This window comes from Erwinia sp. CGal63, assembly GCF_037026505.1.
Lineage (GTDB): Bacteria > Pseudomonadota > Gammaproteobacteria > Enterobacterales > Enterobacteriaceae > Erwinia.
In genome coordinates this window covers 1-56,882 of the sequence record NZ_JAKUMN010000005.1, presented here as the reverse complement: position 1 = coordinate 56,882, position 56,882 = coordinate 1, and the positions used below count along the sequence as shown (strand labels likewise).

The 56,882-nt window shown below is 56.6% G+C and carries 52 protein-coding genes, 4 tRNA genes and 1 riboswitch (1 of these 57 running past the window's edge); of the genes, 38 read left to right on the top strand and 18 right to left on the bottom strand.

All coding sequences use genetic code 11. The annotated features are described in order from the left end of the window. From tssJ to MKZ79_RS15545, 12 genes are all read left to right on the top strand, one after another. Positions 1-110, top strand: the 3' portion of a protein-coding gene (gene tssJ / locus MKZ79_RS15600) for a type VI secretion system lipoprotein TssJ (RefSeq protein WP_336143457.1). It extends 415 nt beyond the left edge of the window; only the last 110 of its 525 coding nucleotides appear in the window; the start codon falls outside the window, past its left edge; the stop codon is at positions 108-110. A gap of 3 nt (positions 111-113) precedes the next feature. After that, entirely contained in the window at positions 114-1,460 is a 1,347-nt protein-coding gene (tssK, locus tag MKZ79_RS15595; RefSeq protein WP_336143456.1) for a type VI secretion system baseplate subunit TssK, read from the top strand. After that, positions 1,460-2,833 (top strand): type VI secretion system protein TssL, long form, encoded by a 1,374-nt coding sequence (gene tssL, locus MKZ79_RS15590; RefSeq protein WP_336143455.1) that lies wholly within the window; start codon positions 1,460-1,462, stop codon positions 2,831-2,833. The genes tssK and tssL overlap by 1 nt, the downstream gene beginning before the upstream one ends. Positions 2,834-2,844: 11 nt before the next feature. Continuing rightward, complete coding sequence (gene tssM / locus MKZ79_RS15585) at positions 2,845-6,669, top strand: type VI secretion system membrane subunit TssM (RefSeq protein ID WP_336143454.1); 3,825 nt, start codon at positions 2,845-2,847, stop codon at positions 6,667-6,669. 28 nt (positions 6,670-6,697) lie between these two features. Continuing rightward, entirely contained in the window at positions 6,698-7,303 is a 606-nt protein-coding gene (locus MKZ79_RS15580; protein ID WP_336143453.1) for a hypothetical protein, read from the top strand. Positions 7,304-7,397: 94 nt separating this feature from the next. Then, positions 7,398-9,779: a type VI secretion system Vgr family protein gene (locus MKZ79_RS15575; RefSeq protein WP_336143724.1), complete on the top strand. Its 2,382-nt coding sequence runs from the start codon at positions 7,398-7,400 to the stop codon at positions 9,777-9,779. A 102-nt stretch (positions 9,780-9,881) separates the two neighbouring features. After that, positions 9,882-10,148, top strand: coding sequence for a PAAR domain-containing protein (locus tag MKZ79_RS15570; protein ID WP_336143452.1), 267 nt, complete (start codon positions 9,882-9,884; stop codon positions 10,146-10,148). A gap of 3 nt (positions 10,149-10,151) precedes the next feature. Beyond that, entirely contained in the window at positions 10,152-10,988 is an 837-nt protein-coding gene (locus MKZ79_RS15565; protein ID WP_336143451.1) for a TagK domain-containing protein, read from the top strand. Between the two features lie 17 nt (positions 10,989-11,005). Continuing rightward, on the top strand, positions 11,006-11,806 hold the full coding sequence (locus MKZ79_RS15560) for a type VI secretion system accessory protein TagJ (protein WP_336143450.1): 801 nt from the start codon (positions 11,006-11,008) through the stop codon (positions 11,804-11,806). A 3-nt stretch (positions 11,807-11,809) separates the two neighbouring features. Further along, on the top strand, positions 11,810-12,301 hold the full coding sequence (locus MKZ79_RS15555; RefSeq protein ID WP_336143449.1) for a type VI secretion system baseplate subunit TssE: 492 nt from the start codon (positions 11,810-11,812) through the stop codon (positions 12,299-12,301). 75 nt (positions 12,302-12,376) lie between these two features. Further along, a complete protein-coding gene (locus tag MKZ79_RS15550; protein ID WP_336143448.1) occupies positions 12,377-12,772 on the top strand; it encodes a polyketide cyclase in 396 nt (131 codons plus the stop codon). Positions 12,773-12,854: 82 nt separating this feature from the next. Continuing rightward, positions 12,855-13,382: a GNAT family N-acetyltransferase gene (locus MKZ79_RS15545; protein ID WP_336143446.1), complete on the top strand. Its 528-nt coding sequence runs from the start codon at positions 12,855-12,857 to the stop codon at positions 13,380-13,382. On the opposite strand, the gene MKZ79_RS15540 is transcribed toward MKZ79_RS15545, so the two are convergent. Together MKZ79_RS15540 and MKZ79_RS15535 are read right to left on the bottom strand one after the other, a co-directional pair. Then, positions 13,357-13,962 carry an alpha/beta hydrolase gene (locus tag MKZ79_RS15540; RefSeq protein ID WP_336143445.1) on the bottom strand — a complete coding sequence of 202 codons (606 nt, stop codon included), beginning with the start codon at positions 13,960-13,962 and terminating at the stop codon, positions 13,357-13,359. The genes MKZ79_RS15545 and MKZ79_RS15540 overlap by 26 nt on opposite strands. Positions 13,963-14,063: 101 nt before the next feature. Next, a complete protein-coding gene (locus MKZ79_RS15535; protein ID WP_336143444.1) occupies positions 14,064-14,975 on the bottom strand; it encodes a LysR family transcriptional regulator in 912 nt (303 codons plus the stop codon). Positions 14,976-15,194: 219 nt separating this feature from the next. On the opposite strand from MKZ79_RS15535, the gene MKZ79_RS15530 reads away from it, so the two are divergent. Beyond that, the gene (locus tag MKZ79_RS15530) at positions 15,195-17,024 is read left to right on the top strand and encodes an ABC transporter ATP-binding protein (protein ID WP_336143443.1); all 1,830 of its coding nucleotides are present in this window, start codon (positions 15,195-15,197) and stop codon (positions 17,022-17,024) included. A gap of 27 nt (positions 17,025-17,051) precedes the next feature. Here MKZ79_RS15530 and MKZ79_RS15525 read toward each other — a convergent pair whose 3' ends face one another. The 3 genes from MKZ79_RS15525 to MKZ79_RS15515 all read right to left on the bottom strand — a co-directional run bounded on the left by MKZ79_RS15525 (position 17,052) and on the right by MKZ79_RS15515 (position 20,850). Then, positions 17,052-18,179 carry a GNAT family N-acetyltransferase gene (locus MKZ79_RS15525; RefSeq protein ID WP_336143441.1) on the bottom strand — a complete coding sequence of 376 codons (1,128 nt, stop codon included), beginning with the start codon at positions 18,177-18,179 and terminating at the stop codon, positions 17,052-17,054. 100 nt (positions 18,180-18,279) lie between these two features. Further along, positions 18,280-19,656, bottom strand: coding sequence for an MFS transporter (locus MKZ79_RS15520; RefSeq protein WP_336143439.1), 1,377 nt, complete (start codon positions 19,654-19,656; stop codon positions 18,280-18,282). Between the two features lie 294 nt (positions 19,657-19,950). Next, positions 19,951-20,850, bottom strand: a complete 900-nt coding sequence (locus MKZ79_RS15515; protein WP_336143438.1) for a LysR family transcriptional regulator — start codon at positions 20,848-20,850, stop codon at positions 19,951-19,953. Positions 20,851-21,056: 206 nt separating this feature from the next. Here MKZ79_RS15515 and MKZ79_RS15510 point away from each other — a divergent pair, with 206 nt between their 5' ends. The 4 genes from MKZ79_RS15510 to MKZ79_RS15495 all read left to right on the top strand — a co-directional run bounded on the left by MKZ79_RS15510 (position 21,057) and on the right by MKZ79_RS15495 (position 23,322). Beyond that, complete coding sequence (locus MKZ79_RS15510; protein ID WP_336143437.1) at positions 21,057-21,389, top strand: helix-turn-helix domain-containing protein; 333 nt, start codon at positions 21,057-21,059, stop codon at positions 21,387-21,389. A 21-nt stretch (positions 21,390-21,410) separates the two neighbouring features. Then, on the top strand, positions 21,411-21,641 hold the full coding sequence (locus tag MKZ79_RS15505) for a hypothetical protein (RefSeq protein ID WP_336143435.1): 231 nt from the start codon (positions 21,411-21,413) through the stop codon (positions 21,639-21,641). Positions 21,642-21,730: 89 nt separating this feature from the next. Further along, positions 21,731-22,237 (top strand): TIGR00645 family protein, encoded by a 507-nt coding sequence (locus MKZ79_RS15500; protein ID WP_336143434.1) that lies wholly within the window; start codon positions 21,731-21,733, stop codon positions 22,235-22,237. A gap of 188 nt (positions 22,238-22,425) precedes the next feature. After that, positions 22,426-23,322: an alpha/beta hydrolase gene (locus tag MKZ79_RS15495; RefSeq protein ID WP_336143433.1), complete on the top strand. Its 897-nt coding sequence runs from the start codon at positions 22,426-22,428 to the stop codon at positions 23,320-23,322. 43 nt (positions 23,323-23,365) lie between these two features. Here the strand turns inward: MKZ79_RS15495 and coaA are convergent, their stop codons facing one another. Further along, positions 23,366-24,316, bottom strand: coding sequence for a type I pantothenate kinase (gene coaA, locus MKZ79_RS15490; protein WP_336143432.1), 951 nt, complete (start codon positions 24,314-24,316; stop codon positions 23,366-23,368). 91 nt (positions 24,317-24,407) lie between these two features. Then, entirely contained in the window at positions 24,408-24,698 is a 291-nt protein-coding gene (locus MKZ79_RS15485) for a hypothetical protein (RefSeq protein ID WP_336143431.1), read from the bottom strand. Between the two features lie 37 nt (positions 24,699-24,735). On the opposite strand from MKZ79_RS15485, the gene MKZ79_RS15480 reads away from it, so the two are divergent. The 13 genes from MKZ79_RS15480 to rpoC all read left to right on the top strand — a co-directional run bounded on the left by MKZ79_RS15480 (position 24,736) and on the right by rpoC (position 38,976). Further along, positions 24,736-24,811, top strand: a tRNA-Thr gene (locus tag MKZ79_RS15480). A 12-nt stretch (positions 24,812-24,823) separates the two neighbouring features. After that, positions 24,824-24,908 (top strand) — tRNA-Tyr (locus MKZ79_RS15475). Positions 24,909-25,214: 306 nt separating this feature from the next. Continuing rightward, positions 25,215-25,289: transfer RNA gene (locus tag MKZ79_RS15470), tRNA-Gly, on the top strand. Positions 25,290-25,295: 6 nt separating this feature from the next. Then, positions 25,296-25,371, top strand: a tRNA-Thr gene (locus MKZ79_RS15465). A gap of 114 nt (positions 25,372-25,485) precedes the next feature. Next, positions 25,486-26,670 (top strand): elongation factor Tu, encoded by a 1,185-nt coding sequence (gene tuf, locus MKZ79_RS15460; RefSeq protein ID WP_336143430.1) that lies wholly within the window; start codon positions 25,486-25,488, stop codon positions 26,668-26,670. Between the two features lie 229 nt (positions 26,671-26,899). Further along, complete coding sequence (secE, locus tag MKZ79_RS15455; RefSeq protein WP_336143429.1) at positions 26,900-27,283, top strand: preprotein translocase subunit SecE; 384 nt, start codon at positions 26,900-26,902, stop codon at positions 27,281-27,283. Position 27,284: 1 nt separating this feature from the next. After that, the gene (gene nusG / locus MKZ79_RS15450; protein ID WP_024966040.1) at positions 27,285-27,830 is read left to right on the top strand and encodes a transcription termination/antitermination protein NusG; all 546 of its coding nucleotides are present in this window, start codon (positions 27,285-27,287) and stop codon (positions 27,828-27,830) included. Positions 27,831-27,974: 144 nt separating this feature from the next. After that, positions 27,975-28,403, top strand: a complete 429-nt coding sequence (gene rplK, locus MKZ79_RS15445) for a 50S ribosomal protein L11 (RefSeq protein WP_125290943.1) — start codon at positions 27,975-27,977, stop codon at positions 28,401-28,403. Positions 28,404-28,406: 3 nt separating this feature from the next. Then, entirely contained in the window at positions 28,407-29,108 is a 702-nt protein-coding gene (gene rplA / locus MKZ79_RS15440) for a 50S ribosomal protein L1 (RefSeq protein ID WP_336143428.1), read from the top strand. Between the two features lie 294 nt (positions 29,109-29,402). Next, positions 29,403-29,900 carry a 50S ribosomal protein L10 gene (gene rplJ, locus MKZ79_RS15435; RefSeq protein ID WP_125290945.1) on the top strand — a complete coding sequence of 166 codons (498 nt, stop codon included), beginning with the start codon at positions 29,403-29,405 and terminating at the stop codon, positions 29,898-29,900. 59 nt (positions 29,901-29,959) lie between these two features. Next, a complete protein-coding gene (gene rplL, locus MKZ79_RS15430) occupies positions 29,960-30,325 on the top strand; it encodes a 50S ribosomal protein L7/L12 (RefSeq protein ID WP_253456287.1) in 366 nt (121 codons plus the stop codon). Positions 30,326-30,645: 320 nt separating this feature from the next. After that, positions 30,646-34,674: a DNA-directed RNA polymerase subunit beta gene (rpoB, locus tag MKZ79_RS15425; protein ID WP_336143427.1), complete on the top strand. Its 4,029-nt coding sequence runs from the start codon at positions 30,646-30,648 to the stop codon at positions 34,672-34,674. Between the two features lie 81 nt (positions 34,675-34,755). After that, positions 34,756-38,976: a DNA-directed RNA polymerase subunit beta' gene (rpoC, locus tag MKZ79_RS15420; protein WP_336143426.1), complete on the top strand. Its 4,221-nt coding sequence runs from the start codon at positions 34,756-34,758 to the stop codon at positions 38,974-38,976. A 100-nt stretch (positions 38,977-39,076) separates the two neighbouring features. On the opposite strand, the gene MKZ79_RS15415 is transcribed toward rpoC, so the two are convergent. Both MKZ79_RS15415 and MKZ79_RS15410 read right to left on the bottom strand, forming a co-directional pair. Beyond that, the gene (locus MKZ79_RS15415) at positions 39,077-39,202 is read right to left on the bottom strand and encodes a hypothetical protein (protein ID WP_336143424.1); all 126 of its coding nucleotides are present in this window, start codon (positions 39,200-39,202) and stop codon (positions 39,077-39,079) included. A gap of 466 nt (positions 39,203-39,668) precedes the next feature. Further along, on the bottom strand, positions 39,669-39,860 hold the full coding sequence (locus MKZ79_RS15410; protein WP_336143422.1) for a DUF1127 domain-containing protein: 192 nt from the start codon (positions 39,858-39,860) through the stop codon (positions 39,669-39,671). A 167-nt stretch (positions 39,861-40,027) separates the two neighbouring features. Here MKZ79_RS15410 and MKZ79_RS15405 point away from each other — a divergent pair, with 167 nt between their 5' ends. Beyond that, complete coding sequence (locus MKZ79_RS15405) at positions 40,028-41,467, top strand: aminotransferase-like domain-containing protein (protein WP_336143420.1); 1,440 nt, start codon at positions 40,028-40,030, stop codon at positions 41,465-41,467. 350 nt (positions 41,468-41,817) lie between these two features. Then, positions 41,818-42,837, top strand: coding sequence for a glycosyltransferase family 32 protein (locus tag MKZ79_RS15400; protein ID WP_336143418.1), 1,020 nt, complete (start codon positions 41,818-41,820; stop codon positions 42,835-42,837). A 56-nt stretch (positions 42,838-42,893) separates the two neighbouring features. On the opposite strand, the gene thiH is transcribed toward MKZ79_RS15400, so the two are convergent. The 7 genes from thiH to rsd all read right to left on the bottom strand — a co-directional run bounded on the left by thiH (position 42,894) and on the right by rsd (position 49,072). Beyond that, positions 42,894-44,015: a 2-iminoacetate synthase ThiH gene (gene thiH / locus MKZ79_RS15395; RefSeq protein ID WP_336143417.1), complete on the bottom strand. Its 1,122-nt coding sequence runs from the start codon at positions 44,013-44,015 to the stop codon at positions 42,894-42,896. Next, entirely contained in the window at positions 44,012-44,788 is a 777-nt protein-coding gene (locus MKZ79_RS15390) for a thiazole synthase (RefSeq protein WP_336143415.1), read from the bottom strand. Before MKZ79_RS15390 ends, thiH begins: the two co-directional genes overlap by 4 nt. 1 nt (position 44,789) lies before the next feature. Then, a complete protein-coding gene (thiS, locus tag MKZ79_RS15385) occupies positions 44,790-44,990 on the bottom strand; it encodes a sulfur carrier protein ThiS (RefSeq protein WP_336143413.1) in 201 nt (66 codons plus the stop codon). Beyond that, on the bottom strand, positions 44,974-45,735 hold the full coding sequence (locus MKZ79_RS15380) for a HesA/MoeB/ThiF family protein (RefSeq protein WP_336143411.1): 762 nt from the start codon (positions 45,733-45,735) through the stop codon (positions 44,974-44,976). The genes thiS and MKZ79_RS15380 overlap by 17 nt, the downstream gene beginning before the upstream one ends. Then, positions 45,728-46,369, bottom strand: coding sequence for a thiamine phosphate synthase (thiE, locus tag MKZ79_RS15375; protein ID WP_336143410.1), 642 nt, complete (start codon positions 46,367-46,369; stop codon positions 45,728-45,730). The genes MKZ79_RS15380 and thiE overlap by 8 nt, the downstream gene beginning before the upstream one ends. Then, positions 46,366-48,300: a phosphomethylpyrimidine synthase ThiC gene (gene thiC / locus MKZ79_RS15370; protein WP_336143409.1), complete on the bottom strand. Its 1,935-nt coding sequence runs from the start codon at positions 48,298-48,300 to the stop codon at positions 46,366-46,368. The genes thiE and thiC overlap by 4 nt, the downstream gene beginning before the upstream one ends. 75 nt (positions 48,301-48,375) lie before the next feature. Further along, positions 48,376-48,476: riboswitch (TPP riboswitch) on the bottom strand. Between the two features lie 92 nt (positions 48,477-48,568). Next, positions 48,569-49,072 carry a sigma D regulator gene (rsd, locus tag MKZ79_RS15365; protein WP_336143408.1) on the bottom strand — a complete coding sequence of 168 codons (504 nt, stop codon included), beginning with the start codon at positions 49,070-49,072 and terminating at the stop codon, positions 48,569-48,571. A 73-nt stretch (positions 49,073-49,145) separates the two neighbouring features. Between rsd and nudC the strand changes: the two genes are divergently transcribed. The 6 genes from nudC (at position 49,146) to MKZ79_RS15335 (ending at position 53,532) form a co-directional block, all read left to right on the top strand. Next, positions 49,146-49,919, top strand: a complete 774-nt coding sequence (nudC, locus tag MKZ79_RS15360; protein WP_336143407.1) for an NAD(+) diphosphatase — start codon at positions 49,146-49,148, stop codon at positions 49,917-49,919. Between the two features lie 39 nt (positions 49,920-49,958). Then, complete coding sequence (hemE, locus tag MKZ79_RS15355) at positions 49,959-51,026, top strand: uroporphyrinogen decarboxylase (protein WP_336143406.1); 1,068 nt, start codon at positions 49,959-49,961, stop codon at positions 51,024-51,026. 2 nt (positions 51,027-51,028) lie between these two features. Continuing rightward, on the top strand, positions 51,029-51,697 hold the full coding sequence (nfi, locus tag MKZ79_RS15350) for a deoxyribonuclease V (RefSeq protein WP_336143404.1): 669 nt from the start codon (positions 51,029-51,031) through the stop codon (positions 51,695-51,697). Positions 51,698-51,762: 65 nt separating this feature from the next. Next, on the top strand, positions 51,763-52,353 hold the full coding sequence (locus tag MKZ79_RS15345; RefSeq protein ID WP_336143402.1) for a YjaG family protein: 591 nt from the start codon (positions 51,763-51,765) through the stop codon (positions 52,351-52,353). A 188-nt stretch (positions 52,354-52,541) separates the two neighbouring features. Further along, the gene (hupA, locus tag MKZ79_RS15340) at positions 52,542-52,814 is read left to right on the top strand and encodes a nucleoid-associated protein HU-alpha (RefSeq protein WP_002438605.1); all 273 of its coding nucleotides are present in this window, start codon (positions 52,542-52,544) and stop codon (positions 52,812-52,814) included. 70 nt (positions 52,815-52,884) lie between these two features. After that, positions 52,885-53,532 (top strand): DUF1481 domain-containing protein, encoded by a 648-nt coding sequence (locus MKZ79_RS15335; RefSeq protein WP_336143392.1) that lies wholly within the window; start codon positions 52,885-52,887, stop codon positions 53,530-53,532. A gap of 39 nt (positions 53,533-53,571) precedes the next feature. Here the strand turns inward: MKZ79_RS15335 and purD are convergent, their stop codons facing one another. Both purD and purH read right to left on the bottom strand, forming a co-directional pair. Beyond that, entirely contained in the window at positions 53,572-54,852 is a 1,281-nt protein-coding gene (purD, locus tag MKZ79_RS15330; RefSeq protein WP_336143390.1) for a phosphoribosylamine--glycine ligase, read from the bottom strand. Positions 54,853-54,866: 14 nt separating this feature from the next. Beyond that, the gene (gene purH, locus MKZ79_RS15325) at positions 54,867-56,456 is read right to left on the bottom strand and encodes a bifunctional phosphoribosylaminoimidazolecarboxamide formyltransferase/IMP cyclohydrolase (protein WP_336143388.1); all 1,590 of its coding nucleotides are present in this window, start codon (positions 56,454-56,456) and stop codon (positions 54,867-54,869) included. Between the last annotated feature and the right edge of the window lie 426 nt (positions 56,457-56,882).

The window sequence follows — 56,882 nt, the reverse complement described above, 5'->3', positions numbered from 1 at the left end:
ATAAAAAACATAAAAAACGATCCTGGTGGCGAAAAGTCCTGCCCGGCGAGGCGGTTGCCCTGACGGTGCATTTTGACGCCTTAGCGATCACACTCGATAAAAGGGATTAGCCAGTGAGAACAAATAAAGTCGTCTGGAGCGAAGGACTCTTTTTACGCCCGCAGCTGTTTCAGCAGCAGGAGCGCTATCTGGAATATTACGCCCATAAACGGGCAGCGACGATTTCGCCTTTTTTCTGGGGATTCGCTCATTATGAGATCGATCAGGAGGCGCTGTCGTACGGCAAGCTCGTTTTGCGCGCCGGACGCGGCGTACTGCCGGACGGCACGCCTTTCGATATTCCGGGCCACGCCGAGCTGCCCGAGCCGCTAACCATCACTCAGGATCACCTGGGTAAGCTGATTTTTCTGGCCGTGCCGCTGCGGCTGGACAACAGCGACGAAACTATTTTCGATCTCAGCGACAGCGGTTCGCTGGCCCGTTTCGCGGCTTTTGAAACCGAGCTGAGCGACACCAACGCCATTCGTCAGGGGCCGAAGCCTGTGCAGCTGGCGAGGCTGCGCCTGAATCTGGTTTCTGAAAGCGAAATGACCGAGTCCTGGATTGGCCTGCCGCTGACGCGGGTTAAGGCGATTCAGCCCGACGGCAGCGTGCTGCTGCACGTGGAGGACTATATTCCGCCCGTCACCGGCTATGCGGCCAGCACGCTGCTGAGCGAATGGCTGACCCACCTTAACGGACTGGTCAAGATGCGCGCAGAAATGCTGGCCGGTCGGCTTGCCAACAGCGACGGCAAAGCGAGCGCCAGCGCCGAGGTGGTCGACTATCTGCTGCTGCAGATCTTCAATAAATATGAGCCGGTGCTGGATCATCTGCGGCACGTGCCCGAACTGCCGCCAATCATGCTCTATCAGGAGCTGGCGAAGTTCGCGGGCGAGCTGTCGACCTTTATCCGCACCCAGACGCGCAGGCCGATCGGCGCGCCGGGCTACGATCATGCCAGGCTCTATCCGTCGATCCGTCCGCTGGTGGAAGAGCTGCACTATCTGCTGAACCAGATCCTGATCCGCGCCGGACAGATGATCGATCTCCATGCGAAAGGCAACGGCGTCTGGACGGCGGCGATGCTGCCGGGCGAGCTGCGCGATTTTTCCAATCTGGTGCTGGCGGTACACGCCCAGCTGCCGATGGACGTGCTGCAGCAGCAGTTCTCGGCGCAGGCGAAAATCAGCGCGCCGCAGCAGCTGCATGAACTGGTGCGCTCGCATCTGCCTGGCCTGGTGCTGCAGGGATTGCCGGTGCCGCCGCGGCAAATTCCCTACCACTCCGGCTATGTCTATTTCGATCTGCTGCAAAGCGGGCCGTTCTGGGAAAAAATCGCCGCTACCGGCGCGCTGGCGCTGCATATCGCCGGTGATTTCCCCGATCTGAAAATGGAGCTGTGGGGAGTCAGAAGCTGATGAGCGAAGAGCGACAACAGGCCGTACCGGGCATCATGCCTGCCGCGCCGCGCGTGACTTCAGCCACGGAAGAGACGCTGACGGCGCAGGCGCTGGGCCGGTTTCTGCTGGATGAAGAGGCGGCCAATAGCGCGACGGATCGCGGCGATCCCGATGCCTTGCTGCAGAGCTGGACGACGCAAAAAAGCGACGTTTCGCTGCAGAGCGAAGGCGTGCAGCTGCGCGTGCAGAAGGTCAGAGCGGCGGAAAATCCGCTGCTGGAAGCCGCGCAGCCGCTGCTGCGCGCACTCAGCGAGATGCCGCAAGTGGTTCAGCAGCCCGAGCACGTCGAACTGCTGAAACAGAGCCTGAAAAACGAAATCAATCTTTTCAGCGTGGTGTGCGACGAGGTCAATATCGCGTGGAAAAAAATGGCCATCGTGCGCTACTGCCTTTGTACCGCGCTGGATGAAGCGGCGCACACCACGCCGTGGGGTATCCAGACCGGCTGGTCGCAAAGCAATATCCTCAACCATTTCGAAGGCGACAACGACGGCGGCAACAAGTTTTTCCTGCTGATCGGCCGCCTTTCCATGAATCCGCATGAGTATGTGGACGTGCTCGAAGTGCTGCTGCGCATTCTCGGGCTGGGTTTTGAGGGACGCTACAGCATTCTGGAGGATGGCGATCGGCAGCTGATGAAAATTCGCCAGCGACTGCTGACCCTGATCCAAAGCACGCGCGATTCGCTTTCGCCCGCGCTGTCGCCGCACGGCGCGGCCGTGCGTGGCCAGAAGAAGCGCGAAAGGCGCATTGTGCCGGTACGCGTGACGCTGCTGCTGGGCTGTTTGCTGGTCGGCGGCGTCTGGATTTGGTGCAAATATTGGCTGGGCACGCATCAGGTGGCGCTGCAGCAGCGTATTTTCGCCATGCAGCATATGAATGTCAGCCGACCCGTCACGGTAGCGAAGCTGCGGCTGGCTATTTTGCTGAAGGAGGAGATTAAAAAGCGGATGGTCAGCGTGGATGAAACGCAGCGGGAGAGCAAAGTGGTTTTTCGCGGCGACGCTATTTTCCTCTCCGGATCGGACAAGGTCATGCCTGAAATGGAGCACATCATCAAGCGCGTGGCGAAAGAGGTGCATCGCGTCAACGGCGACGTGGTGATCGTGGGCCATACGGACGCCACGCCGGTTAAAACTAAAGCGTTCCCCAATAACCAGGTGCTGTCGGAAAAACGAGCGGCGGACGTGGCGCGCTACTTCCTGGCGGAAGGTATCGATCCGGCCAAAATCCGTATTAAAGGCGCCGGAGAGAGCCAGCCCATCGCCAGCAATAACGATAAGCAAGGGCGTGCACAGAACAGGCGCGTGGAATTTTTTGTGACCTATTAATGAGTTAAACCATGTTTAATTTGAACAGGATGTTCTCGCTTCGCGGTTTTAAAATTTTTGCGGCGATCGTTTTTTTCGCCCTGATTATCGCAGCTATCTGGTTTTTGGGGCCGCTGCTGGGCTTTGGCGAAACGCGGCCGCTGGCGGAGGTCGAGGCGCGGGTTATTTTTATCGCGCTGGCGCTTTGCTGCCTGATTGGACTCTGGTTTAACGTCCCGGCGTTTCTGCTGCTGGCGATGGCGGCCTGCGTCATTGTCTGGGTCATCGGGCCCTATCTGCTGATTGGTGAAGGCTATCCGCTGGCGAGCATCACGGCCAGGTGCAGCGTAATCGGCGCGATCCTGCTGGTTACGCTGCTGTATGGCATCTGGCGTCTGCTGCTGGCGCTGAAAAACAATCCCAAACTGCTCGATACTTTTTTCAGCAGCAAAGCGGTAAAAAGCGACGAGGAAGTCAGCGAGGTTAACGCCACTATTCGCGACGCGGCGACCTATGTCCGGCAGCTGCGCAAAAACGGGACGCTGCTTAAACGCTTCTTCTCCTTCAACAAAATGCAGGACGAGCTGCCCTGGTATATGGTGACCGGCACGCAGGGCGCCGGCAAAACCACCGCTATTTTATCCTCAGGCCAGCATTTCCCGCTGCCGGAACAGCTCAATAAAGTCTGTAAAGAGAGCGCGCCGACCAGGAACTGCGAGTGCTGGTTCGCCAATGAGGCGCTGTTTATCGATACGGCCGGCAAGTATATCGATGTGGCGGACGAGCAGCCGGAATGGGACGGCATCGTCAAGTCGATTAAGAAATATCGACCGGTGCAGGCGCTCAACGGCGTTATCGTCGCGCTCAGCGTTAGCGACGTGATGGGCAAAAGCAAGACGGAGCTCTACGATCTGGCGGCGAAAGTCCGCGCCAGGCTGGATACGATGCGCAGCATGCTGGGCATTCGCTTTCCCGTCTATATGCTGATTACCAAGCTGGACCGGCTGATGGGCTTCGCCGAATATTTTCGCAGCCTGACCGAACAGGAGCGCGAGCAGCTGTGGGGCGTCACTTTTCCGTGGGGCGAAGAGGCCAAAAATGGCGGCGGCGATCTGCGCGAGCGGGTCGAAGCGGAGTTCGCCCTGCTGGAAAACCGGCTGGAGCGGGCGATGACTCTGCGTCAGCAGGAGGAGTACAGCAATACCGACAGAAAGCGGATGTACGCGCTGCCGCAGGATTTCAGAATGCTGCTGGAAGGCGTGGCGGAAGTGGCGCAGACCCTCTTTTTCGCCTCGCGCTATGACGAAAATCAGGGCTATACCTCGCTGCGCGGCATCTATTTCGTCAGCAGCCACCAGCCTGAAAATAGCGTGATGATCAATAACGGCACGCTGATGCAAAAGTGGCGCAACTTCGTCGCTAACCGGCAGGCCGTTCCGCTGGCTTACCAGGCGTCGCTCAGCCGGGAAAGCGACGCGCTGGTCAGGGATGTCGCCTGGGGCAGACAATATTTTCTGAAGACGCTGTTTTCAGAAATCATTCTGAAAGATGCCGATCTGGCGCGGCGCAACCTGCGCGTGGAGTCTAAATATCGCTTCCAGAATTTCTTCGGCCACTGCCTGGGCATCGCCGCCTGTATCTGGCTGCTGAACGGGATTTATCACAGCTACTTCCAGAACGGCGACTATCTGGTCGCGGCCGGGCAGAAAGCGGCGCGGCTGGAGACAGAGGTAAAAAGCTATCAAAAGGCGCCGGACGCGAACAGGCTGCCGCTGTTGCTGAATCTGGCGCAGTATCTGCCTGAGTTTGGCGGGCTTGACGTGCTGCATCCCGATCTCTCTTTTCGCTACGGCCTTTATATCGGCAAGCATCTGGCGAAGGACGCCGACGGTCTTTATCACTATTTTCTGCGGCGGCTGCTCTTTCCGCAGATCGAAAATCAGGCGCACGCGGCGCTGCAGAACGCCGTGTATGAACGGAACAATGCGGCTATCTACAACAGCCTGAAGCTCTATCTGATGCTGTCGGGGCAGGGGGTCTTCGACCAGGACTATGTGGTCAGCGAAGTCACGCGCGCCTGGGACAGCGCCGGAAAAATCCAGCCTTACGAAGAGCGAAGCCTGTTTATCGCCCATCTTAACGCACTGTTCAGCCGACCGGAGTGGCGACAGTATGGCCAGTCGCCGGATAAGGCATTGGTGAAGGAAGCGCGCGAAATATTGAACCGTAACGTGCTCAATAACCGCCTTTATGAGCGCGTGATGGCGCTGATGCAGGCGGAAGCGCCGGAAAGTTTAACCCTGAGCAAAATGACCGATGAGGATGCCGGACAGATTTTTACGCTGGCGGACGAGGAGCTGGCGGAAAAAGGGATGCCGGGAATGTTTACCTGGGAAGGCTATCACCAGGTGTTTAAAAAAAAACTGGGTGAAAGCATCCGACAGCTGCAGGTTGAAGATAGCTGGGTGATGGGCAACGAAGAGGCGCAGAACGCGCTGAAGAGGCTCAAGGTAGATAAAAGCGCCGGCGTCGTCGATCCGACACGCGACGCGCTAATGAAGCTCTACCTGAAAGAGTACACGCGACGCTGGCAACATTTTTTGCAGAATATCCGGCTGAAAAGCGAGGGCGCGGAGCATAACGGCAGCGGATTATCTTTCGATATCTATATGCTGCGCACCCTGGTGTCCACCAATTCGCCGCTAATTAATCTGGCGCGCCGTGCCGTCAGGGAGACGACGCTGGCTGAGGATCAGCAGGATAATTTGCTGAAAAATCAAAACCTGGGCGGCACAGGCCTGACCAACAGTCGGCTGGTGGATGCGGCCTCGAAGCTGAATCTGGCGCTGGCCGCCCATGAGAAAAAAGTGCTGCGCCAGGGCGTCGATAACTATTTTGTGCCGCTGCGGGAATTTGTTGGCGGCGGCGAGAAGGGGATGGGCGCGGCTTCCGGTACTAAGCTGCACCAGATCATGGGCGTGCTGAACGATCAATATACGCTGCTGGTGATCTCCGACAGCGCGATTAAAAACGGCAGCCTGCCGGCGGTATCCGATGCCGGGCAGCGGCTGAGCGCCGAGTCCGCCGTCTGGCCCGATCCCTTTAAATATCTTATCGCGCCGCTGCTGAACGGCGCCTACCGTCGGGTGAATCATCAGATCGTTTATAGCAGCAACAGGACGATCTCTTCAGGGCCGGGCGAGGTGTGCCGCAATACGCTGCAGGGACGTTATCCGTTTGCCGACAACAGCGAAGAAGTGAGCCTGCGCGACTTTGAGCGCTTTTTCGCTACCGGCGGCGTGCTGGATGACTATTTCCAGAAAAACCTGGCCGACAAGGTCGATACCGCCGCCAGGCCGTGGCGCTATCGCGGCGATATCAACACCCAGGATTCGGAAGCGCTGGACGTGTTTGAGCAGGCCGAGGCGATTCGCAGCGCTTTCTTCCAGAACGGCGGCCGCACGCTGGGCATCGATTTCTCCGTGGCGATCCCCTATCTGGCGCCTTCGGTGACCCAGCTTAACCTTAACTTCGACGGCGTGGTGATGGGCTATTCGCACGGCCCGGTGACGCCGAAGCTGTTTCACTGGCCGGGGACGAGAGCGGAATCCGTGGTCAATATGAGCACCAAACCGCGAATTTTGTCGCAGGAAAACGGCCTGACGCTGACCGGGCCCTGGGCGCTGATGCGCTGGCTGGATACCGTCAACGATATCGCCACTTCGCCTTCCGGCCAGCCAGTGCTGCTGTTTGATCTGCATCAGCGGCCAATCAAAGTCGAAGTGACCGGCCTGACTTACAACGATGAGCTTATCGTGGATTTGCTCAAGAATTTTAACTGTCCCGGCGCGTTCTGAAGCGGCGGCAGAGATAGCGGAGCGAAGTATGGCCGTTCGGATAGGGATTGTCGGCGAAAAAAACGCGATACCTTTGTGGGACAGAGAGCGGAAAGCGATCGCTGCGGCGCTGGCTGAGAAGGTGATGCCGGCTCTGCGGCCGACGCTGCCCGGCGAGTTGCTGCCTGAGCGCTATCCGTGGTGTTTTGTGCTGCCGCCGCTCAGAAAAAAAGGCCGTTTTTACACGGGCGCGCTGGTTAAGGATGGCGCGGCATTTTATACCGCCGCCAGCTATTCGTGGCTGCAGGAGGAGCTGGCAACGAATTTTCATATCGCTTTCTGGCTGGCGAGGATTATGGCGACACGGCACCGCGCGCGGAGCAGCGATATCTCTGTGCAAGGCTGGTTGAAACTTTTGCAGTCTCGCTACTCTCCGCTGCGCGAGCGGCTGCTTAACGACAGCTATAAATTCAGTAGCCATGCGGAGCTGCTGCTGGCCGGGCTTTGCGACTATGACGAAATAGCGACGGAAGAGAAGGGCGTCAGCAGAATGCCGTGGCCGGGATGGCCACAGACGATCGCGGCTGACAGCGCCTGGCTCTGGCGGCAGAGCCGCTACGGCAAGATCATCGACTCGCAGCAGATTAAGTGGTGAAAAAAGGGGAGCGGGACGCACGCTCTTATTGTGCAACATAAACCAAGGATCAGGTGTTGATATGGCAAGAACCATTACGTTAAGTAGTTCAGCAATGCCTCTTTTGCTGGGCGAAACCGCGCTGGTGTTGACGAAGCTGGAAGGCGAAGAGTCATTTTCCACGCTCTATAGCTACAAGCTGACCGCCAAGACGCCCGCCAACGATTTAATTCCGTGGCAGTCGGCGGCGAACGTCGATATTAAAGCGCTGATCGGTAAAGAGATGACGATTTCGATCGAGCTGGACGGCAACGGTCTGGATGAATTTATGGGGATCGGCGCGGGCAGCCGGGAAATTTCCGGGCTGGTGCAGCGCGCGAGATTCCTGGGCCGCGATGCCAACCAGGCGATCTTCGAGATTATTATTCGTCCCTGGCTCTATCTGACCGAGCTGACCACCGACTTTAAAATATTCCAGCAGAAAACGGTGGTGGATATTATCGATGAGGTACTGGCGGACTATAACTTCCCCTTAGAGAAGCGCTTAACCGGCACCTATCCCCTGCTGGATTTCCAGGTGCAGTATGGCGAAACGGACTTCAACTTTATCGAGCGCCTGATGGAGGAGTGGGGCATTTACTGGTTTTTCGAGCACGAAGACCAGAAGCATAAGCTGGTGCTGGTGGATCACGTCGGCGCCCACAAACGCTTCTCCAGCGAGGCTTACCACGTCCTGCAATATATGCCGAGCGAGCCGAAAGCCGGGCAGGAATATATCAAAAGCTTTGAGTTCCAGGAAACCATCACTTCAGGCCGCTGGTACACCGACGATTACGACTTCACTAAATCCCGCGCGGATATCTCGGCTGTCGACAGCAAGCCTCGTCATACCAGCTTCAATGAGATGGAGGTTTATCACTGGCCGGGCGATTACGATCAGCCGAATATCGGCGAGCAGCTGGCAAAAGTGCGTATGGAAGAGCGAGGCGCGATCGGCTCGCGGGCGAAGGGAAAAGGCGAGCTGCGCGGCGTAGTCTGCGGCACCAACTTCGAGCTGCAGAACTATCCGCTGGAAAAAGCCAACCGGGAATATATGGTGCTCGCCAGCAAACTGACCGTGACGGAAGTCAGCCAGGTCAGCGGCATGGGCGAGTTCAGCTATGAATGTGAATTCACCGTACAGCCCACCACTAAAATCTACCGTCATCCGCAGCTGGCGAAACGGCCAAAAACCAGCGGCCCGCAAACGGCGGTAGTGGTCGGCCCGCCGGGCCAGGATATCTGGACCGATACCTATGGCCGGATCAAAGTCCGATTTTTATGGGATCGCTACGGGCAGAATCGCGAAACGGACTCCTGCTGGATCCGCGTCAGTCAGGCCTGGGCCGGCAACAACTTTGGCGGCATCTATATTCCGCGCGTCGGCCATGAGGTGATCGTGGACTTTATCAACGGCGATCCGGATCGGCCGCTGGTGATCGGCAGCCTCTATAACAACGTCACCATGCCGCCGTGGGATCTGCCGGCCAACGCCACGCAAAGCGGCCTGGTGAGCCGGACGATAGGCGGCGGCCGCACTAACTTTAACGGCATTCAGTTTGAAGACAAGCCCGGCCTTGAGCAGTACTGGGAGCAGGCCGAGCGCGATATGTCCCGCCTGACCAAGCGCAACGAAACGCAGACGATCGGCGTGAACTCGGATATCACCGTAGGCGCGACGCGCACGATGAGCGTAGGCGCATCCAACTCTACCCGTATCGGGATTAACGACGATCTGGAGGTTGGAGCCAATCGCTCTATTACTGTTGGGGTCAACAACAGCACCACTGTGCTGGGCAATAACGGCCTGATGGTCGGCGGCGCGTTCAGTATTAACGTCGCTGGCGCGCAGTCCGACGACGTGGGCGGCGCCAAAGGCATCAACGTTGGCGGCGCCTTTATGAACAACGTTGGCGGCTACTACTCGCTGGCGGTGGGCGGCTACTATTCGGTCAACGCGGGCGGCGCGGCGGCGGTAGTCGCTGGCGGCGCGCTGATGCTGACCGCCGGCGGCGAGCTCTGTCTCTGCGCTTCAAAAATCAAGCTGTGCGCGAATCATATTGTGATTCAGGGCGGCCAGGTTGATATCAATCCTGGCGACAGCTGCTGTTGCAACAGCTGTAGCAGCGGTGGCGGCGGCGGTGGCGGTGGCGGCGGTATGATCTGCGGCGTGCCCAGCCTGGAATGTTTCCCGGCTATTGGCCTGCCGTTCCCGCTGCCTTGCCTGCCACTGAAAATAGTCTGTCCGGAGATAACTATAGCGCCGACGCCAACCGGCACACCAACCGTATCGCCGACCGCAACGACGCCGACTGCAACGGTGACACAGTCAGTGGCGCCAACGATAGCGCCAACGGTAGCGCCGACGGTAGCGCCAACGATAGCACCGACGCAGACGCCGGACATTACAACGCCAGTGCCGATGAGGCTTGAGATCACGACGACGCCAGGGGCTTAAACGAAAGGGTGCTGACAGGAAACCGCACGCGGCGCGCTTCGCCGCGTGCAGGCAACATAATTAAGCGGGCCAGGCGGCCCGACAGAAAAAATGAGGTGAGATATGTCAAACAGTGCGGCAAGAGTCGGTGACGCCACCGGTCATGGCGGAGCTATAGCCAGCGGATCGGGCGATGTTTTTACCAATAACAGCGCCGCAGCGGCGGTATGTATAAGCGTGGCGCCTTGCCCTTTTCATGGCGCGGCGCCCGTGGCCTGCGGCTCGGGCAGCGTTTTTATCAACAATTACAACGCGGCACGAATAGGCGATGTGACCGGCTGCGGCGCGCCCATCTGCAGCGGTTCCGGCGACGTGACTATCGGCGGCTAAATTATGCAGCTACGCATGACCTGGCCCGACAATCAGCCCGCTTTCACGCTTGACGAGCGCTACACGAAAGAGAAGGCGGTCTGCTTTGATCCGCAAAGCGGAACCTTTAGCGAAGCCGGGGTGCCGGATGCGGTCTGGTTTTATAGCACGCCCGGCGGCGCGGTGATGTTTAACACCTGTACGACGCTGCTTTGTGTGGTGGACGACAGCGTGGTGCCGCCTGGCGAAAGGTATCCGCTGCGCGTTAACGCCGCCATCCAGCTGGGACACTACGCGTTCAGGCTAAGCGCCGATAGCGAGATAGCCTCGGAGGACGAACTACTTGATACTCTGCTCGGCCTGCATCCCACAAAGGAAAGGGCCGATCTGGTGATGCCGGAAGTGGAGGATATTTTGCCCAACGGCGGTCATTTTACCGGCGACTATCGCTATCTTAACGATGCCGACGCGCCGGCTGCGGAAGGCGAAACGGACGTGCTGAAATCGCTGGAGGTGGAGTACAAAAAGTTTCTTATCTGGGGCGAGCAGAACAGACACTTTGTCACGGAGCAGCCTTTACAAACCCGGCTTCCCGACTGCGATCACTACTTTGAGGCCGTACGCGAGGAGATGAAGGCGAAAACGCTGACCGAATGTCTGATTCAGACGCCTTCGCTGATCGATAAAGTCTGGGCGGAGCTGAACGTGGAGGGCGGCACGGAAACGCTGATTTTCGACGAGGAAAAAACGGATATTTTGAAGCTGCTGGCGCCGGAAAACATTGCTTCAAAAGAGAAGCAGGCGGTGCCGGAGCTGGTCTTTCATGATCTCTACAAACCAGGGCTGGACAGCCCTTACTAACCAGGGATGGGATTACTATGCATGACGCCAACACCTTAACCGCGAAGCTGAAAACCGCTTCGTTAAGCGACCTGCTTGCCGACGCGGTGGCGAAGGTCAAAGCCAAACCCGACGACAGCGCGCTGCGGCAGACGCTGTTTCGGCTCTATTGCGTTGAAGGGCTGTGGGAAAAAGCGCTGATGCAGCTGCAAACCCTTGCCCTGCTGGATGAGGCGGCGCAGAAGCAAAGCGAGCTGGGCAAGAACCTGATCCTCAGCGAACTGATGCGCGAAGAAGTGCTGGCCGGGAAACGGGCGCCAGGGCTCTTTACGCCCGATATGCCCGCATGGATGACGCTGCTGCTGCAGGCCAACAAAGCGCAGGCGGACAACGAACCTGAGCAGGCCGAAACCCTTCGCCAGCAGGCTTTTTCGCAGGCGCCGGAAAGCGCGGGCGGCGGCGAAATGACGGGGAAATTCGAGTGGATTGCGGATGGCGACGGCCGCATTGGGCCAGCCTGCGAATTTATCAGCGCCGGCGGCTATCGTCAGGTGCCGTTCTCCGCGCTGCAGCTGCTGCACGTCAGGCGGCCTGCCGATCTGCTCGATCTGGTCTGGACGCCGGCGCATATCAAAATCAACGGCGAGTTTCATTACGGCTACGTGCCGGCGCGCTATCCGCTGAGCGCCGACGCGCAGCAGAATGAAAAGCTGGGGCTGCGCAGCGAATGGCAACAGATCTCCGATACGCTGGCGATGGGAACGGGCAGAAAGGAGTTGATTACCGACAGCGGGGAGTTTTCTCTGCTGGAAGTGGCTGAAATTCACTTCAGGGAGTAGGCCATGGAGAAAAAACAGGGTTTTTTGCCCGCGCTGCTGGAAAGGCTGCTGGATGACGAGCCGAAAAAGCAGCAGGAGAGTTTTGACGCCTGCTACCTGAGCGCCAAAGAGATGCGCGCCATTGTGCAAAAAGATATCGCCTGTTTACTCAACAGCACCAACCTTGAAGAAGAGCTGGATGAAACCCGCTACGGCCTGGTGCTGGCTTCGGTGATTAACTACGGCGTTGCGCCGCTGACGGGAAAATACGCCCATCATCACAGCTGGCAGACCATTGAAAAAAATATCCGTAACGCGCTGCTGCGCTTCGAGCCGAGAATTATTCCGGAAACGCTGCTGGTTCGTCCCTTGACGGGTAAGGCGCCGCTGGGCAAAAACAGCCAGGTACATTTTGAAATCGGCGGGCTGATTAACTGGAAACCTCAGCCTGTCGATCTCAGCCTGAAGGGCGCCTATGACGCGGAAACGGCCAAAGTGGAATTAAAATCTTACTGAGGGCGGTTCGCCGCCCCTTTTCATCCTTATCTGGCGATGGTTAAATCCCCTGACAATAATTATTCAGGAGGCGCTATGCTGCCATCGCACACCATCAGTTTGACCATTCCCCGCAACTGGGTCGACCTCTATGAGACCATCCGTAAACCCGACTATTTTCCCAAATGGGTCAGCGGGCTGCGCGGCGCTTCGCTGGAGCTGGAAGGCAGCTACTGGAAAGTTTCCGGTGCGGAAAACGCGGTAAAAATCCGCTTTACCGATCACAATCCCTGGGGCGTGATGGATCGCTATGTGGACAGCGGTTTCGGCAAGGAAGCTTATGTGCCGATGCGCGTGGTCGGCAACGAAGAGGGCTCGGAAGTGCTGATTACTCTGTTCCGGCAGCCATTTACCTCCGATGAAAAATTCGCTGAAGAAATAGCGATGGTGAAAGGCGACCTGCAAAACCTGCATACGCTGTTGACGACCTGATCGCCGCGCCGTTGTGCCGTTTGCCGCAGCGGTCTTCGCACCGCTTTTCTGTTTGCATCGCCGTTAAGGAAGTCAGTCAGTTATGAAGATCATCACCTGTACCGAAGATCGTCACAGCGCCGAAATTCTGGCCATTTTCAATGATGCCATCGTCAACTCCACCGCGCTGTATGATTATCAGCCGCGCCCGCCCGAAAGTATGCAGAGCTGGTTCGCCATCAAGCGGCAGAACGACTTCCCGGTGATCGGCGTCGAGGACGAGGCGGGCAGACTAATGGGGTTCGCCAGCTATGGCGCCTTCCGCGTGCACGCCGCCTGCCAGTTTACCGTGGAGCACTCCATCTATATTCATCCCGATTTCCGCGGGCGCGGCCTGGGAAAAATCCTGCTGGACGCGATTGTCGAGCAGGCGCGTGAAAAGGGGATGCATCTGATTATCGGCGGCATCGACGCGGATAACCGCGCCAGCATCGCTCTGCATGAGAAAAAGGGCTTTACGCTGGCCGGCACGCTGCATGAGGTGGCGTGGAAGTTCGATCGCTGGCTGACTCTCGCTTTTTATCAAAAACGGCTGAACGACAACGCTACTGCGCCAGGCACTTGCCGATAAATTCGCCGGCGCTGCGCGCGCCCTGAGCGGAGATGGTGTGGCCGACCGAAGCGTCAAACTGGGTGCTGACCGTCGCGCCCAGCTCAAGCAGTTGCCTGGCCGCCGTCTCGCTTTCCGACCAGGGGATCACGCTGTCGGCCATGCCGTGGATTAGCATTACCGGCGTTTTTGTCGCCATCGCGTAGGGGCGCGGCGACGCCAGCCTGCCGGAAAAAGCCACCACGCCCGCTACCGGCCAGCGGCCGGAAACCACGGCGTCCAGCGCCATAATGCTGCCCTGCGAAAAGCCTGCCAGCACGACGCTTTCCAGCCGATCCTGCATCTGGTGCGCGGCCAGGATAGCGATAAGCCGCTCATCGAAAGCCTCGCGTGCGCCGCCAACGCGCTCGGCCCGGTTGGCCGGCGTGACGCCGCTCATGCTGAACCACTGGCAGCCCGGCCCGTGCTCAAAAGCGAAGGGCGCGTCGGGCGCGGCGAAAGCCGTCCCGGTCAGGGTATCGGCCCAGTGCTCGCCCAACCCGATCAGATCCTCGCCGCTGCTGCCGACGCCATGTAGTAAAATAATCAATCCTTTCGCCATGCGAATGTTCCTGTGGAAACGGTTTCAGGCAAGGCTACACGGATTCTGCCGCATTGATAATCCCTGCAATGGCGCGGAAATCCCTTCCGATATGGAAACAATCACCAGCCGCGATCCCACACCGCTTCGCCAGCGTAATGCGCTTCCAGGAACTCCGTCAGCGCGCGCACCTTATGCGCCAGATGGCGTGCTGGCGGATAGACGGCGTAGAGGCCCAGCGGCGGCATCTCATACTGTCGGAACAATGGCGTAATAGCGCCGCTGCGCAGCTGGTCGCCAGCAATAAAAGTAGGCATCCGCGCGATGCCCAAACCGGCCGTCGCCGCGCTGAGACAGGCTTCGGCGTTAGAGAAGCGCAGCCTTCCCTGTACCGCCACCGAGAGTATGCGTTCGTTAACGTCGCGAAACTGCCAATTGCACGGTTCGCGGAAGTTGGTGTCGATAATGCAGCTGTGCCTGGCCAGCTGGCGCAGATCGTCAGGCGTGCCGTGCTCGCGCAGATAGTCGGAGCTGGCCGCGACGACAATGCGGATATCGCTCAGCCGGCGAGCGATCAGGCTGCTGTCGCCAAGCTTGCCGATGCGCAGCGCCACGTCGAAGCCTTCATCCACGATATTGACCGTGCGGTCGGAGAAACTGACGTCCAGTTCGATCTCCGGGTACTCCCTGGCGAAAGCGATTAGCACCGGCGCAAGGCTGCTGGTGCCGAAGGTCAGCGGCGCGGTCAGCTTCAGGCGGCCGGAAGGTTTGCCGGAAGCATGGCGCACCGAAGCGTCCAGCGCGTCAAAGTCGTCCAGTATGGTTTTAATTCGATCGAAATAGGCCTGGCCTATCTCCGTGGGAAAAAGCGCTCTGGTACTGCGCTTCAGCAGCTGCACGCCCAGCTCACTTTCCAGACGCGAAACCAGCTTCGAAGCCTGGCCGCTGCTGGTGCCCAGGCGTTCCGCCGCCGCGGCGAAGCTGCCCAGCTCCATTACCGCCACCAGCATACGATCACAATCAAGCCGTTCCATTTTCGTCTCTCTGTCCTGGTCGTTGTTTTCCCTGTTCGCTGTCGCCTGTCGCTTCCTGCTTTGGCCTGCCGCCGACGCGTTGCGCAGCCGCTTGAGGGTATAAAAAAATCGGCCGCCAGGCCAGCCAACGTTAACAAAACGATAACAGCGCCGCGCCCGCCAGACTTCGGCCACGGAGAAAATGCACTATTATCAATTCTTTTGGATGGAGAAGTGCGCATGTTGTATCGCCGCTTTGAGAAGCTGATCGATATTTTTCAGGATGCGCCCAGCGACGCGCCGCCGGGCAGCGTCTGGGCTTTTTACCTCTACTATCTGCGCCAGGTCTGGCAGAGCTTCGCCATGCTGCTGGTGGTGGGCCTCATCGCTTCGCTGATCGAGGTGGCGCTGTTCCGTTTTCTCAGCACTATTATCGATATGGTGAATACCACGCCGGCCGCCAGCTTTTTCAGCGAGCACGCCAGCGAGCTGATCTGGATGGCGGCGGTCGCGCTGGTGTTCAGGCCGATCTTTATCGGGCTGCACGATCTGCTGGTGCATCAGACGATCAACCCCGGCATGACCAGCATGATCCGCTGGCAGAATCATAATTACGTGCTGCGACAGAGCCTGAATTTTTTCCAGAACGATTTTGCCGGCCGCATCGCGCAGCGCATTATGCAAACCGGCAACGCCCTGCGGGATTCGGCGGTGCAGACGGTGGATGCGCTCTGGCATGTGCTGATCTACGCCATCACCTCGCTGGTGCTGTTCGCCGAAGCCGACTGGCGACTGATGATCCCGCTGCTGCTGTGGATCGTCGGCTATGTCGTCAGCATGAAATACTTTGTGCCGCGCGTGAAATCCCGCTCCGTTGCCTCTTCCGACGCGCGTTCGAAGCTGATGGGTACGATCGTGGACGGCTACACCAATATCACCACGCTGAAGCTTTTCGCGCACAGCGATCTGGAGCGTGCCTACGCACGTGAAGCGATTGGCGATCAGACCGAGAAAACGCGCCAGCAGGGCCGCATGGTGACTAACATGGATGTTGCCGTCACCACGCTGAACGGCTTGCTTATCGTTTCCACGACCGGTCTGGCGCTGTGGCTGTGGTCGCAGTCGCTGATTAGCGTCGGCGCGATAGCGCTGGCTACCGGCCTTGTGATCCGTATCGTCAATATGTCCGGCTGGATTATGTGGGTGGTCAACGGCATCTTCGAGAATATCGGTATGGTGCAGGACGGCCTGAAAACCATCGCCCAGCCGGTCAGCGTGGCCGACAGGCCGCAGGCGCCCGCGCTTAAAGTACACAGCGGGGAGATCCGCTATGAGCAGGTTGATTTCAACTATGGCAAAGAGCGACGGGTAATCGACAATTTTCAGCTAACGATCCGGCCCGGTGAAAAGATTGGCCTGATTGGGCCGTCAGGCGCCGGGAAATCGACGCTGGTCAATCTGCTGCTGCGGCTGTATGACCTGGACGGCGGCCGCATCGTTATCGACGGACAGGATATCGCCCACGTCAGCCAGGAGAGCCTGCGCGCGCAGATCGGCATGATTACCCAGGATACTTCGCTGCTGCATCGCTCTATCCGCGACAATCTGCTTTACGGCCGCCCTCACGCCACCGAAGAGGAGCTGCAGCAGGCGATTCACCGCGCGAAGGCGGACGAATTCATCCCGATGCTCTCCGATCCTCAAGGACGCTTCGGGCTGGACGCGCAGGTCGGCGAGCGCGGCGTAAAGCTCTCCGGCGGCCAGCGGCAACGTATCGCTATTGCCAGGGTTTTGCTCAAAGACGCGCCGATCCTGATTATGGATGAGGCGACTTCCGCGCTGGATTCCGAAGTGGAAGCGGCAATTCAGGAGAGCCTGGAAACGCTGATGGGCGGCAAAACGGTGATCGCCATTGCGCACCGCCTCTCCACCATCGCCAAAATGGATCGGCTGGTGGTGCTGGAAAAAGGCCGTATCGCCGAGATGGGCAGCCACAGCGAGCTGCTGGCGCAAAATGGCCTGTACGCACGGCTGTGGCGTCATCAGACCGGCGGCTTTGTCGGCGACTAACGCAAAGGGCGGCTTTCGGGCCGCCCGCTATGCGCCTTCGCGCCGAAAGGGCAGTGATTCACGAGCCTCCACCGCCCAGGCCTGCACGCCTGGCCGCTCCTGCTGCAGGTAGTCCGCTACCGCCTCAAACAACCCTTCATGCCGCAGATAGTGCCAGGATTCGGTAATCACCGGCTCGAACCCCCGCACCAGCTTATGTTCACCTTGCGCGCCGGCGTCAAAACGCTGCAGGTCATGCGCGATAGCGTAATCCATGCCCTGATAGAAACAGGTCTCGAAATGCAGCCGGTTGAACTCTTCCAGACAGCCCCAGTAGCGACCATACAGCGTATCGCCGTCCATCAGGCTAAAAGCCATCGCTACCGCCGCGCCGTGCTGCGTTGCCAGCACCACGCGGATCGCTTCCGGCATTTTTTCCGCCAGCAGGCTGAAAAAGTCGCGGGTGAGATAGGGCCGCTGGCCGCGTACCGCATAGGTGTTGGCGTAGCAGGCATAGACGAAATCCCAGTGCGCTTCGCTGAGTCTGTCGCCAGCCAGCCACTCGAACTCAAAGCCCTGGCTGGCCACCAGCTCGCGCTCTTTGCGCATCTGCTTGCGCTTGCGCGACATCAGCGTATCCAGAAAATCCTGGAAATCCCGGTAGCCGGGATTGCGCCAGTGATACTGACAGCCGAGTCGCGGCAGCCAGCGCGCTTCGGTCGCGATCAGCTCGCGAGTTTGCGCATTGCCAAAATTAATGTGCGCGCTGTGTAGCTGGCGCTGCTGTAAAAAATCGGGAAGCTGACGCAGCAGCTTCGCGGCAAAGGCGCTTTCGCCCAGCAGCCTGGCGCCGGTCACGGGACTAAACGGCACGGCGGCCAGCCATTTCGGATAGTAGGGCAGCCCGGCGCGACGGCAGGCGTCGGCCCAGGCGTGATCGAAAACGTACTCGCCCATTGAATGACTTTTGCGATAGCCCGGCAGCGCGGCGCGGATTTCGCCTTCTTCTTGCCACAGCAGGTGCTGCGGCTGCCAGCCGGAGCCGGCGCCCAGGCTGCCGCTCTCTTCCAGCGTGCTGAGAAAGGCGTGACGGAGAAAGGGCTGATCGTCAGGGAGCAGGGCGTCCCACTGACTGGCGGGAAGATCGGCCAGCTGCGTCAGAAGGATTAGCGACATAGAAACACTCCGTCTTCAGGCGGGCAGACGCGCTGCCCGGTTAACCATGAAGCTAAAGTGAAGGTTTTGCTGGCGAAGATCAACGCCTTCCGGCGTGGCGCTAAACTTTACGTACGCTGGTCGCCGTGGCGCCCGACCAGGTTTTATCCTCCGGCGTTTCGCCGCCGACGCGTTCTATTGGCCCCATCACGAACAGGAAGCAGCAGGCAGCGACGATGCAGTGAGCGCCAACGAATACCAGTCCCACGCTGTAGCTGCCGGTCAGCGCCACCAGATAGCCGAAGATAATCGGCGTGACGATACCGGCGATATTGCCGACGCAGTTGAAGATGGCGCCCGCCAGGCCGACCGCTTCTTTCGGCGCCGTATCGCTAATCACCGCCCAGGTTCCCGCGCCCGCCGCGACGCCTTTGCCATAAAAGGCGAAGGACATAATGGCGATGACCCAGAAGTTGCTGTTGGCTACGGCGGCGGCGATCAGCGTGGCGGCCATCAACATGCCGACGATATAAGGCGTTTTGCGCGCCCAGGAAACCGACCAGCCTTTGCGGATCAGGTAGTCGGAGATGACGCCGCCGGAGATGCCGCCCGCGAAACCGAACAGCGCCGGCGCGATGGTAGCAAACCCGGCGTGCAGAATATCCATGCCGCGCGCCTGCACCAGATAGATGGGAAACCAGGTAATAAAGAAATAGCTCAGCGCTATGATGCAGTACTGGCCGATATAGGCGCACCAGAGCATACGGTTGGTCAGCAACTTGTGGAAGGTGGCGCGGGAAGGGCGCGAGTTTTCCTTACGCTCCCGCGCCGAGTCGATATCGATCAGGCCGCCGCCCGCCTCGATATAGCTCAGCTCCTGCGGCGACACGCTGCGATGCAGGCGCGGCTCCTGCATATACCAGAGCCAGACGAAGAAGGCGACGATGCCGATAACGCCCAGCACGAAGAAAGGCCACGGCCAGCCGAACTCGGAAACCAGCCAGCCGGAGAGCGGCGAGAAGATGCCGACGGCAAAATATTGCGACGAGGCGAACAGCGAAGAGGCGCGGCCGCGTTCGGCTTTCGGAAACCACATAATGGCGACGCGGGCGTTGGCGGGAAAGCTCGGCGCCTCAATCAGCCCCAGCGCGAAACGCAGCGTAAACATCATCACCAGCGCGCTGGTCACGCCCGTGGAGAATTCGCCGACAAAGCCCATCGCCAGCGTGGAGAGCGACCAGAGTACCAGCGTTACGCCATAGACTTTTTTGGTGCCGAAACGGTCGAGAAAAAGGCCGCCGGGAATTTGTCCTATCACATAGGCCCAGCTAAAGGCGGAGAGAATAAAGCCGAGCTGTACGGGCGACAGGCCGAACTCATCCTTAATAGCGCCGCCGGCGATAGAGAGAATGGAGCGATCCGCATAGGCAATAACGGAAAGAAACAGTATCAGCATTAATATCCACACGCGCACGTGCGAGGCGTTTTTAGCTGTCATAGTGCTTACCCTTTTTATTATCGCTCTGATTACAGGCGCGGGAGATAGCGGCAGGCGAGAGGAAAACGACCAGCGGGCGTTTTTATCAACTATAGGAGCAGCTTTTCAGGCGGGTCATTGTGCTGTTGTCGGGATTAACGGGCGCGTTTAGCGATACATTAGGAAATATGCACGACGCGGCTTGAACCGCTTCACATTCCTTAAGTTATCCGCCGCGCCGCCAGCCCCGCTTTTCCGGAACGTGCGCTGTATCAGGTTTTCTTTCCGCGTAATCTTCTACAGAGAGCGCTTTTATCAGGGATCGATCATGGTTGGCCCGGCGATGCGCAGCACGTTGTAGAACCAGGTTTTCGCCGCGATATCGCCGATTTCCGTATGCGCATAGAGAAACACTTCCTGATTCGGCACGTGAAAAGGCAGCTCCAGCATGCGGCCATTGCCGCGACGCGCGTAGATTCTGGCAGCGCTGGAAGGCAGCGTCACCAGCAGATCGCTGGAGGCGATCAGCTCGCCGAGCGCGGCGAAGTGCGGCACCTCCAGCGCGATTTCCCGCTCCAGCTCAAACTCTTTCAGCCGGTCTTCCACAATATGGTGGCCGCTGGTGGCGGCGACCACCACGTGGCGCTCCCGCATATAGTCATCCAGCGACAGGCTCTCTTTAATGCGAGGGTGATCGACGTTAAGCAGGCAGACGTAGCGTTCATAGGCCATCAGCTCACGCTGCGCGGAGGAGACGGATTCGTTGCGGCTGCAAAGCGCCGCGTCAACGCGACCGGTCAGCAGCCATTCATCAAGCTTGTGCACGTCAACCGGGATCACTTCCAGCTGAATATGGGGCGCGACGTTGCGGAACAGCGTGATGAGCTTAGGCAGCAGCAGCAGCTCGCCCAAATCCGTCAGCGCCAGACGAAATTTATAGCGTGACGTTTCCGGCGAGAAGATACGGGTTTCCGCCACGGCCTTTTCAATGCCGGTCAGCGATTTTTTAAATACCTTGTAGAGTCGGGTCGCGGTGGGCGTCGGCTCCATGCCTTTACGGCTGCGCTTGAAGAGTTCGTCGTTGGTGGCGCCGCGCAGCCGTGAAAGCGCATAGCTGGCGGAAGGCTGCGTGATAAAGAGGCGACTGGCGGCGCCGCTGACGCTGCGGGTTTCGTAAATAGCGGTAAAAACGCGCACCAGGTTCAGATCGAGCATAGTCACCTCTATAGAGACACTCTATTAACCAAGATTAAAATTATCTATTTGAACTATTTTACGCTTCTTTATATCCTTCCGGCAAATTTTGATAACTTACGTTATTTTTTGTATATCAAAATTTAACTAATAAAAAACATATAGATATAAAATTACATCGTGGCGTGGTGGCGCAACATGCAGGGCGTAGCCGCAGGAGAAAGCAAGTGAAAGGTGAAATCGTAGACGTGATCGTCGACTGGATTGAAGCACATCTGGACGACGGACTGAACATAGAAGCCGTAGCCGCGCGCTCTGGTTATTCTAAATGGCACTTACAGCGCGCTTTTAAAGAGAAAAAAGGCATGACGCTGGGCACCTTTATCCGCTGTCGTCGTCTGGATGAAGCGGCGAAGAGTCTGGTGACTTCCCATAAGACGATTATGACCATCTCGATGGATCTGGGTTTCTCTTCTCAACAATGCTTCCAGCGCGTGTTTAAAAAACACTTCAACGTGACGCCGAGAGATTATCGCAACCAGCATCGCGAGCTGCACTAAGCCCGTCGCCCCTGACCCACTATGATAAAAAAATATGCATTTCTTATCGCGCTGGCGATAAGCGGAAGCAGTTTCGCCGCGCTGCCCGTTCGTCCAGCGCTCGCAAACATAGCTGGCTGGTGCGAGCCGGACGTTTGCCTGCGACCGGCACAGGCCGGTAACGGGCTGGCGGAGATTAGCGGCGTTGACCGTCAGCCGCGCCGCGTGCTGGAACCGATAGCGGCGGGCACGCTGACGGAACAGCCAGAGTAAATCTCGCCAGACGATCCGCGCAGGTGAAAAATTTAACATTCCATCAGGTATACTAACGCTCGCTCGTTTTAACCTGCTTACGGAATGCTATGGAACGTTTCACCGAAAACCTTATCTACGCCTCACGCTGGCTGCTGGCGCCTATTTATCTTGGCCTCTCCCTCGGCCTGCTGGCGCTGGCGATCAAATTCTTTCAGGAAGTTTTTCATCTGCTGCCCAACGTGCTGGCTATCGCGGAAAACGATCTGGTGCTGGTACTGCTGTCAATGATCGATCTGACGCTGGTCGGCGGCCTGCTGGTGATGGTGATGCTCTCCGGCTATGAAAACTTCGTCTCCAGACTGGATATCGGCGAACATAAAGAGAAGCTGAGCTGGCTCGGGAAGATGGATTCCGGCTCGCTGAAAAATAAAGTGGCCGCTTCTATCGTGGCGATCTCCTCTATCCATCTGCTGCGGGTGTTTATGGATGCGAAAAACATCCCCGATAACAAGCTGATGTGGTACGTCATTATTCATCTGGCCTTTGTGCTCTCCGCTTTTGTCATGGGCTATCTGGACGCCATGTCGCGCCGGGATAAAAGCAGCAGCCACTGATCGCCTTTCGCCCGGCTCGCGCCGGGCATTGCCGCCGCGAATTTTTCTTGCCTCTTTGCCGGAAGATCGCATAAAAAAGCGGTTCTCCTTGCCGATAAAAAAATATTCGCTTCCAGTGCCTGCTTTACGCAGCCAGGCAGAGCGTTTTTTTGTGGGAAGATCCGGGCTACTGAGGAAAACCATGCCAGATGATTAGTCGACGTCGGTTAATAATGGGAACCGGCGCAGCTATGCTTGCGATGACCGCCGGGAAACTGTTCGCCAGGGAAGACATCATTCCGCTATGGCCGGACGAACCGCCGGGCGGCGGCGGCCCGAGCGGCGCGCTGCGCATCTCCGCCAACGGTTCCTGGTCCAATATCGTCAGTCCCGCTATCCAGCGTTTTCAGCCGCAGGAACCTAACGGCTCGGCAGTGCTGATCGCCGCGGGCGGCGGTTACCGCTGGATCGGGATGGGCGGCGAGGCCTGGCCGGTAGCGCGCTGGCTGAACGCTCGTGGCTATACGGCCTATGTGCTGAGCTATCGTTTGCCGCACGAGAAGTGGCACGCGGGAAGGCTGGCGCCTTTTCAGGATGCGCAGCGCGCTATCAGGCTGGTGCGCTCGCTGGAGCGCAAAGTTCATCTGCTGGGCTTTTCCGCCGGCGGACATTTGCTGGGCATGTCGGCGGCGCGGCCCGGTTTCGTCACCTATGCGCCGCAGGATACGCTGGATCAAATTGCACCCGTGGCGGACAGCGTAGCGCTTATCTACCCGGTGATTACCCTGGAAGCGCCTTATACCCATACGCGCACCCATAGCGAAATCGTCGGGAAAAACGCCTCGCCAGCTGACGAGGCGGGCTGGTCGGTAGAGAATTACGTAACGCGCAGTTTTCCGCCGACTTTTCTGGCGCAGGCTGAAGACGACCACACCTCAAATCCGCACAATACGCAGATTATGCACGATGCCTGTCGCCGCATGGGCGTGCCTGTGGAACAGATTAAAATTACGCGCGGTGGGCATGGTTTCGGATTGGGCAGGGCGGGAACGCCGGCGGCTATCTGGGATGAGGCTTATGCCATCTGGCTGGCGGGCCGTCGCTAACAGGGTGTCGGCTAGCGCCTTCCGTGGCGCAAGCCTGTAGCAGCTATTTCCTGAGCCTGACCAGATCGACCGCATGGTCGGTGCTTTTAGTCATAATCAGGCTGGCTCTTTCGCGGGTCGGCAGAATGTTTTCTTTCAGGTTCATCAGGTTGATCTCTTCCCATAGCTGCGTGGCGATGCCTACGGCCTCATCCTCGGGCAGCTTCGCATAGTGATGGAAATAGGAATCGGGATCGGTAAAAGCGCCCTGACGAAACTTCAGGAAGCGATTGATGTACCAGCTGCGCAGCAAATCTTCCGGCGCGTCCACATAGATAGAGAAATCCACGAAGTCAGAGACAAAAACATGATGCGGGTCGTGCGGGTAATCCATGCCGCTCTGCAGCACGTTCAACCCTTCCAGAATCAGAATGTCCGGCTGTTGAACAACTTTGTCGCCGTCCGGAATAACGTCGTAAATCAGGTGCGAATAGACCGGCGCGGTAACCTGAGCGGCGCCCGACTTCAGCGCCGAGACGAAATTCACCAGGCGATGCATATCATAAGATTGCGGAAAGCCCTTTTTCTTCATCAGGCCGCGCTCTTTCAGCACCTGATTGGGATGCAGGAAGCCGTCGGTGGTGATCAGTTCGACGCGGCGGTGTTCCGGCCAGCGGCTCAGCAGCGCCTGCAGCACGCGCGCGGTAGTGCTTTTACCTACGGCGACGCTGCCGGCGATGCTGATGATATAGGGAATTTTCTGGCCGTTGGTGCCCAGAAACTGCTCCAGCACCGCCTGTCGACGCAGATCGGAATTGATATAGAAGTTAAGCAGGCGCGATAGCGGCAGATAGATCTCGGCGACCTCGTTAAGAGAAAGGTCTTCGTTGATGCCTTCGAGCCGGGCAATTTCTTCTTTGCTCAGGGTCATCGGCACGGAATCACGCAGCGCGGCCCACTGCGAACGGTTAAATTGCAGATAGGGTGTGGTCAACAAAGATTCTTTTTTGCTCATATACATGCTTCTGCCAGCAAGAACTTGCCTGTCGTGGCGTGCGCAGAGAAGGGATTGTCCGCCGCTGCCGCTCGCGTAACTAAGGTAAATTTCAGAAAACAATGGGCAGGAGGTTAACACCAGACGGGGCGGAATCAGAAGGAAAAATAAAAACTGTCGCCGCAAACGGAATGCTTACCGCATTAATTGGAAAATTCGCCGTTCGATCGGCGACAGCCATAAGCTTTGCAGCTGCCGGAAAAGAAAAAACGGCGGAACACGATGCGCCACGACGACTAATTTGTCGCTTTTTAAAGCGAAACGGTTGATGCAGAGCACTTTTTTGCGAAGAATTGCACAAATAACAGGCATAAGAACTTTTATCGCAATTTTTTTGTTGCATCCCGCCGCCACACTTCCTAGAATGCGCACCACTTGATGCCGGCTTAGCTCAGTTGGTAGAGCAACTGACTTGTAATCAGTAGGTCACCAGTTCGATTCCGGTAGCCGGCACCATCAAGTACCCCAGGTGGGGTTCCCGAGCGGCCAAAGGGAGCAGACTGTAAATCTGCCGTCATCGACTTCGAAGGTTCGAATCCTTCCCCCACCACCATTAACATTGCTCGCAATGTTAATAAGAGGCAGAGCTCTTCAAATTCCCCACGGGGAAGGATGAGAAGCTTCGACCTCGAAGGTTTGACCCGAAGGGCGCGGAGCGAAGCGACGTAAATCCTTCTAACATGGAAGTCAAACCTGGCACCACCATTTCAGTCTGGCCTTATCAGGCTGCAAATACAGATTTTAGACTGAGCTCAGGCACAGTCGGAGTCATCAAGCAAATGCGGGTTGACTCGAGTGGCAGGAAAGCGTTTCTGCTATTCACAAGCTACAGACAGAACAGGTAGCCGAGTTCCAGGATGCGGGCATCGTATAATGGCTATTACCTCAGCCTTCCAAGCTGATGATGCGGGTTCGATTCCCGCTGCCCGCTCCAAGCCGTGCTGATATGGCTCAGTTGGTAGAGCGCACCCTTGGTAAGGGTGAGGTCCCCAGTTCGACTCTGGGTATCAGCACCACTTCTAAATCTCCCTCCCTGATTCTTTCTCTGTACGTTAAAATTCAACAGTTCAGGCAATGCCTGGTTGATGTGGTGATATCACCGATTTATCCGTGTCTTAGAGGGACAAGCGATGTCTAAAGAAAAATTTGAACGTTCCAAACCGCACGTCAACGTTGGTACTATCGGCCACGTTGACCACGGTAAAACTACCCTGACTGCTGCTATCACCACCGTACTGGCTAAAACCTACGGCGGTTCTGCTCGTGCATTCGACCAGATCGATAACGCGCCAGAAGAAAAAGCTCGTGGTATCACCATCAACACCTCTCACGTTGAGTACGATACTCCGTCACGTCACTACGCGCACGTTGACTGCCCAGGCCACGCCGACTATGTGAAAAACATGATCACCGGTGCTGCGCAGATGGACGGCGCTATTCTGGTTGTTGCTGCGACTGACGGCCCAATGCCGCAGACCCGTGAGCACATCCTGCTGGGTCGTCAGGTTGGCGTTCCTTACATCATCGTGTTCCTGAACAAGTGCGACATGGTTGATGACGAAGAGCTGCTGGAGCTGGTAGAGATGGAAGTCCGTGACCTGCTGTCACAGTACGACTTCCCGGGCGACGACACCCCAATCGTTCACGGTTCCGCGCTGAAAGCGCTGGAAGGCGACGCTGAGTGGGAAGCGAAAATCATCGAGCTGGCTGGTCACCTGGACAACTACATCCCGGAACCAGAGCGCGCTATCGACAAGCCGTTCCTGCTGCCAATCGAAGACGTGTTCTCTATCTCCGGCCGTGGTACCGTTGTTACCGGTCGTGTAGAGCGCGGTATCGTTAAAGTGGGCGAAGAAGTTGAAATCGTTGGTATCAAAGATACCGTGAAATCAACCTGTACCGGCGTTGAAATGTTCCGTAAGCTGCTGGATGAAGGCCGTGCGGGCGAGAACTGCGGTATCCTGCTGCGCGGTATCAAGCGCGAAGATATCCAGCGTGGTCAGGTTCTGGCTAAGCCAGGCACCATCAAGCCACACACCAAGTTCGAGTCTGAGGTTTACATCCTGTCTAAAGACGAAGGCGGCCGTCATACTCCGTTCTTCAAAGGCTACCGTCCACAGTTCTACTTCCGTACTACTGACGTGACCGGTACCATCGAACTGCCAGAAGGCGTGGAAATGGTAATGCCAGGCGACAACATCAAAATGGTTGTTACCCTGATCCACCCAATCGCCATGGACGATGGTCTGCGTTTCGCAATCCGCGAAGGCGGCCGTACCGTTGGTGCGGGCGTTGTTGCCAAAGTTATCGCTTAATCGCTGATAATATTTGACGCAATGCACAAGAAGAGGGCATCATTTGATGCCCTTTTTGCACGCTGTAACATAGAACCTGGCTCATCAGTGATTTTCAACCATAATCATTGCTGAGGCAGGCTCTGTAGCACGGCGTTATATGCCGAGTTTCGCCTGAGCGCATTATTCGGTTCGGTTGCCGCTTGTTATGGGGCAAAACAGTTTCTGATCTATTGTGGCAGGTTGGTTTATGAGTGCTAATACCGAAGCTCAAGGGAGCGGGCGCGGACTGGAAACGGTAAAGTGGTTAGTGGTGGCGCTGCTGCTGCTCGTGGCCGTGGTCGGCAACTACTATTATCGTGAGATCACCCTCCCGCTGCGCGCGCTGGCCGTTGTAATCCTGATCGCAGCAGCAGGTGGCATCGCGCTGCTGACGACGAAGGGCAAAGCGACGCTGGCTTTTGCCCGCGAAGCGCGCACGGAAGTTCGCAAGGTTATTTGGCCGACTCGTCAGGAAACGTTGCATACCACCTTAATCGTTGCCGCGGTTACTGCCGTGATGTCACTGATTTTGTGGGGACTGGATGGTATTCTGGTCCGTCTGGTATCGTTTATCACTGGCCTGAGGTTCTGAGATGTCTGAAGCTCCAAAAAAGCGCTGGTACGTCGTTCAGGCGTTTTCCGGCTTTGAAGGCCGTGTAGCCCAGTCGCTGCGCGAGCATATCAAATTACATAACATGGAAGAGCTTTTTGGCGACGTCATGGTACCAACCGAAGAAGTGGTTGAGATCCGTGGCGGTCAGCGTCGCAAAAGCGAACGCAAGTTTTTCCCGGGCTATGTTCTGGTTCAAATGGTCATGAACGACGCAAGCTGGCACTTAGTGCGCAGCGTGCCGCGCGTCATGGGATTCATTGGCGGCACTTCCGATCGTCCGGCACCTATTAGCGATAAAGAAGTCGACGCGATCATGAACCGCCTGCAGTCCGCCGGCGACAAGCCGCGTCCGAAAACGCTGTTCGAGCCAGGCGAGATGGTCCGTGTCAACGACGGTCCTTTTGCCGACTTCAACGGTGTGGTGGAAGAGGTGGACTACGAAAAGAGCCGCCTGAAAGTTTCCGTTTCCATCTTTGGCCGTGCAACGCCGGTCGAACTGGATTTCGGTCAGGTTGAGAAAGGCTGACCGTTCTGCTCAAAACAGAATAACAGTTGCGGAAGGCGCGAAATTACCCTACAATTTCGCGCCTTTTGTTTTTATGCGCACGGCGCGTAAATATTAATCACGGGGAGCTCTTCCAGAGCGCTTGCACCCAATAGAGGAAATATCATGGCTAAGAAAGTACAAGCCTACGTTAAGCTGCAGGTTGCAGCCGGTATGGCGAACCCGAGTCCACCAGTTGGTCCGGCTCTGGGTCAGCAGGGCGTTAACATCATGGAATTCTGTAAAGCGTTCAACGCCAAAACAGAATCCGTTGAGAAAGGTCTGCCGATTCCGGTTGTTATTACCGTTTATTCTGACCGTTCTTTCACCTTCGTTACCAAAACGCCTCCAGCAGCTGTACTGCTGAAGAAAGCGGCGGGTATCAAGTCTGGTTCCGGCAAGCCGAACAAAGACAAAGTAGGTAAAGTATCACGTGCTCAGGTACGTGAAATCGCAGAAACTAAAGCTGCGGACATGACTGGTGCTGACGTTGAAGCGATGACTCGCTCAATCGAAGGTACTGCTCGTTCCATGGGCCTGGTAGTAGAGGATTAATACATGAAACTGACCAAGCGCATGCGCGTGATCCGTGACAAAGTTGATGCTACCAAGCAGTACGACATCAACGAAGCTGTAGCTCTGCTGAAAGAACTGGCCACCGCTAAGTTCGTAGAAAGCGTTGACGTAGCTGTAAACCTGGGCATCGATGCTCGTAAATCTGACCAGAACGTGCGCGGTGCAACTGTACTGCCACACGGTACCGGTCGTTCAGTACGCGTTGCCGTATTTACCCAGGGCGCAAACGCTGAAGCTGCTAAAGCAGCCGGCGCAGAGCTGGTAGGTATGGAAGATCTGGCTGAGCAGATCAAAAAAGGCGAAATGAACTTTGACGTGGTTATCGCATCTCCGGATGCCATGCGCGTTGTTGGCCAGCTGGGCCAGGTTCTGGGCCCACGCGGTCTGATGCCAAACCCGAAAGTTGGCACCGTTACTCCTAACGTTGCTGAAGCGGTTAAAAACGCTAAAGCGGGCCAGGTTCGCTATCGTAACGACAAAAACGGCATCATCCATACCACTATCGGTAAGGTTGATTTCGAGTCCGATAAGCTGAAAGAAAACCTGGAAGCCCTGCTGGTTGCGCTGAAAAAAGCGAAACCTTCTCAGGCGAAAGGCGTTTTCATCAAGAAAGTTAGCATCTCCACCACTATGGGTGCAGGTGTTGCGGTTGATCAGGCTGGCCTGAACGCTGTAGCTAACTAATCTGCTTTACGCGGGCGAAATTTTCTACTAGAATCTTACGCCCGTTGTTCTGCAAATAAGCAGAACCAGAATTTTCGGTTGGAGCCTGGCCTTATCCAGGCCTCCGTCCAAGACCGCAGGTGTTTCGCGAGAAACTTAATTTCCTGCGTAGACGGTGACAGAACCTGAAGAATATTTTTATAGTCTTTGCTGGATTCTGCTCACCGTGTTTGAGCGCCTGCTTACAGTCATGTTCGCAGGTGATGTGAGTTCCGGAGGAATCCTTCTCCGGTCAAAATCCAGGAGCAAAAGCTAATGGCATTAAATCTTCAAGACAAACAAGCGATTGTTGCTGAAGTCACCGAAGTAGCCAAAGGCGCGCTGTCTGCGGTAGTTGCGGATTCCCGCGGCGTGACCGTAGACAAAATGACTGAACTGCGTAAAGCAGGTCGTGAAGCTGGCGTTTACATGCGTGTTGTTCGTAACACCCTGCTGCGCCGCGTCGTTGAAGGAACTCAGTTTGAGATCCTGAAAGACACGTTTGTTGGTCCGACCCTGATTGCATACTCTATGGAACACCCGGGCGCTGCTGCTCGTCTGTTCAAAGAGTTCGCGAAAGCGAATGCAAAATTTGAGGTCAAAGCTGCGGCCTTTGAAGGTGAGCTGATCACGGCGGCGAATATCGACCGTCTGGCAACTCTGCCAACTTACGAAGAAGCGCTGGCACGTCTGATGTCGACCATGAAAGAAGCCGCTGCAGGCAAACTGGTCCGCACCCTGGCTGCCGTACGCGACGCCAAAGAAGCTGCATAAGCTTTTTGCCCGTTGCACTTTAACGTATAAACTATTTCTGATTCACAGGAACAATTGTCATGTCTATCACTAAAGATCAAATTCTGGAAGCAGTAGCGGCTATGTCTGTAATGGACGTTGTTGAGCTGGTTTCCGCTATGGAAGAAAAATTCGGCGTTTCTGCTGCTGCTGCTGTAGCTGTTGCTGCTGGCCCGGCTGAAGCTGCTGAAGAAAAAACCGAGTTCGACGTTGTGCTGAAAGCTATCGGCGCTAACAAAGTTGCCGTAATCAAAGCTGTACGTGGCGCAACTGGTCTGGGTCTGAAAGAAGCTAAAGACCTGGTTGAGTCTGCACCTGCTGCCCTGAAAGAAGGCATCAGCAAAGACGACGCAGAAGCTCTGAAGAAATCCCTGGAAGAAGCTGGCGCGGAAGTTGAAGTTAAATAAGCCACGCTTTCAGTTTGCAGCCTGAGTTAATCAGGCTGACGGCTGGTGACTTTTTGGTCACCAGCCTTTTTGCGCTGTAGAGCGTCAGTGACGTTTCACACCGTTTAGTCACTGATTTGCTTAATGTCTTTTTCTATCGACGCCTTAATATACTGCCTTCCCGCAGGGTTCCCTGCCTTGCACGGCAATGAAATGATTTAAGAGTGATAGAAAGAGGTATTACGGAAGCTGTTCATTCCGACCCAACAAAATAGTGTTGCATGAACTGTCCCCCCTGGACGGACAGAGAGGTTCTACTTTTCAGCGAGCTGAGGAACCCTATGGTTTACTCCTATACCGAGAAAAAACGCATTCGTAAGGATTTTGGCAAACGTCCACAGGTTTTGGATGTTCCCTATCTCCTTTCTATCCAGCTTGACTCGTTCCAGAAGTTCATCGAGCAAGATCCGGAAGGTCAGTATGGTCTGGAAGCTGCTTTCCGTTCCGTATTCCCTATCCAAAGCTATAGCGGTAACTCTGAGCTGCAGTACGTCAGCTACCGTTTAGGCGAGCCTGTCTTTGATGTGAAAGAGTGTCAGATTCGTGGCGTCACGTATTCTGCTCCTCTGCGCGTAAAACTGCGCCTGGTGATCTACGAGCGTGAAGCGCCCGAAGGCACCGTAAAAGACATTAAAGAGCAGGAAGTATACATGGGCGAAATTCCGCTCATGACCGATAACGGTACCTTTGTCATCAACGGTACAGAGCGTGTTATCGTTTCTCAGCTGCATCGTAGTCCTGGTGTCTTCTTTGACAGCGATAAGGGTAAAACCCACTCATCGGGTAAAGTGCTGTATAACGCACGCATCATCCCTTACCGTGGTTCCTGGTTGGACTTTGAGTTCGACCCGAAAGACAACCTGTTCGTTCGTATCGACCGTCGCCGTAAGCTGCCTGCGACCATCATTCTGCGCGCGCTGAACTACACCACTGAGCAGATCCTCGACCTGTTCTTCGAAAAAGTCGTGTATGAGATCCGCAACAACAAGCTGCAGATGGAACTGGTGCCTGAGCGCCTGCGCGGCGAAACCGCCTCTTTCGACATCGAAGCCAACGGCACCGTATACGTTGAGAAAGGCCGTCGCATTACCGCACGCCACATTCGTCAGCTGGAAAAAGATGGCGTTGAGCACATCGAAGTTCCGGTTGAATATATCGCGGGTAAAGTCGTCGCTAAAGATTACATCGACGAAAGCACCGGCGAGCTGATCGTTGCCGCGAACATGGAGCTGTCGCTGGATCTGCTGGCTAAACTGAGCCAGTCCGGCCACAAGCGCATTGAAACGCTGTTTACCAACGATCTGGATCACGGCCCGTACATCTCCGAGACCGTACGCGTCGACCCAACCACCGATCGCCTGAGCGCGCTGGTTGAGATCTACCGCATGATGCGTCCTGGCGAACCGCCAACGCGTGAAGCGGCTGAAAACCTGTTTGAGAACCTGTTCTTCTCTGAAGACCGCTATGACCTTTCTGCGGTAGGCCGCATGAAGTTCAACCGTTCTCTGCTGCGTGACGAGATCGAAGGTTCCGGTATCCTGAGCAAAGACGACATCATCGAAGTGATGAAGAAGCTCATCGGTATCCGTAACGGTATTGGCGAAGTGGATGATATCGACCACCTCGGCAACCGTCGTATCCGTTCCGTTGGCGAAATGGCCGAGAACCAGTTCCGCGTAGGTCTGGTACGTGTTGAGCGCGCGGTGAAAGAGCGTCTTTCCCTGGGCGACCTCGATACCCTGATGCCTCAGGATATGATCAACGCCAAGCCGATCTCCGCAGCAGTGAAAGAGTTCTTTGGTTCCAGCCAGCTGTCACAGTTTATGGACCAGAACAACCCGCTGTCAGAGATTACGCACAAGCGTCGTATCTCTGCGCTTGGCCCAGGCGGTCTGACGCGTGAGCGCGCAGGCTTTGAAGTTCGAGACGTTCACCCGACTCACTACGGTCGCGTGTGCCCAATCGAAACGCCTGAAGGTCCAAACATCGGTCTGATTAACTCGCTGTCCGTGTACGCACAGACCAACGAGTACGGTTTCCTGGAAACCCCATACCGTCGCGTGCGCGAAGGCGTGGTGACCGACGAAATTCATTACCTCTCTGCAATCGAAGAGGGTAACTACGTTATCGCTCAGGCGAACACCAATCTCGACGACGAAGGTCACTTCGTGGACGACCTGGTGACCTGCCGTAGCAAAGGCGAATCGAGCCTGTTCAGCCGCGATCAGGTTGACTACATGGACGTTTCCACCCAGCAGGTGGTTTCCGTCGGTGCGTCGCTGATCCCGTTCCTGGAGCACGATGACGCCAACCGCGCATTGATGGGTGCAAACATGCAACGTCAGGCGGTTCCAACTCTGCGCGCTGATAAGCCGCTGGTTGGTACCGGTATGGAGCGCGCGGTAGCGGTTGACTCCGGCGTTACTGCCGTAGCGAAACGTGGCGGTACCGTACAGTACGTCGACGCATCCCGTATCGTTATCAAAGTTAACGAAGACGAGATGTATCCGGGCGAAGCGGGCATCGACATCTACAACCTGACCAAGTACACCCGTTCTAACCAGAACACCTGCATCAACCAGATGCCGTGTGTGAATCTGGGCGAGCCGATCGAGCGCGGCGACGTGCTGGCCGATGGCCCGTCTACGGATCTGGGCGAGCTGGCGCTGGGTCAGAACATGCGCGTGGCGTTCATGCCGTGGAACGGCTACAACTTCGAAGACTCCATTCTGGTCTCCGAGCGCGTGGTACAGGAAGATCGCTTCACCACTATCCATATTCAGGAACTGGCGTGCGTGTCTCGCGACACCAAGCTGGGGCCGGAAGAGATCACCGCCGACATCCCTAACGTGGGTGAAGCTGCGCTCTCTAAACTGGATGAATCCGGTATCGTTTATATCGGTGCGGAAGTGACCGGCGGCGACATTCTGGTTGGTAAGGTTACGCCGAAGGGCGAAACCCAGCTGACGCCAGAAGAGAAACTGCTGCGCGCAATCTTCGGTGAGAAAGCGTCTGACGTTAAAGACTCTTCTCTGCGTGTGCCAAACGGCGTCTCCGGCACCGTTATCGACGTGCAGGTCTTTACCCGCGATGGCGTGGAAAAAGACAAGCGCGCGCTGGAAATCGAAGAGATGCAGCTGAAGCAGGCGAAGAAAGACCTGTCTGAAGAACTGCAGATCCTCGAAGCCGGCCTGTTCAGCCGTATCAACTACCTGCTGGTTTCCGGCGGCGTTGAAGCGGAAAAACTGGACAAGCTGCCGCGCGAGCGCTGGCTGGAACTCGGCCTGACCGACGAAGAAAAACAGAGTCAGCTGGAGCAGCTGGCGGAGCAGTACGACGAGCTGAAGCACGAGTTTGAGAAGAAACTCGAAGCGAAACGCCGCAAAATCACTCAGGGCGATGACCTGGCACCGGGCGTGCTGAAAATCGTGAAAGTGTATCTGGCCGTTAAACGTCAGATCCAGCCTGGTGACAAAATGGCAGGTCGTCACGGGAACAAAGGTGTTATCTCCAAGATCAACCCGATCGAAGATATGCCATACGACGAGAACGGTACGCCGGTCGATATCGTACTGAACCCGCTGGGCGTACCATCACGTATGAACATTGGTCAGATTCTGGAAACCCACCTGGGTATGGCTGCGAAAGGCATCGGCGAGAAGATCAACGCCATGCTCAAGCGTCAGGAAGAAGTCTCCAAACTGCGTGAGTTTATTCAGCGCGCTTACGATCTGGGCACCGACGTGCGTCAGAAAGTAGACCTGAATACCTTCAGCGATGACGAAGTGCTGCGTCTGGCCGAGAACCTGAAAAAAGGTATGCCAATTGCCACGCCAGTGTTTGACGGCGCGAAAGAGAGCGAGATCAAAGAGCTGCTGCAGCTCGGCGGCCTGCCTTCTTCCGGTCAGATCACCCTGTTCGATGGCCGTACCGGCGAGCAGTTTGAGCGTCAGGTTACCGTTGGCTACATGTACATGCTGAAACTCAACCACCTGGTTGATGACAAAATGCATGCGCGTTCTACCGGTTCTTACAGCCTGGTTACTCAGCAGCCGCTGGGTGGTAAGGCGCAGTTCGGTGGACAGCGCTTCGGTGAGATGGAAGTGTGGGCGCTGGAAGCATACGGCGCCGCCTATACCCTGCAGGAAATGCTGACCGTGAAGTCTGATGACGTCAACGGCCGTACCAAGATGTATAAAAACATCGTTGACGGCAACCATCAGATGGAACCGGGCATGCCGGAATCCTTCAACGTACTGTTGAAAGAGATCCGCTCGCTGGGTATCAACATCGAGCTGGAAGACGAGTAAGCACTCGAATTTGTACTGGTTACGAGGCGGCCCGAATTGCCGGGCCGTCTTGAGAAGTCTCACTCCGACGGGAGCTAATCCGTGAAAGACTTACTTAAGTTTCTGAAAGCGCAAACTAAGACCGAAGAGTTTGATGCGATCAAAATTGCGCTGGCTTCGCCAGACATGATCCGTTCCTGGTCTTTTGGCGAAGTTAAAAAGCCGGAAACCATTAACTACCGTACGTTCAAACCAGAACGTGACGGGCTTTTCTGTGCGCGTATTTTCGGGCCGGTAAAAGATTACGAATGCCTGTGCGGTAAGTACAAGCGTTTGAAACATCGCGGCGTGATCTGCGAGAAGTGCGGCGTTGAAGTTACCCAGACTAAAGTTCGCCGTGAGCGTATGGGCCACATCGAGCTGGCTTCGCCGACCGCGCACATCTGGTTCCTGAAATCGCTGCCGTCACGCATCGGTTTGCTGCTGGATATGCCACTGCGCGATATCGAACGCGTGCTCTACTTCGAATCTTATGTCGTTGTTGAAGGCGGCATGACCAACCTTGAGCGCCGTCAGATCCTGACTGAAGAGCAGTATCTGGACGCGCTGGAAGAGTTTGGCGACGAGTTCGACGCGAAGATGGGCGCCGAAGCGGTTCAGGCCCTGTTGAAAAACATGGATCTGGAGCAGGAGTGCGAGCAGCTGCGTGAAGAGCTGAACGAAACCAACTCCGAAACCAAGCGTAAGAAGCTGACCAAGCGTATCAAGCTGCTGGAAGCGTTCGTGCAGTCTGGCAACAAGCCAGAGTGGATGATCCTGACTGTGCTGCCGGTACTGCCGCCGGATCTGCGTCCGCTGGTGCCGCTGGATGGCGGTCGTTTCGCCACGTCAGATCTGAACGATCTGTACCGTCGCGTGATCAACCGTAACAACCGTCTGAAGCGCCTGCTGGATCTGGCCGCGCCTGATATCATCGTACGTAACGAAAAACGTATGCTGCAGGAAGCGGTCGATGCGCTGCTGGATAACGGCCGTCGCGGTCGTGCGATCACCGGTTCCAACAAGCGTCCGCTGAAATCTTTGGCCGATATGATCAAAGGTAAGCAGGGTCGTTTCCGTCAGAACCTGCTCGGTAAGCGTGTTGACTACTCTGGCCGTTCCGTTATCACCGTTGGTCCATACCTGCGTCTGCACCAGTGTGGCCTGCCGAAGAAAATGGCGCTGGAGCTGTTCAAACCGTTTATCTACGGCAAGCTGGAGCTGCGTGGTCTTGCTACCACCATCAAAGCCGCCAAGAAAATGGTTGAGCGCGAAGAAGCCGTCGTCTGGGATATCCTGGATGAAGTGATCCGCGAACACCCGGTTCTGCTGAACCGTGCGCCAACGCTGCACCGTCTGGGCATCCAGGCGTTTGAGCCAGTGCTGATCGAAGGTAAAGCTATCCAGCTGCACCCGCTGGTTTGTGCGGCCTATAACGCCGACTTCGATGGTGACCAGATGGCTGTTCACGTGCCGCTGACGCTGGAAGCCCAGCTGGAAGCGCGTGCGCTGATGATGTCTACCAACAACATCCTGTCACCTGCGAACGGCGAGCCAATCATCGTTCCTTCTCAGGACGTTGTACTGGGTCTGTATTACATGACCCGCGACTGTGTTAACGCCAAAGGCGAAGGCATGGTGCTGACTGGTCCAAAAGAAGCCGAGCGTATTTATCGCGCTGGCCTGGCCTCTCTGCACGCTCGCGTTAAGGTGCGTATCACCGAGCACGAGAAAAACGAGCAGGGCGAATGGACGTCGAAAACCAGCCTGATCGATACGACTGTTGGTCGTGCGATCCTGTGGATGATCGTGCCGAAAGGCCTGCCTTACTCCATCGTCAACCAGGCGCTGGGTAAGAAAGCGATCTCCAAGATGCTGAACACCTGTTACCGCATCCTGGGCCTGAAGCCGACGGTTATCTTTGCTGACCAGACCATGTACACCGGCTTTGCTTACGCGGCACGCTCCGGCGCGTCTGTAGGTATCGACGACATGGTGATCCCGGAGAAGAAAATCGAGATCATCAGCGAAGCGGAAACCGAAGTTGCCGAGATCCAGGAGCAGTTCCAGTCTGGTCTGGTTACCGCTGGCGAACGCTACAACAAAGTGATCGATATCTGGGCTGCGGCCAACGAACGCGTTGCTAAAGCGATGATGGAAAACCTCTCTACCGAAGTCGTCATTAACCGTGACGGTGAAGAAGAGCGTCAGGTTTCCTTCAACAGCATCTTTATGATGGCCGACTCCGGTGCTCGTGGTTCCGCCGCGCAGATTCGTCAGCTGGCCGGTATGCGTGGTCTGATGGCTAAGCCAGATGGCTCCATCATCGAGACGCCGATCACCGCGAACTTCCGTGAAGGTCTGAACGTACTTCAGTACTTCATCTCGACCCACGGTGCTCGTAAAGGTCTGGCGGATACCGCACTGAAAACCGCGAACTCCGGTTACCTGACTCGTCGTCTGGTAGACGTCGCGCAGGATCTGGTAGTAACGGAAGACGACTGCGGCACGCACGAAGGCATCATGATGACTCCGGTTATCGAAGGTGGCGACGTGAAAGAACCACTGCGCGAACGCGTACTGGGTCGTGTTACCGCAGAAGACGTGCTGAAGCCGGGCACGGCCGACATCCTGCTGCCACGCAACACCCTGCTGCACGAACAGCAGTGTGACCTGTTGGAAGAGCACTCTGTCGACAGCCTGAAAGTTCGCTCCGTGGTTAGTTGTGAAACCGACTTCGGCGTGTGCGCCCACTGTTATGGACGCGATCTGGCGCGTGGTCACATCATCAACAAAGGTGAGGCCATCGGCGTTATCGCAGCACAGTCCATCGGTGAGCCGGGTACACAGCTGACGATGCGTACGTTCCACATCGGTGGTGCGGCATCTCGTGCGGCTGCTGAATCCAGCATCCAGGTGAAGAACAAAGGTACTATCAAACTCTCTAATGCCAAGTCGGTTACCAACTCCGCTGGCAAGCTGGTTATCACCTCGCGTAACACCGAGCTGAAAATGATCGATGAATTCGGTCGTACCAAAGAGAGCTATAAGGTTCCTTACGGTTCTACCATGGCGAAAGGCGACGGCGAGCAGGTTGCAGCGGGCGAAACCGTAGCAAACTGGGATCCGCACACCATGCCGGTTATCACCGAAGTGAGCGGTTTCGTTCGCTTTACCGATATGATCGACGGCCAGACCATTACCCGTCAGACGGATGACCTGACCGGTCTTTCTTCTCTGGTGATCCTGGACAGTGCTGAACGTACTTCCGGCGGTAAAGATCTGCGTCCTGCGCTGAAAATCGTGGATGCCAACGGCAACGACGTCATGATCCCAGGCTCCGATATGCCTGCTCAGTACTTCCTGCCGGGTAAAGCGATTGTGCAGCTGGAAGATGGCGTGAAGATCAGCTCGGGTGACACCCTGGCTCGTGTTCCGCAGGAATCTGGCGGTACCAAGGACATCACCGGTGGTCTGCCACGCGTTGCGGATCTGTTCGAAGCGCGTCGTCCGAAAGAGCCAGCTATCCTGGCGGAGATCAGCGGTATTATCTCCTTCGGTAAAGAGACCAAAGGCAAGCGTCGTCTGGTGATTACGCCGGTTGACGGCAGCGATCCGTACGAAGAGATGATTCCGAAATGGCGTCAGCTGAACGTGTTCGAAGGTGAACGCGTAGAGCGCGGCGACGTGGTTTCCGATGGCCCAGAGTCACCACATGACATTCTGCGTCTGCGCGGCGTGCATGCGGTTACCCGTTACATCACTAACGAAGTGCAGGAAGTTTACCGCCTGCAGGGCGTTAAGATTAACGATAAGCACATCGAAGTCATCGTGCGTCAGATGCTGCGTAAAGCAACCATCGAAAGCGCAGGCAGCTCCGACTTCCTGGACGGTGAGCAGGTTGAAGTTTCACGCGTTAAGATCTCTAACCGTGAACTGGAAGCCAACGGCAAAATCGCAGCGACCTATATGCGCGATCTGCTGGGTATCACCAAAGCGTCACTGGCGACCGAGTCCTTTATCTCGGCCGCATCCTTCCAGGAAACGACGCGCGTACTGACCGAAGCAGCCGTTGCGGGCAAACGCGACGAACTGCGCGGCCTGAAAGAAAACGTCATCGTGGGCCGTCTGATCCCAGCCGGTACCGGTTACGCTTATCATCAGGATCGTATGCGTCGTAAAGCGGCAGGCGAAATCCCTGCGGCGCCACAGGTTACCGCAGACGAAGCTTCCGCCAGCCTGGCGGAACTGCTGAACGCGGGTCTGGGCGGAAACGACGACTAATCGTTGTTTCAGCAGACCATAAAACCCCACTTCGGTGGGGTTTTTTTTGGCTGAAATTCAGGACATTTAAAAAAGCCGCTCAGAAGAGCGGCTTGCGGCCTTACCTGCTCTGATTTACGTTGAGCGTTATCCGCACGTCTGACATATTAATGCGCCAGCCGCCGTTATCACTCATCATCAGCGCCATGAATAACGTGACCAACAACAGTCCGTTGCGTTTTTTCATGGGGATTCCTTTCTCAGGAACCGCTATCGCTTGCCGCTCACCGGAACGCTGCAAACGAAAAAAGCAGTGTAGTTGACTTGTTTTCGCGGTATTGCAGATGCCGTTTCCTGAGTCCGGTGGCCTGCGGCAACAGGCGAAACGGCTCCGACGCAACAGTAACAGTTTAAAAATAAACCGGCATTTCGTTATCGGGAAAATGAGGGCTGTTATGCAGTAACTTTGTGAAGTTGCACAGACACCACAGCTATTTTGTGATATCCACTGCAGAAATAAATGGTATGAATAATGGTTTTAGAAACCACTGGTTTTTTATTTTATGCGGCTATATATTGACCGTGTGGTTGGCTTGTATTCGCAATTCAGCAGTAACACCCAGTGCCGGACGGCAATCCGCTTCTGGAACGAAAAAACCCCGCATTGACGGGGTTTTTTTATGTGCAAACCATAGCGAAGTCGCCCGGCTTGCCTACTTAAATTTTCGCACATCTTCGCTGGTCAGCCCGATATCTTTTAGCTGCGCATCGCTCAGTCGCGCTAATACTTTGCGGCTATAGGCTCGCTGCCGCCAGGCCAGCCAGAGCCGTCGCGGTAGCCTGAACATCAGGACGAAAGGTGAGTCTTTAAAAGGCTGTCCGCCTTTGTTTTCATTAAATTCCATGCTCGTCTCCTTATTCCGCCGTAGAGTTATTGTGCGCGGCGGCGGCGAGACGATACAGATGCAATAATCACTTTTATTTAACATACAAAGTGCGCGATAGTAGTTCTGAATGGTTGTTCGATTCGGTATCTGTACTGGTTTTTAATCCGCAAAGGAAAACAAGAGCGATGACACGTTATCAGCACCTGGCTAAGCTGCTGGCGCAGCGTATTAATCAGGGGCTTTACGTCTGTGGGGAACGGCTGCCGTCGGTAAGGGCGCTCAGTAAAGAGCACGGCGTTAGCATCAGTACAGTTCAGCAGGCTTATTATTTACTGGAAGAACAGCAGCTGATCACGCCGCAGCCGCGTTCGGGCTATTTTGTTACGCCGCATAAATCGGCACATCCGATGCCTGCACTGACGCGTCCGACCCAGCGGCCGGTCGATATTACGCAGTGGGACGCCGTCCTGAAATTGCTTAGTTTGCGGCAGGAAAAAGATATCCTGCAGCTTGGCAGCGGGACGCCCAACCTGACGCAGTCCACGCTAAAACCGCTGTGGAAAATTATCAGCCGCATCGGGCAGCAGCAGGACATCAGGCTGTTTGAATATGACAATATATACGGCATGCCTGAACTACGGGAGCAGATCGCCAGACTGGCGATAGACAGCGGCTGTCATGTTACGCCGGAAGAAATTGTGGTGACCAACGGCTGTCACGAAGCGCTATCCGTTTCTGTGCGTGCCGTCTGTCAGGCAGGCGATATCGTCGCGGTTGAATCCCCTTGCTACCACGGCATTCTGCAGGTGCTGCACGGCTTTGGTATTAAAGTCATCGAGATTCCGACCGATTCTCAAAGCGGCATCAGCCTGGAAGCGCTGGAGTTGGCGCTGGAGCAGTGGCCAATCAAAGCCGTCATCGTGGTGCCTAACTGCAACAACCCGTTGGGATTCATTATGCCGGAGCAGCGCAAGCGCGGGCTGGTAAAGCTGGCGCAGCGTTTTGATATCGCCATTATTGAGGACGATGTCTATGGCGAGCTGGCATGGGAATATCCTCGTCCGCCAACGGTTAAAGCCTTCGACAGCGAGGGTCGCGTGCTGCTTTGCAGCTCGTTTTCCAAAACGCTGGGGCCAGGCCTGCGCGTTGGCTGGGTTGTGCCTGGCCGCTATCTGGATCGCGTGCTGCACATGAAATATATCGTCACCGGCTCGACCGTACAGCAGACGCAGATTGCAGCGGCAGAGTTTGTGCGGCAGGGCTTTTATCCCGCCCATTTGCGCCGGATGCGGCAGTATTACCAACGTAATCTGGAAGTTTTCACCGCCGCGGTACTGCAGCACTTTCCCTGCGGCATCTGCGTTACGCGACCGCAGGGCGGCTATCTGTTATGGATCGAACTGCCGGAAACGACCGATATGGCGAAGCTGAATAAACAGATGCGCGACAACGATATCCAGATTGCCGTGGGTTCACTGCTTTCCGCCTCGGGCAAATACCAGACCTGCCTGCGTCTGAATTACGGCTTGCCCTTCACGGCGGAGACGGAAAAAGCGCTGGCTTTACTGGGTACGGCGATTGAACAGGCGACAGAGGTTTCCCTGGCTGAAGTGGCAGGTAGGTAAGGAATGACAGACAACAACATTGCCGTGGCCAGCCATTATTAAGGTCCAGCGATAATCAGAGTTATTTTATAAAAGACTTTGCCCGGCTCTTATTGCATTATCATTTTTTTCTTTATAAATACGTAATTGCGTTTATTAGGTTTTTGATAGCCGCTTATTTTCCTGTTTTATATTGTTTCTCTCTATTAATTACTTTTTAATCTTTTTTGACATGAGCTTTATCTTAAAGTTATTCAGACTTCCCTGGCAATATTGTGATGTCTTTCTCATCTTGCTAAGTTAATAAAAAATTCCCAGCTGCCGGATAAGAGCGCGCTACGTCTTTGTCAGCCAGCTGCCGTGAGGTAATTATGAATAAAAAAAAGCTAAAAGCGCTGGCGCGTCCGGTATTGAAGAACGCGGTTTCATTACGTTTGCGTCTTGAAAAGACGCTGATAAAAAGAAAGAAATTAGCGGAGTATAATCCTGCGCTGGAACAGGATATGGATATCGTTATTCATGACAGGCCGCTGAATGAGATCCCTAAACAGGTCTGGATGTTCTGGGCTGGCGCGAAGCTGCCGAAAGAAATTCAGAGTTTCGTAAACAAAATCTCGCGTGAAAACCCGGCCTGGACCGTGACCGTAGTCAACGACAGCAATCTGTCGCAGTATCTGCCAGGGCTGACGTTTAAGCGTCAGGATATGCTGGTGGCGCACCGAAGCGACGTAATTCGCCTGGAGCTGCTGTACAAATATGGCGGCGTCTGGATGGACGCCAGTATTATCCTCAACCGCACGCTGGACGATTTTTTAGCGGTTAACGCCAGTAATCGCTACGATATGGTCGCTTTTTATCGCGACGTCTCTACCGTCGATCGCCGCTATCCGGTGATTGAAACCTGGTTTATGGCCGCACCGAAAAATAACCGGTTTATCGAAAACTGGCTGCGCTATTTCCGGCCGATTACGGAGCTGGGCGCGGCGGAGATGTTCAGGCAGCTGCAGCAGCTTCCCAATTACGAGGAAGTGGTGCAGAAGATCACCGATCCACAATATCTTATTCTGAATATCACCCAGCAGCAGGCGATGCGTGAAGATAATCAGTACAACTTCTACCTGAGAAAGTGCGAAGCCAACGCAATTTACTATCAGCGTCTGGTGAGCTGGGACGCAGTACAGCTCAGCCGGATGCTGATGATCGATCGTCTGCCGGACGTGTTGCCGCCTATCGTGAAGCTGACCGGCCTGGATCGTAAATATCTTCAGACCAATCTCCGCTATGGCGCGGTGAACAAAGACAGCCTGCTGGGCAAAGTGCTGTTCGCGGACGTGCCGTCTAAACTGCCGGAAACGCCGATGCCCGGTATGCCCGGTAGCGCGAGCGCCTGAGTCATTATCAAACCCGATACGCGCCAGCACGACCGCCGGCGCGTTTCCGGCAGCGGTTAAACCCGGCCCAGCCAGCTATCCCAGTCTTTCCACACCGGTTGCAGGCCGGCTTTGACCAGCGCTTCCGCAACCTGCTGCGGGTGACGGTTGTCATGCGGTGAAAATTGTTCCAGCTCGCTCTGAGCATCAGCGTAGCCGCCGGGCTGCGTTTTCGAAAAGGCGCTGAGCGTGTTGATCGCCAGCGGCACTACCTGATCGCGAAACTGCGGCGATTCGCGCGTCGACAGCGACTGTTCAACCTCCGGCGCGAAAAGACGAAACGCGCAGATCGCCTGCACCAGCTGCGCCTCGTCCATAATGGAAGCGGGCTGGATGCCGCCCGCGCAAGGGCGCAGTCGGGGAAAAGCGACCGAATAGCGGCTTTGCCAGTAAGTTTTTTGCAGCCATAACAGGTGCTCCGCCATCATATAGCAGTCGGTGCGCCAGCTATCGGAAAGACCGATTAGCGCGCCCAGACCGATTTTATCAATGCCTGCGCGACCCAGCCTGTCCGGGGTTTCCAGCCGGAAAAAGAAATCCTGCTTGTTGCCTTTGAGATGATGCTGACCGTAGACCGCCGGATGATAGGTTTCCTGATAAACCAGCACGCCGTCCAGTCCCAGCGTTTTCAATTCGGCGTACTCTTCTTCAGCCATTGGCTGCACTTCCATCATCAGCGAGCTGAAATGCGCGCGGATGGCGGGCAGATGCTGGCGAAAATAGGCCATGCCAACCTTTGCCTGATGCTCACCGGTCACCAGCAGCAGCTGGTCAAAGCCCATCGCCCGAATCGCCTGACACTCACGCTCTATCTCCTGCGCATCCAGCGTTTTGCGCCTGATGCGGTTGCTCATGGAGAAACCGCAATAGGTGCAGTCGTTGGCGCACAGATTGGAGAGATAGAGCGGGACGAAAAGGTTAACGGCGTGGCCGAAGCGCTGGCGTGTCAGGAGCTGCGCTCTTTGCGCCATAGGCTCAAGCCAGTCCTGCGCGGCCGGCGAAAGCAGGGCCATCAGCTCTTCACGACCGACGACGGGCGCATTAAGCGCCCGCTCTACGTCGGCTGAGGTCTTGCTGTGGATGCGCAGGCGAATATCATCCCAGTCGAGCTGCTGCCACTGCGAAACGAAACTTTTCATAAAACCGCTCCGCTACGCAAAAAGCTGGTCAGCGGGCTGGTGGCGACGGCCTGCGGCTGACGGCTGCCCAGGCCGCTGTGACGAGCCAGTTCGCCGGCTTCAACGGCCAGGCGGAACGCGCGCGCCATTTGAATGGGATCCCGCGCGGAGGCCATCGCGGTATTGACCAACACCGCGTCTGCGCCCATTTCCAGCGCTTCGCTGGCGTGGCTGGGCGCGCCGATGCCTGCGTCAATCACCACAGGCACGCTGGCCTGTTCGATGATGATTGCCAGCAGGTCGCGAGTCTTCAGTCCCTGGTTACTGCCGATAGGCGCGCCAAGCGGCATCACGGCGGCGCAGCCGACTTCCTCCAGCCGCTTGCACACCACCGGATCGGCATGACAGTAGGGCAGTACCGTGAAGCCTTCCCGTACCAGGGTTTCGGCGGCCTTGAGGGTTTCGATCGCATCCGGCAGCAGATAACGAACGTCGGGATGGATCTCCAGCTTCACCCAGCTTGTTCCCAGCGCTTCGCGCGCGAGGCGGGCGGCGAAAATGGCTTCCTCGGCGGTTTTCGCGCCGGAGGTATTGGGCAGAAGCTGTACGCCCAGCTGACGTAAAGGTTCAAGGATGCCGTCATCACCGCCTCGCAGATCCACACGCTTCATCGCCATGGTGACCAACTGCGTGCCGGACGCTTTTAGCGCGTCTAGCATCACGGTTGGGCTGGAAAATTTGCCGGTTCCGGTAAAGAGCCGGGAAGAAAAGGTTTTATCAGCGATCTGCAGCATATCAGCCTCCGGCGATGGCCTGGAAAATCACCAGCTCATCGCCTTCCTGTAAAAGATGGGTAGACCAGCGCGCTCGCGGCACAATTTGCTGGTTAACGGCCAGCGCGGTGCCCGACTGCTGGTGGTCAAGCTGTTCCAGCAAGGTGGCCAGCGTTAGCGGCGCGGCAAGCTCGTGCGGCTCATCATTAATTACGATGTTCACGATCGCCTCCGCATACCGGGCAGTTGGGGCTGCGCTCAAGGCTGAGCGTGCGCCAGGTTTGCGCTTTACCGTCGAACAGCCGCAGCTGGCCGTCCAGCGCGGATGGCAGGCCAGCCAGCATTTTCAGCGCCTCCAGCGCCTGCAGCGTGCCCATTACGCCGACCACAGGGCCAAGCACGCCTGCGGTACGGCAGTTACGCTGCGGTTCGACCGCGTCGGGCCACAGGCAGCAGTAACAGCCGTGGCTGAACGGCGGCGTCAGCACCATCAGTTGGCCGCCGAAGCCGACCGCGCTGGCGCTGATGAGCGGCGTATCGCTCGCCACGCAGGCGGCGTTGACGGCATGGCGCGTCTGCATGTTGTCGCTGCAGTCCAGCACCAGATCGACCCACTGCACGCTCTCTTTCAGCGAGTCGGCGTCCATACGCTGTTCAAGCGTCACAAATTCCACCTGAGGATTAAGCGCCTGCAGCCGTTCTTTCGCCAGCGTCGCTTTCGGCTGCCCGGCATCGCCGCTGCGGTAAAGGATCTGCCGCTGTAAATTACTGATATGCACTTTGTCGTCGTCAGCCAGCAGCAGCTTGCCCACGCCTGCGGCAGCCAGATAAGCGGCGGCGGGCGAGCCCAGGCCGCCCAGGCCGACGATCAGCACGCTGGCCGCCTGTAGCTTCTCCTGCGCCTGCGGGCCGAACTCTTCCAGCAGCAGCTGACGGCTGTAGCGCATAAAATCGCTGTCGCTAAGCATGCGAATCTCCCGTTCCCGCCAGCGCCAGCAGCTTCGCCGTGGCTTCCTGCCAGTCTGCGGCCTGCGTGATGGCGCTGACCACGGCAATGCTGCCGACGCCGGTCGCCAGCACCTCAGGCGCTTTCTGCAGAGAAATCCCGCCGATGGCGACGGTAGAAATACCCGATAAACGCGCTACGTGACGCCGCAGCTCCGCCAGTCCCTGAGGCGAAGAGGGCATCTCTTTGGTTTGGGTTGGGAAAACGTGGCCCAGCGCGATGTAGGAAGGGCGTTCGACCAGCGCGCGATCCAGCTCTACATCGTCGTGCGTGGAAAGACCAAGCCGCAGCCCGGCGCGATAAATCGCGTCCAGATCGGCGATATCCAGATCTTCCTGACCCAGATGCACGCCGTAAGCGTCATACTTGATCGCCAGCCGCCAATAGTCGTTGATAAACAGGCGCGCGCGATAGCGTTTGCCCAGCGCGACAGCCGCCGCGATATCTTCTTCCACCGCCTCTTCCGGCAGATCTTTAATGCGCAGCTGGATAGTGCGGACGCCAGCTGCGAGCAGGCGCTCGATCCAGGCTACCGTATCCACTACAGGATAGAGTCCCAGTTTCGCTGCCGTTGGAGGAAAGGCGCCGCGGCTCATGCTTTATCCTCTTGCTGAAGCGCGTCCGCGGCATGATAAAGTTCGCCGCCACGGCTGCGGAAAGCCTGCGACATCTCCGCCATACCGATCTCTATCGGCTGCGCTGCCGCTTCCTGTTTCGCGGCGTAGTCGCGCACCTCCTGCGTAATTTTCATCGAACAGAATTTTGGCCCGCACATAGAGCAGAAATGCGCGACCTTGCCTGACTCCTGCGGCAAGGTTTCGTCGTGGTAGGCGCGAGCGGTATGCGGATCCAGCGCCAGGTTAAATTGATCTTCCCAGCGAAACTCGAAGCGCGCTTTCGACATGGCGTTATCACGGATCTGCGCGCCCGGATGCCCTTTAGCCAGGTCGGCTGCATGGGCCGCGATCTTGTAGGTGATGAGGCCTTGCTTCACATCCTCTTTGTTCGGCAGACCAAGATGCTCTTTCGGCGTGACGTAGCAGAGCATGGCGCAGCCGAACCAGCCAATCATCGCCGCGCCGATACCGGAGGTGAAGTGGTCGTAACCCGGCGCAATATCGGTGGTCAACGGGCCAAGCGTATAGAACGGCGCCTCGTGGCAGTGCTCAAGCTGTTCGGTCATATTGCGGCGGATCATCTGCATTGGCACGTGGCCCGGCCCTTCAATCATGACCTGAACGTCATATTCCCAGGCGATTTTCGTCAGCTCGCCCAGCGTGCGCAGCTCGGCGAACTGCGCTTCGTCGTTGGCATCCTGAATAGAGCCAGGACGCAGGCCGTCGCCAAGTGACAGGGAGACGTCGTAAGCGGCGCAGATTTCGCAAATTTCGCGAAAGTGTTCGTAGAGAAAGCTTTCGCGATGATGCGACAGGCACCACTTAGCCATAATCGAGCCGCCGCGCGAGACGATGCCGGTCAGGCGCTTCGCCGTCATCGGCACATAGCGCAGCAGCACGCCAGCGTGGATAGTAAAGTAATCGACGCCTTGCTCAGCCTGCTCCAGCAGCGTATCGCGGAACACTTCCCAGTTGAGATCTTCCGCCACGCCGTTGACCTTCTCCAGCGCCTGATAGATCGGCACGGTGCCAATCGGCACCGGGCTGTTGCGCAGGATCCACTCGCGGGTTTCGTGAATATTACGGCCGGTGGAAAGATCCATCACCGTATCTGCGCCCCAGCGTGTCGACCAGACCAGCTTTTCCACCTCTTCTTCGATTGAGGAGCTGACGGCGGAATTGCCGATGTTGGCGTTAATCTTCACCAGGAAATTGCGGCCGATGATCATCGGTTCCGCTTCGGGATGGTTGATATTGGCGGGAATAATCGCTCGTCCGGCGGCCACTTCCTGGCGCACAAACTCGGCGGTGATGTTTTCCGGCAGCTGCGCGCCGAACCCGTGGCCGGGATGCTGCTGGAGCAGCACCTCGCTGCGAATGCGCTCACGGCCCATGTTTTCCCGCAGCGCGATAAACTCCATTTCCGGCGTGATAACGCCCAGTCGCGCATAGTGCAGCTGCGTGACGTAGCGGCCAGCCAGCGCGCGGCGCGGACGCGGCAGCTTTGCGAAGCGCAGATGATCCAGCGCTTCATCCGCCAGGCGCTGCTGCGTATAAGTGGAACTAAGCTGCTCGATCGGTTGCGTATCTTCGCGTTCCAAAATCCAGCTTTCCCGCAGTCTGGCGATCCCTGCATGGACGTCAATGACGGTTTCGGGATCGCCATAAGGGCCGGCCGTATCGTATACCGGCACGGGTTCGTTCTCTTCAAACTGCGGATGGTCTTTACTGCCGCCGGTTAGCGTCGGACTGAGCTGGATTTCGCGCAGGGGGACGCGTAAATCGGCTCGGGAGCCGGTAAGATAAATACGTCTGGAATTGGGGAAGGCGGCGCCCTGCAGGGAATCGATAAACTGGCGGGCTTCGGCACGCTGTTCGCGTCGGGTTGGTTTTTTAACGGACGTAGACATAGCAAGTTCCTGAATAAAGGAAAATTTGCTTGTCCGGAGTTCGGATGAGTAATTGCCGGGCTGAAGGCCCAAACCTGAATCTTTACTCTTGTTCCCTACGCAGGTATTAACCTGGTCAGGTTCCGCGGATCCCGAATAAACGGTCTCAGCCCCGAAGGGCACTCCGACAAGAAGAAATCTGGCTTTCGCCAGGGACAATCAGCTGATTGCCCCTTGAGCATAAAGGGGCTTTATAGAAAGCTCAAGGGTTTTACAAATTTATAACTTATCAGGCCGGGCGAGCCATTGCCGCGTCGTTTGCCGCTGGCTGGTCACTGTACTTCTCCAGCGCCAGCTGAATAAATTTATCTTCCAGGGTAAAACGGGCTTCCAGCGTTTCGCCGACGATCGACAGCGCCTGCTGGAACTCCAGATAGTTGTCGTGATCGATAGCGTTTTCCAGATGGGCATCGTAAATCGCCATAATCTGTTCGGTATTAGCCTGTAACGAAGGATAAATCAGCGCCGCTTTGGCCAGCTGCTCGGTGCCTTCCATCTCCTGGATAAAGCGTTCGTAAGCGGTGAAGTGGCCGGTTGAAAGATAATCTACCAGGCTTTGGCAAAAATTATCCAGCGCGTTTTCGTCAAGCGAAGTCAGTGATTCCTTGTTAGGCTTAATGCCAACCATTTGATAATAGGCAACTAACAGCTGCTTACGTGAGTGAAGGCAAAAATCTACCAGTTCGCTACATCCGCCTACGCGTGAGGTCAGAACTTCCAGCTGGTCAAGCATGAGTGACTCCAAAAGTGTTATTTTTAACTGTCGATCCCGATCCGGTAAGGCGTGAAGTGAGGATGAGCAATTTATGGAACTTGAGATTTCAAGCGTAGACGCTGGCTGGTGGGTTGTCAGCCATGAACAGAAACTTTGGCTGCCGAAAGGTCAATTACCATACGGTAGCGCGCAAAATTTGGGCTTCGCAGGATCCAAAGGATCGCTTATCGGCGAATGGCAGGGCGAACCGGTGCGGCTGATCTGCGAAAACCGGCCGGAAGGGATGGCTTCGCTGCGCCAGCTGCTCGATCAGGATCCCGCGCTGTTTCAGCTGGCGGGACGCGGCGTCCAGCTGGCAGAGTTTTACCGTTCGCATAAGTGGTGCGGCTACTGCGGCCACGCCATGCACCGTAGCAAAACGGAATGGGCCTGCCTGTGCGGCCACTGCCGTCAGCGCTACTATCCACAGATCGCGCCCTGCATTATCGTGGCGATCCGACGCGGCGACGAGATCCTGCTGGCTCAGCATACCCGTCATCGCAACGGCATCTATACGGTACTGGCCGGTTTCGTCGAAGTGGGCGAGACGCTGGAGCAGACCATCGCGCGGGAAGTGATGGAAGAGAGCGGCATTAAAGTCAAAAACCTACGCTATGTCTCTTCGCAGCCCTGGCCTTTCCCGCAGTCGCTGATGATGGCTTTTATGGCCGACTACGACAGCGGCGAAATCCGCATCGATTCGAAAGAGCTGCTGGACGCGAACTGGTATCGCTTTGACGCGCTGCCAGCGCTGCCGCCAGCCGGTACCGTTGCCCGCCGGCTGATTGAAGACACCGTCGCGCTCTGCCGCGCCGAGGCAGAATAGCTGATATACTGTGCGCCTGAATGAAAAAGAGTCCTGAAAATGAGTGAACTGAAGAACGATCGTTATTTGCGTGCCCTGCTGCGTCAGCCGGTGGACGTCACGCCCGTCTGGATGATGCGTCAGGCCGGACGCTATTTGCCGGAATATAAAGCCACGCGCGCCCAGGCCGGCGATTTTATGTCGCTGTGCAAGAATGCCGAGCTGGCCTGTGAAGTCACGCTGCAACCGCTGCGGCGCTACGCGCTGGATGCGGCGATCCTCTTCTCCGATATTCTGACCATTCCCGATGCGATGGGGCTGGGACTCTATTTTGAAGCTGGCGAAGGCCCGCGCTTCTCTTCCCCGGTGACCTGCCGCGCCGATGTGGAAAAACTGCCGGTGTTCGATCCCGAGCAGGAGCTGGGCTACGTGATGAACGCGGTGCGCACCATCCGTAAAAACCTGAAGGGCGAAGTGCCGCTGATCGGCTTCTCCGGCAGTCCGTGGACGCTGGCGACCTATATGGTGGAAGGCGGCAGCAGCAAGGCTTTTACCAAACTGAAAAAGATGATGTACGCCGAGCCGGAAACCCTGCATCTGATGCTGGACAAGCTGGCGGACAGCGTCACGCTTTATCTGAATGCACAGATCCGCGCCGGCGCCCAGTCGGTGATGATTTTCGATACCTGGGGCGGCGTGCTGACCGGACGCGATTATCTGCAGTTTTCGCTGCACTACATGCACAAAATCGTCGACGGCCTGCTGCGTGAAAACGATGGCCGCCGCGTGCCGGTGACGCTGTTTACCAAAGGCGGCGGACAGTGGCTGGAAGCGATGGCGGAAACCGGCTGTGATGCGCTTGGCCTGGACTGGACAACGGATATTGGCGAAGCACGACGTCGCGTGGGTCACAAAGTTGCGCTGCAGGGCAATATGGATCCTTCTATGCTGTATGCAACGCCAGCCCGTATTGAGCAGGAAGTGGCAGGCATTCTTCAGGGCTTCGGCAAGGGTACGGGCCACGTGTTCAACCTGGGCCACGGCATTCATCAGGATGTGCCGCCGGAACACGCGGGTGCTTTTGTGGAGGCCGTTCACAAACTGTCAGGACAGTATCACCAGGACTAGTTATGGATATACAGGCATTAAAGCAGGAACAGACGATGCGCGCGGCGGAAGTGGTGCGCACCGATGATTTTGACGTAATGCCGCCGCGCTATATCGCCGGGGCGGATGTAGGGTTCGAACAGGGCGGCGAGGTCACGCGCGCCGCTCTGGTGCTGCTGGAGTATCCGTCGCTGAAGCTAATTGAGCATCGCGTTGCGCGGATAGCCACCACGATGCCCTATATCCCCGGCTTTCTTTCGTTTCGCGAATATCCTGCGCTGCTGGCCGCCTGGGAGCAGCTGGAGCAGAAGCCCGATCTGCTGTTTGTCGATGGTCAGGGCATCGCGCATCCGCGTCGTCTTGGCGTCGCCAGCCATTTTGGGCTGCTGGTGGACGTGCCGACCATCGGCGTGGCGAAGCGGCGCCTGTGCGGCAAGTTCGAGCCGTTGGGCGACGAGCCAGGCTCCCGCCAGCCGCTTATCGATAAAGGCGAACAGATTGGCTGGGTGCTGCGCAGCAAAAAGCGCTGCAATCCGCTATTTATTTCGCCGGGCCACCGCGTCAGCGCGGATACGGCTCTGCAATGGGTGGAAACCTGTTTGCAAGGCTATCGCCTGCCGGAGCCGACCCGCTGGGCGGACGCGGTAGCTTCCAACCGGCCCGCCTTTGCGCGGCTCGGCATCCCGCTATAACGGTGTGAGCCGCCCGCTTTTCGGTTACACTGCAGGCCGCGCACTTTTGTTTAAGAGATCCCAACATGTTACGTAATCCGATTCACCTGCGGCTGGAAAAGCTGGAAAGCTGGCAGCACGTGACTTTTATGGCCTGCCTGTGTGAACGCATGTATCCCAACTACTGGGCTTTTTGCCAGCAGACCGGCTTTGGCGACGGGCAACTTTATCGCCGCATCCTCGATCTGGTGTGGGAAACGTTGGTAGTGAAAGACGCCAAAGTTAATTTCGATTCGCAGCTGGAAAAGCTGGAAGAGGCGATCCCGGCGGCAGAGGATTATGACCTGTACGGTGTTTATCCTGCTATCGACGCCTGCGTGGCGTTGAGCGAGCTGCTGCATTCTCGCCTGAGCGGTGAAACTTTAGCCCATGCGATCGCCGTCAGCGAAGCCTCTATCACTACCGTTGCGATGCTGGAAATGACCCAGGCCGAACGCGAAATGACCGATGAAGAGCTAAAAGCCAATCCCGCCGTCGAAGAGGAATGGGACATCCAGTGGGAGATTTTTCGCCTGCTCAGCGCCTGCGAGGAAAGGGATCTCGAGCTGATAAAAGGACTGCGTTCCGACCTGCGGGAATCAGGGATTAGCAATATCGGTATAAATTTTCAGCAGTAAGGCGATAAAACGTGACTTCAGGCCTGATTTGTAGCGCCTTAAGGCTTCACATTCGCCCCCAGTCTGGTCTACATTTGGGGGGCTGAAAAAAGTGGCTATCGGTGCGTGTATGCAGGAGAGTGCCAGAAACTGGTTTTTCCCTCGCACTCGATGCTTAGCAAGCGATAAATACACTGTAAGGATAACTTATGAACAAGACTCAACTGATTGATGTAATTGCGGACAAAGCGGACCTGTCTAAAACCCAGGCTAAAGCTGCTCTGGAATCCACCCTGGCTGCGATTACTGAGTCTCTGAAAGAAGGTGATGCTGTACAACTGGTTGGTTTTGGTACTTTTAAAGTTAACCACCGTGCTGAGCGTACTGGCCGCAACCCGCAGACCGGCAAAGAAATCAAAATTGCAGCTGCAAACGTACCGGCATTCGTTTCTGGTAAAGCTCTGAAAGACGCCGTTAAATAATCAACGGTGAAAGGTTTTAAACAGGGGGGCGTTAAGCCCCTTTTGTTCAGGCTTTCGCCCAGAGGAGCCCGTGAATCGTTCTTCCTGCATTCTTCTGCTGTTGCTGCTAACGGGCTGTAGCTCGCAGCATACCCCCGATTTTACCGCCAGCGGCTATCTGGCCGATCGCGGCGCCGTGCGTATCTGGCGCAAAGAGCACGCTCCTCAGAGCACCCATCTGCAAACGGTTTATACCCCTTTTAGCGAGGCGCCGTCGCAAACCACCGACTATCAGTGGCAGCAGGGCAAGCTCATCTCTATTGAACGGCACATCGTCGGCAGCCAGCCGGAAAGCGTCACGCTGCGTTTCGACCAGAAGGGCCGGATGAGCTTTATGCAGCGGCAGCTGGAAAACCGGCGCGAAGCACTGTCCGCCGACGCCATCGCGCTCTACCAGTTTGACGCCGGACGTATGTTGAACATCAGCAACGATTTGCTGAAGGGCCGCGTAAGGCTGTTACAGGGACGCTGGACGCCTTCCGGCACCGTGAGCCTGTGCAGCGGCGAAAAAGCTTCGCCCGGGCTTGATGACAACGACATGCGCTATATTACCCGGCAACAGCAGGAAGCTGGCGAGCCGCTCAGCATCGCCTGGCTGGAAGCGCCTGGCGGCACGCAGCTGCTGCTGGCGACGCAGGAAGACCTTTGCGCGGCGGAGCCCGAAGCCGATAGCTTTTAAGAAAGGGAAAGGGAATGAAGGACTCATCCCCTGAAGAGGTTACTTACGGCCGATCGCGCGGTAGCCGATATCGTGACGACAGAAGCTGCCGTTCCAAGAGACAGACTTAGCCAGTTCGTAGGCGTGCTTCTGCGCCGCCGCCACGTCTTCGCCCAGCGCCGTCACGCAGAGAACGCGTCCGCCGTTAGTGACTACCAGATCGTCCTGCATTTTTGTTCCGGCATGGAATATCTTGCCATCCGGCGTCTCTTCCAGCGGCAGTCCGTGGATCTGGTCGCCGGTGTTGTAGTCGCCAGGATAGCCGCCAGCCGCCAGCACCACGCCCAGCGAGGGACGCGGATCCCAGACTGAATCCTTGCTGTCCAGCTTGCCGTCAACGGCCGCCAGGCACAGATCCACCAGATCCGACTGCAGGCGCAGCATGATTGGCTGCGTTTCCGGATCGCCAAAGCGACAGTTGAATTCGATCACTTTTGGCTGGCCGCTCTTGTCGATCATCAGGCCGGCGTACAGGAAACCGGTGTAGACATTGCCTTCCGCCGCCATGCCGCGTACGGTCGGCCAGATGACCTCATCCATGACGCGCTGGTGGATCTCATCGGTGACCACCGGCGCAGGCGAGTAGGCACCCATACCGCCGGTATTCGGGCCAGTGTCGCCATCGCCCACGCGTTTATGATCCTGGCTGGTAGCCATCGGCAGCACGTTTTCGCCGTCAACCATCACGATAAAGCTGGCTTCTTCACCATCCAGGAACTCTTCCACCACGATGCGGTGGCCAGCGTCGCCGAAAGCGTTGCCGGCCAGCATGTCTTTGATGGCTTCTTCCGCTTCCTGTAGCGTCATCGCCACAATGACGCCTTTGCCAGCCGCCAGGCCATCCGCTTTAATAACAATCGGCGCGCCTTTACTGCGCGTATACTCCAGCGCCGCATTCACATCGGTGAAATTCTGGTATTCAGCCGTTGGAATGTTATGGCGGGCGAGGAAATCCTTCGTGAAGGCTTTAGATCCTTCCAGCTGTGCGGCGGCCTGAGTCGGGCCGAAAATTTTCAGGCCAGCGGCGCGGAAGGCATCCACCACGCCAATGACCAGCGGCGCTTCCGGGCCAACAATGGTCAGATCGATCTTTTCACGCTGTGCGAACTCCAGCAGCGCGGGAATATCCGTGGCGCCGATGGCGACATTCTGTAGTGCAGGTTCCAGCGCGGTGCCTGCGTTGCCCGGCGCGACGAAAACAGTCTCCGCCAGCGGCGACTGAGCGGCTTTCCACGCCAGCGCGTGTTCACGGCCGCCATTGCCAATTACTAAAATCTTCATTATCCGGTTCCTTATTAATGGCGGAAGTGACGCATGTTGGTGAAGATCATCGCGATGCCGTGTTCGTCTGCAGCGGCAATTACCTCTTCGTCGCGAATCGAACCGCCCGGCTGGATAACGCAGCTAACGCCAGCAGCAGCGGCGGCGTCAATACCGTCGCGGAACGGGAAGAAAGCGTCGGAAGCCAGCGCGCAGCCTTCAACCACCAGTCCCTCATCTTTCGCCTTGATACCGGCGATTTTGGCGGAGTAAACGCGGCTCATCTGGCCAGCGCCAATGCCGACGGTCATATTGTCGCGGGCATAAACGATAGCGTTGGATTTCACGAATTTAGCGACCTTCCAACAGAACAGCGCATCGCGCAGCTCCTGTTCGGTCGGCTGGCGCTTAGTTACCACGCGCAGCTGGCTCTCTTCCACCATGCCCAAATCGCGATCCTGAACCAGCAGACCACCGTTAACGCGCTTAAAGTCCAGGCCGGCCTGACGCTGCTGCCACTGGCCGCAAACCAGCACGCGAACGTTTTGCTTAGTCGACGTTACCCTCAGTGCAGCTTCGCTGGCGGATGGCGCGATAATCACCTCGACAAACTGACGGCTGACAATCGCCTGTGCGGTCGCTTCATCCAGTTCGCGGTTGAAAGCGATGATACCGCCGAACGCGGAAGTGGGGTCGGTTTTATAGGCCAGCTCGTAAGCGCCCAGGATCGAGTCGCTGACCGCCACGCCGCAGGGGTTGGCGTGTTTGACGATAACGCAGGCTGGCTCATCAAACTCTTTCACGCACTCCAGCGCCGCATCGGTATCGGCGATGTTGTTATAGGAGAGCGCTTTACCCTGAAGCTGCTGCGCGGTAGCGACCGAGGCTTCGGAAACGTTCTCTTCTATATAGAAGGCGGCATCCTGATGGCTGTTCTCGCCGTAGCGCATATCCTGCTTCTTGATGAAGTTCAGATTTAGCGTGCGTGGGAAGCGTCCGGCTGGCTCGGTGTTCTCACCATGATAGGCTGGAACCAGACTGCCGAAGTAGTTGGCAATCATGCTGTCGTAGGCGGCGGTGTGCTCGAAGGCTTTGATCGCCAGATCGAAGCGGGTCGCCAGCTGTAGGGAATTGTTGTTGGCGTCCATCTCCGCGATAACCGCGTTATAGTCGCTGCTCTTTACTACGATTGCCACATCCTTATGATTCTTGGCCGCAGAGCGAACCATCGTTGGGCCGCCGATATCAATATTCTCGACCGCATCTTCCAGCGAGCAACCTTCGCGGGCCACTGTCTGTGCAAACGGATAAAGGTTAACGACCACCATGTCGATCGGCCTGATGCCATGTTCCTGCATAATGGCGTCGTCCAGGTCGCGACGGCCCAGAATGCCGCCATGCACTTTGGGATGCAGAGTTTTGACGCGTCCATCCATCATTTCCGGAAAACCGGTGTAGTCAGAAACTTCCGTAACGGGCAGACCCGCTTCCGCAAGCAGGCGGGCGGTGCCGCCAGTGGAAAGCAGCTCGACACCGCGCGCTGAAAGCGCCTGAGCAAATTCGAGGATACCAGCTTTGTCGGACACGCTGAGCAGAGCGCGGCGTACAGGACGAGGTTGTTGCATGAGGTTTTATCCCTTGGCTTTGGTTCGCATAGATAAGAGCGTTACATCAATCTTAGCGTTTTCCCTTCTTTATACAGAACGCAGAAGACAAAGATTCAGGTAACGCCCCCAAATGGGGGCCGGGATTTTTCCGGGGCATTGTAGCGAAAACGTTTGCGTGATGCTCGCCTAAATTTAATATCGCGGTGCAATGTGGATAAGTTTGTGGGTAAATGCGTATAAACAGGCCTTTTGCTGTGGAATGCAGCGAACGCGCTATTTTTCTAAAATTAGGGGTTGTCAGCCGGCGAGAACTCCCTATAATGCGCAACCACTGAGACGGCACAACGGTTTACACCAGCGGCTCAGCAGGTTCAGGAAGCTGAACCGCCGGAGAAAACTTCTGAAAAAGAGGTTGACTCTGAAGGAGGAAAGCGTAGTATACGC

Excerpts from the sequence above, each read along its gene's own strand:
- rplJ (WP_125290945.1), top strand. The coding sequence starts at position 29,403 with ATGGCATTAAATCTTCAAGACAAACAAGCGATTGTTGCTGAAGTCACC.
- MKZ79_RS15570 (WP_336143452.1), top strand. The coding sequence starts at position 9,882 with ATGTCAAACAGTGCGGCAAGAGTCGGTGACGCCACCGGTCATGGCGGA.
- purD (WP_336143390.1), bottom strand. The coding sequence starts at position 54,852 with ATGAAGATTTTAGTAATTGGCAATGGCGGCCGTGAACACGCGCTGGCG.
- thiC (WP_336143409.1), bottom strand. The coding sequence starts at position 48,300 with ATGTCTACGTCCGTTAAAAAACCAACCCGACGCGAACAGCGTGCCGAA.
- MKZ79_RS15580 (WP_336143453.1), top strand. The coding sequence starts at position 6,698 with ATGGCCGTTCGGATAGGGATTGTCGGCGAAAAAAACGCGATACCTTTG.
- MKZ79_RS15380 (WP_336143411.1), bottom strand. The coding sequence starts at position 45,735 with ATGCTTAGCGACAGCGATTTTATGCGCTACAGCCGTCAGCTGCTGCTG.
- nfi (WP_336143404.1), top strand. The coding sequence starts at position 51,029 with ATGGATATACAGGCATTAAAGCAGGAACAGACGATGCGCGCGGCGGAA.
- MKZ79_RS15505 (WP_336143435.1), top strand. The coding sequence starts at position 21,411 with ATGATAAAAAAATATGCATTTCTTATCGCGCTGGCGATAAGCGGAAGC.
- MKZ79_RS15345 (WP_336143402.1), top strand. The coding sequence starts at position 51,763 with ATGTTACGTAATCCGATTCACCTGCGGCTGGAAAAGCTGGAAAGCTGG.
- hupA (WP_002438605.1), top strand. The coding sequence starts at position 52,542 with ATGAACAAGACTCAACTGATTGATGTAATTGCGGACAAAGCGGACCTG.
- rplL (WP_253456287.1), top strand. The coding sequence starts at position 29,960 with ATGTCTATCACTAAAGATCAAATTCTGGAAGCAGTAGCGGCTATGTCT.
- hemE (WP_336143406.1), top strand. The coding sequence starts at position 49,959 with ATGAGTGAACTGAAGAACGATCGTTATTTGCGTGCCCTGCTGCGTCAG.
- coaA (WP_336143432.1), bottom strand. The coding sequence starts at position 24,316 with ATGAGCAAAAAAGAATCTTTGTTGACCACACCCTATCTGCAATTTAAC.
- MKZ79_RS15405 (WP_336143420.1), top strand. The coding sequence starts at position 40,028 with ATGACACGTTATCAGCACCTGGCTAAGCTGCTGGCGCAGCGTATTAAT.
- MKZ79_RS15540 (WP_336143445.1), bottom strand. The coding sequence starts at position 13,962 with ATGGCGAAAGGATTGATTATTTTACTACATGGCGTCGGCAGCAGCGGC.
- rpoB (WP_336143427.1), top strand. The coding sequence starts at position 30,646 with ATGGTTTACTCCTATACCGAGAAAAAACGCATTCGTAAGGATTTTGGC.
- MKZ79_RS15545 (WP_336143446.1), top strand. The coding sequence starts at position 12,855 with ATGAAGATCATCACCTGTACCGAAGATCGTCACAGCGCCGAAATTCTG.
- MKZ79_RS15560 (WP_336143450.1), top strand. The coding sequence starts at position 11,006 with ATGCATGACGCCAACACCTTAACCGCGAAGCTGAAAACCGCTTCGTTA.
- MKZ79_RS15565 (WP_336143451.1), top strand. The coding sequence starts at position 10,152 with ATGCAGCTACGCATGACCTGGCCCGACAATCAGCCCGCTTTCACGCTT.
- tssL (WP_336143455.1), top strand. The coding sequence starts at position 1,460 with ATGAGCGAAGAGCGACAACAGGCCGTACCGGGCATCATGCCTGCCGCG.
- secE (WP_336143429.1), top strand. The coding sequence starts at position 26,900 with ATGAGTGCTAATACCGAAGCTCAAGGGAGCGGGCGCGGACTGGAAACG.
- MKZ79_RS15525 (WP_336143441.1), bottom strand. The coding sequence starts at position 18,179 with ATGTCGCTAATCCTTCTGACGCAGCTGGCCGATCTTCCCGCCAGTCAG.
- MKZ79_RS15410 (WP_336143422.1), bottom strand. The coding sequence starts at position 39,860 with ATGGAATTTAATGAAAACAAAGGCGGACAGCCTTTTAAAGACTCACCT.
- MKZ79_RS15550 (WP_336143448.1), top strand. The coding sequence starts at position 12,377 with ATGCTGCCATCGCACACCATCAGTTTGACCATTCCCCGCAACTGGGTC.
- MKZ79_RS15520 (WP_336143439.1), bottom strand. The coding sequence starts at position 19,656 with ATGACAGCTAAAAACGCCTCGCACGTGCGCGTGTGGATATTAATGCTG.
- thiE (WP_336143410.1), bottom strand. The coding sequence starts at position 46,369 with ATGAGCCGCGGCGCCTTTCCTCCAACGGCAGCGAAACTGGGACTCTAT.
- rsd (WP_336143408.1), bottom strand. The coding sequence starts at position 49,072 with ATGCTTGACCAGCTGGAAGTTCTGACCTCACGCGTAGGCGGATGTAGC.
- rplK (WP_125290943.1), top strand. The coding sequence starts at position 27,975 with ATGGCTAAGAAAGTACAAGCCTACGTTAAGCTGCAGGTTGCAGCCGGT.
- MKZ79_RS15555 (WP_336143449.1), top strand. The coding sequence starts at position 11,810 with ATGGAGAAAAAACAGGGTTTTTTGCCCGCGCTGCTGGAAAGGCTGCTG.
- MKZ79_RS15485 (WP_336143431.1), bottom strand. The coding sequence starts at position 24,698 with ATGCAACAAAAAAATTGCGATAAAAGTTCTTATGCCTGTTATTTGTGC.
- thiH (WP_336143417.1), bottom strand. The coding sequence starts at position 44,015 with ATGAAAAGTTTCGTTTCGCAGTGGCAGCAGCTCGACTGGGATGATATT.
- MKZ79_RS15530 (WP_336143443.1), top strand. The coding sequence starts at position 15,195 with ATGTTGTATCGCCGCTTTGAGAAGCTGATCGATATTTTTCAGGATGCG.
- rplA (WP_336143428.1), top strand. The coding sequence starts at position 28,407 with ATGAAACTGACCAAGCGCATGCGCGTGATCCGTGACAAAGTTGATGCT.
- MKZ79_RS15415 (WP_336143424.1), bottom strand. The coding sequence starts at position 39,202 with ATGAAAAAACGCAACGGACTGTTGTTGGTCACGTTATTCATGGCGCTG.
- nusG (WP_024966040.1), top strand. The coding sequence starts at position 27,285 with ATGTCTGAAGCTCCAAAAAAGCGCTGGTACGTCGTTCAGGCGTTTTCC.
- purH (WP_336143388.1), bottom strand. The coding sequence starts at position 56,456 with ATGCAACAACCTCGTCCTGTACGCCGCGCTCTGCTCAGCGTGTCCGAC.
- MKZ79_RS15500 (WP_336143434.1), top strand. The coding sequence starts at position 21,731 with ATGGAACGTTTCACCGAAAACCTTATCTACGCCTCACGCTGGCTGCTG.
- MKZ79_RS15575 (WP_336143724.1), top strand. The coding sequence starts at position 7,398 with ATGCCTCTTTTGCTGGGCGAAACCGCGCTGGTGTTGACGAAGCTGGAA.
- MKZ79_RS15390 (WP_336143415.1), bottom strand. The coding sequence starts at position 44,788 with ATGCTGCAGATCGCTGATAAAACCTTTTCTTCCCGGCTCTTTACCGGA.
- MKZ79_RS15400 (WP_336143418.1), top strand. The coding sequence starts at position 41,818 with ATGAATAAAAAAAAGCTAAAAGCGCTGGCGCGTCCGGTATTGAAGAAC.
- MKZ79_RS15515 (WP_336143438.1), bottom strand. The coding sequence starts at position 20,850 with ATGCTCGATCTGAACCTGGTGCGCGTTTTTACCGCTATTTACGAAACC.
- MKZ79_RS15535 (WP_336143444.1), bottom strand. The coding sequence starts at position 14,975 with ATGGAACGGCTTGATTGTGATCGTATGCTGGTGGCGGTAATGGAGCTG.
- MKZ79_RS15495 (WP_336143433.1), top strand. The coding sequence starts at position 22,426 with ATGATTAGTCGACGTCGGTTAATAATGGGAACCGGCGCAGCTATGCTT.
- tuf (WP_336143430.1), top strand. The coding sequence starts at position 25,486 with ATGTCTAAAGAAAAATTTGAACGTTCCAAACCGCACGTCAACGTTGGT.
- nudC (WP_336143407.1), top strand. The coding sequence starts at position 49,146 with ATGGAACTTGAGATTTCAAGCGTAGACGCTGGCTGGTGGGTTGTCAGC.
- tssM (WP_336143454.1), top strand. The coding sequence starts at position 2,845 with ATGTTTAATTTGAACAGGATGTTCTCGCTTCGCGGTTTTAAAATTTTT.